The sequence below is a fragment of the Pacificibacter marinus genome, from assembly GCF_900109555.1.
GTDB classification, from domain to species: domain Bacteria; phylum Pseudomonadota; class Alphaproteobacteria; order Rhodobacterales; family Rhodobacteraceae; genus Celeribacter; species Celeribacter marinus_C.
In genome coordinates this window covers 1,813-58,775 of sequence record NZ_FNZV01000011.1, presented here as the reverse complement: position 1 = coordinate 58,775, position 56,963 = coordinate 1,813, and the positions used below count along the sequence as shown (strand labels likewise).

Genomic DNA, 56,963 nt, shown 5'->3' with positions numbered 1-56,963 from the left:
ATGACCATATCAGGGTAAGATACCCAGTAAGGCGCTGGGATGATGACTTCGTCACCCTCTTCCACAGTGGCCATCAAAGCCACAAACAACACTTGTTTCGCACCACCGCCAACACAGATTTCATCTAGGCTGCAATCAATGTTCAACCGTGTTTTATAGTCGTGTTGAATGGCTTTGCGCAGCGCGACAGTACCGTTGACGGATGTATATTTTGTATCGCCAGCATTGATTGCGGCGATCGCTGCGTCTTTGACGCTTTGCGGTGTATCAAAATCGGGTTCGCCCACCGTAAGGTTCAGAATTTCGCGGCCCTCAGCCTTGAGGTCGCGCACCTTTTGAGCGGCGGCGGTCGAAGGGGACAATCGGATATTGGTGACACGGGCGGCGAGTTTAATAGAGGTCAAGATCTTCTTCCTGCAAATGTTGGGCATAAGATGCCCTGCTTCTCGTGTAGATGGGGCCCCCGCAAAAATGCGCGGGAGCCAAAGAATATCGTTTACTTTTTGCCTGTCAGGATGACTTCGTCGCCAACCCGTTTACCAGTGCGCAAACCACCAGGAACTTGCAGTGTTGGCAGCAGTTCGATCATACCAATGTTGACGTAATTGGGTGTATCAACGGCGTATTCAACTGCATCCGCGATATCAGACACCTGCGGCATTTCCATACCTTCAAAATATTTGGCTTTTGCTTCTTCAGAAGAGATATTTTCAACACGCGCAAAGATATCAGTTTCCACACGACCGGGGCTGATTTCAGTCACACGCACACGACGCCCAAAGGCATCAACGCGAAGCTGACGTGAAACAGTGTGCATCGCCGCTTTGGTGGCGTGATAGGCAATGTGCCCGCCAAATTCATACAAGCCCGCCATCGAAGTGATGTTAACGATATGACCTGAATCCCGCTCCATCATACCCGGAAGGATCAAACGGCACAGATGCAGACCAGCGCGCAGGTTTACGTCGATTTGCTCGTCGATGTCGAACGCATCCGACTGTAAAATGCTACCCGGACGTGACACGCCAGCACAGTTTACCAGAACGTCGATATCCAAACCGTCGACCAATTCAGTAATCGCGGCTGTGTCGGAAATATCAACCGCGTGCGGGATAACCCCACAAAGGTCTTTGAGTTCTTCCAATTTCTCGGCGTTGCGACCCACAGCGTGAACTGTCAGACCCTTGGCACGCAAACGTTCTGCGATGCCCCAGCCCATACCGGAGGAAGCTCCGGTGACGAGGGCTGTTTTGTACTCTGAAAATGCCATCTAAAATGTCCTTCTTTTTGCTCGATCTTAAGTGTGAGGTTGTTTTTGTTGCGACAGTGGCGTGATCGCCCCGCCTGCAGTGGTGATGTCGTGTCGCAAACGCGTCGCAAGACCGACGGCGCCAGCGGTATCGGAGTGGATGAGAATAGACTGCACCGGCATCGGGATAACCTCGCCTGTAACAGTGGTAACTTGGGCGGTTTTCAAAACACTCAAGACGCGTTCCGCAACAAGCGCGGGATCATGAATGACAGCGCCAGCCTGCGAACGTGGAGCCAGTTGACCGTTGGGCAGATAGCCGCGATCTGCCAAAAACAACCGCACAACTTGTCCGCCCAAATCCAAAGCCGCTTTTTCCAACGCACTGCCAGGCAGCACAAGAAAAGCGATATCAGGATCAAATGCCATGGTGGCAGAAGCCACGGACAAAGCGACATCAGGGTCAGAGCTGGCAAGGTTTCCCAAAGCCCCATGCGGGTTCATATGGGTGATTTTATGATCTGCTCTGCGCGCCAAGCCATGCAGCGCCCCGAGTTGATACAGAATATGTGCTTCCAATTCAGGCAACGCCATATCGATCTTGCGGCGGCCAAAGCCCATCAAATCAGGAAAGCTTACATGCGCCCCCAAATCGACACCGTGCTCTTTGGCCAGACGAATGGTGCGGTCCATGATGACAGGATCGCCAGCGTGATAGCCGCAGGCCACATTTGCCGAACTGATATGTCGCATAAGCTCGGCGTCGTTGGCGATGGTGTAGGGGCCGAACCCTTCGCCCAAATCAGAATTTATGTCGATGTTCATGATGTCACCTCAAGGCGAATAATCGTGTCGCCATATCCAAAAATTGTGCCGGATTGTGGCGCATCCCCGATCAGTGTTCCGGCCGCTGGGGCAGCGACCACCGCACGGGCGTGTTGTTGGACAACGTAGCCAAGCGTTTCTCCGGCCTCGACCTTTTGTGCGCTCTCAAGATGCATCAGGCCGTCATCGATACCCCGTGGCACAAACCGACCAATACAAGGGCTTTTGGCGGGAACAACCCGCGTAGAAACGGGAGCAACCGCGGGCAACGGCACCTCGGGAAACGGCGCGGGTGCAAGGTCAAGATGCAGCTGTTGGTCTTGCGCCTCAACTTCAAGAGATGAGACCCCATTCGCCCGCATAGCATCGATCAAACGATCAAGTTCAGTCTGTGTAAACATATCAGGTCCAACCCGTTATCTGAGTGCGCATCACGTCCAGATCATCGCAGTACTGCACGCGCAAACTGGCCTCATCGGCCACTGCTTGGGCCGCAGCCTCAAGCGTGATCTTTTCAAATCTCACTGCATCACCGGGGCGTGCTTGGCCGATCCGCCACAAGTCTTGTTCAATCACCGCCGCAATTTTGGGGTAGCCCCCCATGGTCGCGGAATCTGCAAGCTGAATAATCGGTTGCCCGCCGCCAGGAACCTGCACGATACCCGGCACAATCCCATGAGACCGCAACTCGCCTTGTGACGCGCGATCAAGCTCGGGACCTTCAAAACGATAGCCTTGGCGATTGCTTTGCGGCGTAATGACATAGGGGGCAGACCAAAATGCGGAAAGGGCCTCGGAACTAAAACTGTCATGCTCGGTGGATGGCAAGGCCCGTAAAACGATATCCGAGGATTGCTCAGAGCGCAGAGGCGGCAAGCTTAGGCTTAGCCCGTTTTTAGGCAATTTAGGGAGACTGTTAGTCGCGGGCACAAGTCGATCGCCCTGTGCCAAAACACGGCCTTCAAAACCGCCAAAACCTTCGCGCAACTGTGTGCTACGCGATCCAAGTACAACAGCAACATCAATGCCGCCGCTGAGTGCCAAATACACCCGCGCACCCTGTGTCATCACACCTAGTTCAAGCACCTGATTTTTATCCGCGATGCCCGCAAAAACCCGTGGCAAAGCGCGCCCGTCAAGCCGCGCATCACACGCAGCACCCACAAGCGCGAATGCAGTGCGTTCAACAAATTGGAACCGCGCAGGCGACAAAGGGATTTCAAGTGTTGCCGCATTTGCATCATTGCCAAGCATAAGGTTGGCAAGACTGTGGCTCATCGGGTCCATGGCACCAGCGCGCCCCAGACCTTGCTGCCAAAATCCGTCACGCCCAAGATCTTGCACGGTTGCTAAGGGGGGAAGAGAAAGAACTTCGATCATGCGTTCACCTCGACTGGTAAAAAGCGAATGCGATCGCCGGGTTGTAGCAACGCAGGCGTGGCTCTAAACGGATCAAAAAAGGAAATATCTGCACTGCCAATCGTGTTCCAACCGCTTGGACCAGCCGAGGCAGACACGCCGGTTTGCAGACCCGCAACAGACAAAGACCCACCGGGCAAACGCGGCAAAGGCACTTTGCGGCGCGGTGTCTCAAGACGCTTATCAAGCCCGCCAAGATAGCAATATCCAGCATGACTGCCGACGGCATAAACGGTATAATCTGGCGTGCTGTGCATCTTGATCACCGCATCGATAGACATGCCCGTCATCTCGGCCACGTCCGCTAGATGCGGGCCACCTGCCCCACCATAGGTCAGGTCAATCTCAAGCAATTTTCCATCCACTTCGCGGCGCGTACCTTTGGCCCAGAGCGCCGCAAGATCACGTTCAATCCGTGTCAGGTCTTGTGGCACATCGGCCAAAAGCAACGTTAAATTGGTCATACCTGGCACGGCCTCAACAACGCCATCCCATTGAGACGCCGCTGCGGTGAGCGCCCAAATGCGTTCTTGGTGCGCCAAATCGAACGGGCAATCCGCTTCGAATAAGACAGCGCGGCTGCCAATGAGCGATAGTTTTGTATCACTCATGATCAAGCTCCCGTTTTTCCAACCAGTGTTCAAGGTGGTGAATACTCACGCCCCCTTTGGCAAATCCGTCATCGTCCAAAAGCTGGCAGTGCAGCGGAATATTTGTGCTGACACCCTCAATTCGCATTTCGTTCAGCGCACTGCGCGCACGGGCCAAAGCCTCGTCACGGGTGGCACCATGGGTGATGACTTTGGCCACCATCGAATCGTAACTCGCCGAGATGCTTGACCCCGTTGCGATATGCGTATCGACGCGGACACCGGGGCCGCCGGGCACATGCATATAATCGATTGGACCGGGGCTTGGTGCGAATGTAATCGGGTCTTCGGCGTTGATCCGGCATTCAATGGAATGACCAACGGTTTGGACGTCATCTTGAGTGATCGACAACTGCGCACCGCGGGCCACATCGATTTGCAGCGCAACTATATCTAGGCCGGTGACCATTTCAGTGACAGGATGTTCAACCTGAATACGGGTGTTCATTTCGATAAAAAAGAACGCGCCGTTTTCGTACAAAAACTCGAACGTGCCCGCACCAACATAACCGATTTCACGACAAGAGGCTGCACAGCGTTCGCCGATTTTGGCAATCAAGTCGCGATCAATTCCGGGCGCAGGCGCTTCTTCGATCATCTTTTGATGGCGACGTTGCATCGAACAATCACGATCGCCAAGCCACAGGGCATGGCCGTGAGAATCGCAAATCACTTGAATTTCAACATGGCGCGGCTTTTCGAGAAACTTTTCCATATAGATGTCTGGATTGCTGAAAAACCGCTGCGCTTCTTGTTTGGTCAACATAAAGGCATCCGCCAAAGCATCATTAGATTTGACGATACGCATGCCACGACCACCGCCGCCGCCAGCGGCTTTCAGGATGACTGGGTATCCAATGTCTTGCGCGATTCGAGTGATTTCGGCGATGTCATCGGGCAGCACGCTGTCAGGACCAGGCACGCAAGGCACACCACTTTCAATCATGGCAGTTTTGGCTGCAACCTTGTCGCCCATGCGTCGCATCACGTCAGCGCTCGGCCCGATCAAGGTCAGACCCGCCTGCGCAACCGCTTCAGAAAAGTCAGCGTTTTCAGATAGAAAACCGTATCCTGGGTGGATCATATCCGCACCCATAATATCAGCCGCAGCCAAAATGGCCGGAATATTGAGATAGCTTTTGGTGGCCGATGCAGGTCCAATACAGATGGATGCATCCGCCAAATCCAAATATTGTGCACCGCGATCTGCTTCTGAAAAAGCGCAGACAGAGCGCAGGCCCAAACGGCGGCAGGCGCGGATAATACGCAGCGCGATTTCGCCACGGTTGGCGATCAACACTGTATTCTTAGGAGCACTCATGAGCTCACCTCAATCAAGGCCGTGCCTGCATCAACTGAGACACCATCTTCGACAAGAATGGCTTTAACTGTGCCAGCAGTGGTTGCGGTGATAGAGGTCATCACCTTCATGGCCTCAATCAAACAAATCGTTTGACCGACACCAATCGCGTCACCAACAGAGACAAACGGCGCGCTATCACTGTCCCCCGACAGGTGGCAAATACCAGCCATGGGTGCGTCAACGGTCTTTGCGGCATTGGGCGTGGGGGCCTCCGTTTCGGCAGAAGACGGCACATGATTGTGCGTCGTTTGCGATGCGGCAGATGCAGTCAGTGCGCCGCTACGACGTATATGAATGCGCGCGCCAGATGTATTTACAGCAAACTCGGATAGGCCACGCGCGGCGGCCCATTTCATTTGTGCAATTATGGCGTCAATTTCGATCAACATGGACAAGTTGGTCCCTAATTGTTTGTGTTTGTTGTCACAGACTTTAGCACCGTGGCTTCGCAATGATGTCAGACCAGTTTCAGATGACCGCCTTTTTTAATCTTCGTTTTCGCAATGGATCAGCAGTCAAATCAAACATTGCAAAAGCCGATCACGTCAGACGCAGGTGCTCTTATCCTTCGGCTGTCGCGTCTCTTACTCTGCTCGTGAAGGCGATCTCTGAATAGAGACGCAAAATTGAGGGAAAAGATCGACATGCCACATATCATTACGAAAATTGAACGGGCTGCCGCAGAAGACGTGGCTGCGCTTGCTAAATTTGGCAGCGCGACCATTCACGAAGCTCAGGGACGTTTGGGCGCGTTGAATTCAACCATCAAACCCATTCACCGCGACATGCGGGTGTGTGGTCCGGCTTTTACAACCGTTTCAGCGCCGCGTGACAACCTCATGCTGCAACTCGCGATCCATTATGCCAAAGCGGGTGACGTGATTGTTGTCTCTGGTGGCGCCTATGAAGAAGCGGGCAGCTTTGGCGACGTTTTGGGCAACGCCTGTGTGGCAAAAGGCATCGCTGGCGTTGTGACAGACACTGGCGTGCGTGACACTCAAGAGCTGATCGCACTTGGTTTGCCTGTGTTTTCGATGTCCGTGTGCATCAAAGGCACTGTCAAAGAAACACTTGGTCAAGTGAACGGCGATATCATCGTTGGCGGCGAAACCATTCGCCCCGGTGATGTGATCTGCGGTGATGCGGATGGTCTTGTGATGGTGCGCAAAGAAGACGCCGCTGAGGCCGCGAAATTGTCGCAAGCCCGCGAAGACGCCGAAGCAGAATACATCGAGGCCTACAAATCAGGTCGCACCATTATCGACGTGTGCAATCTTGAGGCTGTTTTGAAAGCCAAAGGCCTGACAACAGACCTGTAGCGCCCTTTCAAAAGTGACCCCCGCCCCATGTTTTACAGTTGCATGGGGCACACCTCGCCGCTCGGGTTCACCCTCGGGCGGTTTCCTTATGTAAAATCAAGCAATCAAAGTCGCGCCGCGCAGGAGCGACTTATACGGACAGTTCGGTTGCCAATCGCGTAAGATGGTCTTGAACCACAGCCGCCGCTTCGGACAGGGGCAACTGAGCTGACACGCAGATCGACATATTGACCTTCATGTTCGGCTTATGAATGCGCACGCTGCGCGCTTCTGGGATGCGTCGTTGAACAGCTTTTGCCGCCGATTGCGGCAGAATCGTCGCGCACAGCCCCTCACCAATGGCGTTGGACAGCACAGAAATCGATTCCGTTTCGGCAATCGCACGTTTTGTCAGACCCGCACGCGCCAAAGTCGTGTCGATCACTTGGCGAATGGTGTGAATTTTACTGGGCAAAATAAGCGGTGTTGCAATTGCATCCACCAAGGAGATTTCGGTCAACCCGTCCAGCAAAGCCGTGTCAGCCGTCACAAAGTGTAACTCTTCTGTACAAATGCGCTTAAAAGACAGGCTGGGTAAATTTCCAGGGTCAAACAGCAAAGCGACATCCATTTTGCCAGTCATCACCAATTCGCTCATGGCACCGCCGCCGACGTTCTCATTGATGTAAAGAATAATTCCGGGGAAATCTTCATGGATGGTTTTGATCAATTGAGCCGCCAACAAAGACCCCAAACCCAAAGGTGCAAGCCCCACGCAAACGACACCGGAAATTTCTTCGGATGCGCTTGCTATTTCAAGTTCCGTTTGGTCCATTTGCTTAAGAATAAGCTGGCAGTGGCGATACAAAACCTTGCCTGCTTCCGTGGGCACAACACCGCGTTTGGAGCGCAACAACAAAGGCTTACCAAAATGCGTCTCTAATGCCGCAATCTGTTGGCTCAGCGCGGGTTGAGCAATATGCAAGATTGCTGAGGCACGTGTGATGCTTCCGATGTCGACAATCTTTACAAATGCATTAAGCCGTCTGATATCCATAAGGTTTCCTTTCGCGTCAAAAGTGACTTAGGTGCGCTAGGCCTGTGTGCCTCGCATGTCAACAATATGGCGGTAACATATACAAACGCAATCACGTCAGATCAAAGTGGTCTTATTCAGAGCCCGTCTGAATCGCTACGGTTTGCAGGCACAAATAATCCACAACGGACAGGCTTTGCAGAAGTCGGATACAATAATACCGACAACGCAAGCATCAACAACTTAGGGAGATGTGAAATGACCATCTTGAAATCTATCGCATTGGGCGCAGCAACCGTTATCGCTCTCGCCAACGTCGCCACTGCAGAAACCAAATTACGCCTCTCAGACGTTCTGCCAGAAGGCAACTTCCAAGTCGAAAACGCTAAAGTTTTTGCAGACGCAGTGGCCAAAGCCACAGACGGCGAAGTGACAATCACAGTGAACGCTGCAGGCTCATTGGGCTTTAAAGGTCCCGATCAACTGGGTGCTGTGCGTGACGGTCTTGTCGACATGGCTGACATCAACATCAGCCAACAAGTGGGCCTGAACCCATTGTTCGGCGCAGAAGGCGTGCCATTCCTTGTCAGCTCAATGGATGAGTTGAAAGACTACCACGCGTTCTTGCGTCCTGAGTTCGAAAAGCTCGCGGAACAGTACAACCAAAAAATTCTCTACATGGTGCCGTCCCCTGCGCAGTATGTTTACCTCAAAGTTGAAGTCGAAGATATCGATGGCTTCAAAGGCATCCCAGTTCGTGGCGCTGATAAAAACACAGTCGACATCGTAACAGCTGTCGGCATGGCGGGCGTGGTTATGCCATGGGGCGAATTGCTGCCAGCTTTGGCATCGGGTCGCGTTGACGGTGTTGCGACCTCCGCAACGTCAGGTGTTGACGGCAAGTTCTGGGAATTCCTAGACTACATCTACCCAACCAACCACACATGGGGTTCCAACGCTGTCACCATCAATCTCGATACATGGAATTCAATCTCAGACGAAGACCGTGCCGCCATCGAAGCCGTGGCAGCCGATCTTGAGCCAACATTCTGGGATGTATCTCGTCAGGGCGATTTGGACAGCATCAAAACAATGAGCGAAAACGGTATGACTTTGGTGCCTTTGTCCGATGAACTTTTGGGCGAGATTGCTGAAAAAGCGGCCAGCGTTCAAGAGGCTTTCTTTGAACGTGTCCCCGCTGCACTTCCTATCGTAGATGCTTATAAAGCCTCCAAATAAGATTGACTTAAAATGATTGAAAAATTCAACGGATCTAAAGACTTACATAAATCCGTCGGACTACCTGCGGCCCTGCAAAGGGCCGCAGATGTGGTTTCGCTGATTGGCGCTTGGATCGCTGGGCTTTGCATCGTCGCTTTGACTTTGCTGGTTCTGGTAGACACAGCGTTAGCAAGTCTAAGCCGCATCCTGCCTTTCTTGCCAAATGGCACACATATCGGTTGGGAATACAGCGCGTATTTTATGGGCTCTGCATTTCTTTTGGGATCTGGCATGACCCTGCGTGCCGGTCTGCAATTGCGGGTCGAGCTGACCATGTCCTCAAAACGGCAGTGGTTGACACGGATGTTTGAAACATTTTCGTCGCTTTTGGGCACGGTAATTTCGACATCTTTGACCATTTGGTTGTTCAATTTCACCATGCGCACCTACGGCTATGGTGAAGTCTCCGACAGCTTTACGCCCTTGTGGATTCCCCAAGCCGTTTTGACTTTGGGCGCTGGTGTTTTGGCGTTTCAAATGATCGCGCGTCTTGTGACCAGCCTCACCGGTGGCACCGTAAATAATCTTGATTTAGGCGCTGCCAGCGCCATCGAATAGTTTTGGCGCGCGCACAGCGTTCCACAAAAAACCAAAAACACTAAGGAAATACCATGGGCGCTATCGTCTCCAGCCTTTTCGGGCTTTTGTTTGGCACGCTCGCATCGGGCGCTTGGATCGGCATTTCATTGCTGACAACTGCCATCGGTCTTGCGTTACTTTTCACGGGTATTCCCGTGGACAAATTATTCCCACAGTATGTATTCAACATTCTGACCACACCTGATCTTGTCGCTTTGCCATTGTTCATTTTGATGGGCGAATTTCTGTTCCGCACGCGCCTGTCTGAATCCCTATTCTCGGGTTTGGCACCATGGGCAGGGCTGCTGCCGGGTCGCCTATTGCATGTGAACATTGTGGGTTGCTCTATCTTTGCGGCCATCTCGGGTTCTTCGGCTGCGACCACGCAAGTCGTGGGACGCATGACGCTGAAAGAATTACTCAAACGCGGCTATGATCCCGAATTGGCGATTGGCGGCCTAGCGGGCGCTGGCACGTTGGGATTCTTGATCCCTCCATCGACTGTGATGATCATGTACGGCGTTTTGGCTAATGAATCTGTGCTGCGTTTGTTCACAGCAGGGTTCATTCCAGGTATTTTGCTGTCGCTGACATTCGCGGCCTACATCATGATCCGCACCACGCTTAAACCAAGCCTGATCCCCGAAAGTGAACGCGCCTTGCGTCATATGCCATTGCGCAAACGCTTCGCGGCGCTCAAAGAATTGGCGCCAGCCTTGTTCTTAATCCTGTGCGTTTTGGGATCGATGTACGGCGGTCTTGCCACCCCGTCAGAGGCCGCGGCCTTGGGTGTTCTCGGCGCATTCCTTGTGTCGTGGTCCCAAGGGTCCATTTCGCTCAAAGTTCTGCGCGATGTGGTTTTGGGGGCTGTTCAGACCTGTTCCGTGATGGGCATAATCATTTTGGGCGCGTCTGTTTTAGGCAATATCACGTCGACCTTAGGTATTCCTGCCGCTGTGGCCAATGTCGTCACCGCGATGGACTTGCAACCGATTTTGCTGATCATTGCCTTGATTGCTTTGTACCTCGTGCTTGGTACTGTGCTTGAAGGCTTTTCTATGATTGCGACGACCCTGCCTGTTGTTTTGCCTTTGGTGGAAGCCGCTGGGTTCGACAAAGTTTGGTTTGGCATCTTTATGGTTCTGGTCGTTGAAATGGCGCAAATCACGCCGCCTGTCGCGTTCAACTTTGCTGTGATTCAAAACATCACAGGGCGCAGCACTGCCTATATCGCACGGGTCACGTTCCCGTTCTTGGTGATCATGATCCTCTTTGTCATCTTGCTTGCGATGTTCCCCGGCATTGTGACCTTCTTTCCCGATATGATCTTGGGATAAGAGGTTCGAACAAACACGAAAGGCTGGCGTAGATTGCGCCAGCCTTTAAATTTTAAACGTCTCAGACACGTGGGTTCCAGCGGCCAGACGATAAGAATTGTTGGCGGATCTGTCGCAAATTTTCAGATGAGTTGAGAACAGGCTTACGCTGGACGTAATTATGCTGCGAGCTGGCTAACTGCTGAAAAGCGTTCATACCATTGTCATCGAATTGCCCTTTGCGGATCATGTGCGCAGTCTCGATCCCATCGAACGTAGCGGATGCGGAATGGAAATGTTTAAAGCCCAACATGCGCCTCGTAATACCACCCAACGATTTAGGGTCGCATGGTCAACATCCACGCCACGCTCTTCCATTATTTCATCAAGGTCTCGATAAGACACAGGGTAGCGCAAACCTCAAACCCAAAATCTTTGCGACAGAACCCTGAAACTTTTGAAGTTAACAAAATAACAAATATAATGTTGTTTTTGAGAGTGTATATGTTAGATTTTATCTGAAAATACATTCCATTTTGACCTGCACGAGCAATGCCCACACACCGACGGACAAACCCACCATGAAACGCGAGGACAGAAAACAAGCCATCATGGACCTGCTCGTGTCCAACGGAGCGGTGGATTTGGACGATCTGGCGCAGCGATTCACGGTGTCCAAAATGACCATCCACCGCGATCTCGACGATCTTGAGACCGCAGGTGTTATGCGTAAAATTCGCGGTGGCGGCACCATTGATGCGGGCACGCAGTTTGAAAGCGACTTTCGGTTTCGGGCTCAGCAAGATCGTGATGCCAAAAATGCGATGGCCGAAACCGCGCTAACCCTGATCGAACCGGGTATGACAGTTATGATCAACGACGGCTCGATGGCGGCAACGCTAGGGGCACGTTTGCCAGAAAGACGCCCGCTGACGGTGATCACCAACAATGCAGCTATATTAGAGTCTTTAAAAAATGAAACGGGCATCACATTGATTGCGACAGGTGGCGTGTATTCGGCCAAGTTCAACGGCTACTTTGGCATGATGACCGAAGCGGCGTTGACCGCGTTGCGCGCCGATGTTGCCTTTATTTCTGCGCCAGCTGTCAGCGGTCTTGAAGTGTTTCACATGAATGAAACCGTGGTGCGCGCCAAGCGTGCGATGATCGCAGCTGGGGCAAAAACCTATTTGTTGGTCCATCACAATCGCTTTGGTCGCACGGCGCTTCACAAGCTTGCAGATTTGTCAGAATTCGATGCCGTGATAACGGATGCCAAGCCAGACGCAGACAGTTTAACGGCGATAGATCAGGCGAATTTGAAGCTAACGTTTGCCGTAACCCAAGGGATCAAAAGCACATGACACACCCAAACATTTGGATCGGCACCAGTTGGAAAATGAACAAAACCTTGGTCGAAGCATTGAGCTTTGCCCAAGGTTTGGTCGCTGCTGATGTGATCCGTGATCCCCGCATTCAGCGCTTTGTTATCCCCTCATTTACCACGGTGCGCGAGGTTAAGAATGTGCTCGCAGACACATCCGTCAAGGTAGGCGTGCAAAATATGCACTGGGCTGACGCTGGCGCATGGACGGGCGAAGTGTCGCCTTTGATGGTCAAAGATTGCGGCGCTCAAATCGTCGAGTTGGGCCATTCCGAGCGCCGTGAATTCTTTGGCGAAACGAATGAAACCGTCGGTTTGAAAGTCGAAGCTGCCGTGCGTCATGGCATGACACCGTTGATTTGCATTGGCGAAACTTTGACTGAACGCGAAGCAGGCCGCGCCGCAGACGTCCTTGAGACTCAAGTGCGCGGCGCTTTAGGCAAGTTGTCAGAGGCGCAAAAAGACGCGCAAATCCTGCTGGCCTATGAACCTGTTTGGGCCATTGGCGCGAATGGTATTCCCGCGACATCAGACTACGCGGATGCGCGCCAAGCCGAAATTATTGCTGTGGCTCACTCTGTTTTGGGCCGCACAGTGCCCTGTCTGTACGGCGGTTCAGTCAATCCAAATAATTGCGAAGAGCTCATCCAGTGTCCCCATATTGATGGGCTTTTCATCGGACGCGCGGCTTGGGATGTCGATGGATATCTCAACATTCTCGCCAAATGCGCCGCGACACTTTGAACTTATATTTCGACAAAGGAACATCTTATGAAAATTGCAGTTGCAGGCGATAGCGCTGGTGAAGGCCTTGCTAAAATTCTAGCGCAACACCTGTCCACATCTCATGACGTCTCTGAAATTTCCCGCACGGGCACAGGACCAGATGCGTTTTACGCCAATCTTTCTGACCGTGTTGCCTCAGCCGTGATTGCAGGCGAATATGATCGCGCAATTTTGGTCTGCGGCACGGGCATCGGTGTGTGTTTGGCCGCCAATAAAGTATCGGGCATTCGCGCCGCGCAGTGTCATGACACGTATTCTGCGGGCAAAGCTGCTACATCCAACAACGCGCATATTATCACTATGGGTGCGCGCGTCATTGGGCCTGAATTGGCAAAAGCCATCGCCGATACGTTTTTGAACAGCAATTTTGATCCCAAAGGATCGTCCGCTGGCAACGTTGATGCGATCGCTGCCCTAGATGACAAATACAGCTAAAATTAATATGTCAGCAGGCGCGCGGAAATATAATACCGTGCGCCCGTCCCTATCTTATTGAATAGAAACTACTCTTGCCACTTGGCCAAAGCTGCTGCAAGTTCAGGATGATCCTTGGCCTTTTGCGCAAGGCTCACATCATCACGCGCCGCATCCCATGCTTGACGGATTGCGGCAACACCGCTGGCGGCGCCCATTGGGTGACCGTGAATGCCGCCACCGCCCAGATACATCAGATCCAAACTGCGCCCTGTGCGCTGGTAGGTTTCCACCGCCTGCCCGCCCCATTGACCAGAACAAACTACAGGCAAGGCACGGTCATTTTCGGAAAAAATAGGTGTCATCACATCACCAAAAGAGCGCACAAAACTGTCATCGGGTTCCCAGTATTTGGCGCGAATGCCGTTGATTTGAAACTGATCGACGCCCAAGAGACGCCAGATTTTTTGATAGGCCCGAAATTCCATTCCCAGACCCGGATGACGCGTCAAAATATCCCAACCGTTACGATGCGCATGCAGACACAGGCTTGAGCGTTTGCGCAAAAAGGACATGCCACCATAACCGATGGAATTGATGTTGATCACAGCAGCATTTCCACCGGCTTGCACTACCAAATCATGATTGCGCATCATCACATCGGGATCTGCTGACGAAATTCCAAACGCGTACATCACCTTTTTACCGGTCTTTTGTTCGTGATCCTTAATCACAGGCATGATCACTTTGACCCGCGCTTCAAGCGGTGAATAGGCTGGGCTCATCAGTTTTTCATCGTCTTTGATAAAGTCCACGCCGGCGTCACATAACTGTTTGATCACGGCTGCAGCTTCATCCGGCAATAGCCCCAGTGAGGGTTTTATGATCGAGGCAATAATCGGCCCCTCTATCACACCTGTCAAACGCCGAGATCCCGCAATGCCGAATTGTGGTCCCGGATGACAGGCCCATTCAGGCGGGAAATCGATGTCCATCACACGCACGCCAGATAAGCCGCTGACAGCAAAAACACCGCCGATGGTGATCGTCATCAAAGCAGCTATATCTGTGCCGACAGCTTCCAAAGGATAGGCAATCACGACATCGGCACGTTTATAGGGGCCATGGCCCGTAGCATCGGGAATCGATGGAGTGATTGTTGCGGGCAAATGCGTAATCTGTACAACGGTCGCAGCACAGCGTGCTTGAACTTCGGCGGTTTCTCCCGGCAATTCGGTAAAGGTGCCCGTGGACTGGTCAGATGCAATTTTTGCGGCCAATGCTTGGATATCGCCGGATGTTTCAAGTCGGTATGTGACGTTGATGGATGTACTGGTCATCTCGTGCCCTTTTTTATTTACGGCAACTCTAATACTCATCATACCAGTATGCAATATTTTCCTCTTAGCCCATTAAAGCCATGGAAAATGGGCATTAATCACCAAAATATCATGTGTGGAGCGTAGATGGGCGGCAATCAATCATGTAGTCAACACATCATATGTGTGCAACAGTCAGAGCAGCCCAAGGATAATACCAAGCCAATGACCTCGAAACCAACGCCTCCCACACCCGCATCACAAAAGCCTATTATTCGACAAAAATTGTCCGATCAGGTGTTTGATCGATTGTGGGATATGATCAAATCTGGCGAACTTGCGCCTGGCGATGCCATGCCTTCTGAGCGGGCTTTGATGGAACGGTTTGCTGTGGGCCGCCCTGCTGTACGTGAAGCTTTGCAAATGATGGCAAACAAGGGCGTCATTTCGATTTCACATGGCGAGCGCAGTAAGGTCAACAAGCTGACGGCAGACATCGCTTTTGATCAAGTTGACAATATCGCCAAACTTTTACTGTCAACAGAACCCGCCAATCTGGATCACCTCAAACAGCTTAGAAAAATTATCGAAGCCAGTTCGGTGCAGATTGCCGCGCAAAATTGTACCCCTGAACAAACGGCCATTCTTAGAGAGCTGATCGAAGATCAACGCAGCAAGTTGGGGCAAGACCAAGCCTTTATCGAAGCCGATATTGCCTTTCATGTCGCGATTTCTGAAATGACGGGCAACCCGCTTATCCAAGCAGTCACCCAAGCTATGTTGTCGTGGCTGTTTCAATATTACAAACCACTTCTGCTGTGGTCAGGGCGTGAAAATACGACCCTGCTTGAACACGATCGTCTTGTCGATTGCTTGGAGCGGCGTGATGGTGATGGCGCACTTAAGATGATGTCTGATCATCTCAGCCGCTCTGATCCACTATATGAAGTGAGCTAGCGCCCTCACGTTACGCAGAGTGTTTCGTGCCTTATTCCCTTTCATTTACCATCCCAACCCGTGACATCACCCTGCACAACAACAGTTGACTTTGGACCGTCCGCAATTTTATTTGCGGGCGGTTTTTCCCTTTTAGCGGTGTTTTGGGTCTTGTTTTGATGAAAAACATTGTAATTTCTGACCAAGTATTTTGACGTCATACCAACAAATTCACGATCTGCATATGTACTCATTATACCTGTTGACATCGTACTGGTATGTCAGACAAGATACCTCCATTCAGCCGCGGTCTCCGCTTGGCTGAGACTTAGGGAGGACTACCAATGAAAACCAATCGTCGTATCTTTATGTCGGGTCTTGCGAGCGTTGTAGCGCTCGCCAGCACATCCATGAGCTTTGCTGCGGGCAAAGGGTTGATCGCCATTTTGACGCCAAGCCATGACAACCCATTCTTTAAAGCTGAAGCTGTAGGTGCCGAAGCGCGCGCCATCGAGCTGGGCTATGAAACCATCGTGTTGGTGCACGATGATGATCCAAACAAACAATCTGAACTGTTTGACACCGCAATTGCGCGGGGTGCTCATGCCATTATCTTGGACAATGCTGGTGCTGACGCTACTGTCGCTGCCGTGCAACGCGCCAAAGATGCAGGCATTCCTTCATTCTTGATTGACCGTGAAATCAAAGAGGCTGGCATCGCCGTTAGCCAAATCGTATCGAACAACTACCAAGGCGCGCAGCTTGGCGCTGAAGAGTTCGTAATGATCATGGAAGAGGCCGGAAACTACGTTGAATTGCTGGGCCGCGAAGCCGACACAAACGCAGGCATCCGCTCATCCGGCTACCACGATATCATCGACCAATATCCCGATTTGGTGATGGTCGCGCAGCAATCTGCAAATTGGTCACAAACCGAAGCGTTCGAAAAAATGGAATCCATTTTACAAGCCAACCCAGACATCAAAGGCGTGATTTGTGGCAATGACACAATGGCCATGGGCGCATGGGCTGCTTTGGAAGCAGCTGGTCGCAACGATGTGATCGTTGTTGGTTTTGACGGTTCAAACGATGTGCGTGACAGCATTCTTGCGGGCGGCATCAAAGCGACTGTTCTTCAGCCAGCCTACCGTCAAGCGCAGATTGCTGTTGAACAAGCGGATCAATTCATCACGACAGGTTCAACTGGCCTGCCAGAAAAGCAATTGATGGATTGTGTTTTGATCAATGCTGACAACGCGGCTGATCTCGAAACATTCGCTCTCAGCGCGTAATCTCTAAAACTTGAAAACCTTGGGACTGGCTTTTTAGGCGGGTCCCAAGGTCGCAGCGTGGAGACATCATGCGCCATACATTTCTTATCCCAGCTCTGGCTTTTGGTTTGGCAACAGCAACCGCCGGCTGCAAAATCGTCGAAAACCCAGACCCTAATTCCGCGACCGAAGTCGAAGCCAACCAAACTGATGAGGTTCGGATGGCTGCCTACGCGCGCGATGTCTGGGACGCACAAGTATTACCGACCGTGACCAACAATCTTGTATCAATTTCCGATCTGCGCGCCGCCCAGGCCCAAGATCCAGAGGCTGCGGGGCAGGCCCACGGTTTGCGACCCGAAGGCGAAGCAAATCCATGGAATTTCGCTGTCAGCGGCTCAGGTATTGTTGTTGAAGCCAAACTCAAAAGTCGTGCGGCCAAACTGCAAATCGACACCGATGCGGATGGCGTCGCCGATCTCACGATTCAGCTTGGCCCCGTCATTCGCGGCACTGCGCTGCGGGATGCAATGCCCTTTTTAACCTTTACCGATTTTCGTGATCAGATTGAATTTGCCAAGCTCGCTGGCGGGTTGAATGCTATGGCACATGAACGTCTAGAGATTCCCGACCCAGAGACTGATGTAACAGGTCAGACAGTTTCATTTGAAGGCGTCTTTAGCTACAAAAATGCCACCACAAAGCCCGAAGTCGTACCGACTATGCTGACGTTTGAGGGGCCATAATGGAACATCCAATTGGCCTGTCCATTCGTCGTGGCACCAAAGTATATCCCGGCACAGTCGCACTCAGCAACGTCGATTTTGATCTACGCATGGGCGCAGTGAATGTGCTTGTCGGTGAAAACGGCGCGGGCAAATCAACGATGATGAAAGTCATCGCTGGCGTCGAACAATTGACGGATGGCAAAGTTCTTATCGATGACGAGCAGGTTATATTTAAAACGACCGAAGATGCAGCCAAGCGTGGCATCGGCATCGTATTTCAAGAACTGAACTTGTTTCCCAATATGACCGTGGCCGAAAATATCTACATTGCTCGTGAGAAAACACGCGGCGGAATCGACATCGATAAAACTGCGCAACGTGAGACAGCGCGCGCTTTGATGAAGCGACTGGAACAAGACATCGACCCTGAAGATCTCGTGGGCGACTTGCGAGTCGGACAACAGCAAATCGTTGAAATTGCTAAATCTTTGGCCCAAGATGCCAAAATTCTTATCTTGGACGAACCGACATCTGCGCTGTCCGCCGCCGAGGTCGAAATTCTATTTCGCGTTATTGCCGACCTCAAACGCAATGGCGTGGGCATCGTTTATATTTCCCACCGGCTCGAAGAGCTGATCCAGATTGGCGATTATATCACCGTGTTGCGCGATGGCGTCATCACAGGCGCGCAATCTATGGATGGCGTCGATGTGGACTGGATCGTGCGCAATATGATCGGTGAAAGCGGTAAAGATTTTGCCAAAGAAATCGAACATCCCTACGGCGACGAAGTGTTTCGTGCCGAACATGTGTCCCTTGGGCGCGTTGGTGGCGGGATGCTTGTGGATGATGTATCTCTGTCTTTGCGCAAGGGTGAAATCCTTGGGATTTACGGCCTTATGGGCGCGGGACGATCCGAATTTTTAGAATGCGCCATTGGGCGTCATCCTCATGCCAGCGGTCAGATTTTTATCGATGGCACGCAGCTAAAAACAAAAACCGTTTCAGGACGTATCAAGCGCGGCCTTGCGTTGATTCCAGAGGATCGCAAAAACGACGGTTTGGTGCAAATCCTGTCAATCCGCGAGAACATGACCCTGTCCAGTTTGGGGCAATTCACCCGCGGCATTCAAATGAACCTTAAAAAAGAAAAGCGCATCGTTGCAGATTTCGTCAAGCGCATGACGGTCAAAATAGCATCGCCCGAACATGCCGTGTCGTCGCTGTCAGGCGGCAACCAGCAAAAGGTGGTGATTTCCAAAGCGCTGATGACTGACCCCAAAGTATTACTGATGGATGAACCCTCTCGCGGCATCGACATCGGCGCCAAAGCCGAAGTGTTCCGCGTCATGCGCAAACTGGCTGCAGATGGTTTGGGCATCATTTTTGTCACGTCGGATTTGGACGAAGTTATGTCTTTATCAGATCGCATCTTAGTGATGTCGAATGGCAAAATCACGGGTGAATTCTCTCGTGAAACGGCCACGAATACAGCGCTCGTCGAAGCTTCGGCCATTGGCCACAAAACCATTTCTAAAAATAAGGAGTCTGCGTGATGGCTGACCAATCGATCGCCGCAAAGGCCCGCTCAAGTTCAGACGCTTTGTTGATTTTCCTCAAAGCGCGCACCTTTATCGCATTGATTTTGGTATTTGTTTTCTTCGCCATCAATGCACCTAATTTCATGTCCACCGCCAATATGGTCATCATGTCAAAACACGTGGCATTGAATGCTATTTTGGCCATCGGTATGACTTTTGTCATCGTATCAGGCGGGATCGATTTATCGGTGGGCTCTATCGTCGGGCTGTGCGGTATGGTTGCGGGTTATTTGATTTTAAACGGCATTGATATCGGTCTTGGGTGGTCGATGCAGTTCAACACGCTTGAAATCTGTTTGCTGGTGATGTTGGTGGGCATCGGCGTTGGCGCGGTGAACGGGTTTTTGATCACCAAGCTGCATGTGGCCCCATTTATCGCCACGTTGGGCACGCTTTATGTTGCACGCGGGGCTGCGATGCTCAGCTCTGACGGGCGTACATTTCCAAACCTGCACGGTAATCCTGAGTACGGGTCTGATACGTTCCGTTGGATTGGCGCGGGCGAAGTCTTTGGCATTCCTGTCTCGATTTGTATCTTAATCACCGTAGGCATTTTGGCCGCATATATCGCGGCGCGCACCCCGTTGGGGCGTCATATTTATGCCGTTGGTGGCAATGAACGCGCGGCGGGCCTGTCTGGGATTAAAGTCAATCAAACCAAATATTTCGTCTATCTGTTCTCGGGGTTTTGTGCTGCTCTGGTCGGGTTGATCATCGCCTCGCAACTAGTGGCCGCTCACCCTGCCACTGGCGATACGTTCGAATTAAATGCCATCGCCGCTGCGGTTTTGGGCGGTACGTCAATGTCCGGTGGACGGGGTCGCATTGCTGGCACTATCATTGGGGCCTGTGTGATCGGTGTGCTGTCAGATGGTTTGGTGATGATGGGCGTGTCATCCTTTTGGCAAACCGTCATCAAAGGTCTTGTGATCATCGCCGCCGTAGTGATTGATCAAGCTCAACAAAAACTGCAAGCGCGCGTCGCATTGCAAGCGCAAGCCGCATTGGGGAAATAAGAGATGACGATGAAAGGTGCTTTGATCGGCTGCGGATTTTTCGCGGAAAATCAATTACATGCGTGGCGCGATATTGAGGGTGTCGATATCGTTGCCTTGTGTGATCGTGATCCTGTGCGCTTAAAGTTTTGCACCGAAAAATTTGGCGTCACACGCACATATTCGGACGCTGCTGAAATGTTTGCCAGTGGCGGTTTTGACTTTGTCGATATTGCCACAACCGCCCCTTCGCATCGTCCTTTGGTCGAAATGGCCGCACAAGCGGGTGTTCACATCATTTGCCAAAAGCCCTTTGCGGAAACGATGCAAGATGCCCGCGCCATGGTTGTTGCCGCGAAGAATGCGGGCAAAACGCTGATGGTGCACGAAAACTTTCGGTGGCAGTTGCCCATCCAAGCAGCCCTAAAAGCCGTGCGCTCTGGTGCGATTGGCACGCCATTCTTCTGTCGCGTCAGCTTTCGCTCTGGCTATGATGTGTTTTCAGGCCAACCTTATTTGGCCAAAGGCAAACGGTTCATCATCGAAGATTTGGGCATCCATATTCTAGACATTGCCCGCGCTTTTGTTGGCGATGTCAGCCAAATTTCTGCCACCACGCGACGCATCAACCCTAATATCAAAGGCGAAGATGTGGCTACGATGATGTTATCACACGACGGCGGCGCAACCAGCATTGTCGATTGTTCCTATGCGACCCAGCGCAAACCCGAAACCTTTCCACAATCGCTGCTTGAAATTGATGGCACCGAAGGCACTCTGCGCTTGGACGCTGGCTATAAATTGACGGTGCAGGGCAAGACGGACAGTGAAATTGATGTGTCGCCGCCCCTATTGCCGTGGGCCGAAAAACCATGGCACAACATTCAAGAAAGCGTGCAAACCATCCAACAGCATTTTGTGACATGCATTGCGACGGGTACCGAGCCTGAAACCTCAGGCACGGACAATCTTAAGACATTAGCCCTAGTTGAAGCAGCCTATCTATCGGCCGAAACAGGCACCGCAATAAACCTGTCCGACATCTGATGCCCCGTAATTTCGCCCTCTATGGTACCAACCAACCACCGATGGAAAGCCAAGTATTCTCTATCGGCGACCTGTCGTTTTCCTATGAAAACGGTGCCATTCGTCATGTAAAACTGGATACATTAGAGGCCATTCGCAACATCGCTTTTGTGGTACGAGATCGTGATTGGGGCACGCTTGCGCCAGTGATGTCCGATGAGGTCATTCTGCAAACCGAAACAGATCTACACCTGTCGTATCATGCACGCTACGGCAACCAAGGCGCGACTCTTGATGTAGATATCGACATTCATGCCAGCACAAATGGGTTGAAAATGTCTGTCACGGGTCACGCCTCTGGCGCATTTGAAACCAACCGCACGGGATTTACGGTACTGCATCCGATTGAACATGTCGCCGGTTGCCCTGTGCGTGTGGGGCACAGCGATGGAACAGTCGAATCCGCCCAATTTCCTGCGCTCATTGAACCATGGCAACCCTTTATGGACATCACCAGTCTGGCCCACCATGTCGGTGGCCATGTTGTGACCTGCCAATTCAAGGGGGATACCTTTGAAATGGAAGACCAGCGCCAATGGGGGGATGCGTCTTATAAAACGTACAATCGCCCTTTGGCCAAACCATGGCCCTACAAAATTGAAAACGGTGCATCTGTTACGCAATCCGTTGAAATAACGTGGAAAATGTCGGGTTCGGCGGTTGAGTTGGATGCCCCAGCCCCCCATGAAAACGCCATATTTCCGCAAATGGCATTGGTGATCACACCCAACGATGCACGGCATTTGGCGACCAATCCAACGGACTTGTCCCATGTAAATCCCCAGCGGCTTTTGTGTCATTTGGATACGGACATTGGCGCCACATCTGACCAATTCCAAGCCTTTGCACAGGCACAAAATGCTTGTCCTGACGTTGCCTTTGATCTGGAATTGATTTGCCAGTGTGATGCCGATCCCGCACCTGAATTGATGGCATTGGCGGTTCAAATGGCCGAAACGGGCTTTGCCCCTGCCAGCGTTTTAATCTGCCCCTCTGTAGATCGCGGGTCAACACCGCCCGGGTCACAATGGCCGCCCTGCCCGCCGCTGGATCTGGTCCATAGCGCCGCAGCCAAGGCGTTTCCAAATATCTCACGAGGGGGCGGCGTTGTGAGTTTTTTCCCTGAATTAAACCGCAAGCGCCCGCCTATTGATCAGCTTGATTTCATCAGTCATGGGCTGTGTCCCATTGTCCATGCCGCCGATGATTTGTCGGTAATGGAAACCCTTGAAGCCATCCCACATATCACCCGCACGGCGCGTGATATCATTGGCGCTCGCGCCTATAGAATTGGACCAGCTAGCATTGCCATGCGGCAAAATCCATATGGCGATCGCACCATTCCCAACCCTGAGGGCCTGCGTGTCTGTATGGCTGATGATGACCCACGTCATCGTGGTCAATTTGGTGCGGCCTATGTCGTAGGTTTGGCCTGTGCTTTGGCCCCTGCAGATATCGCGATTTGGACCCCCGCCGCCCTTTACGGACCTCGAGGTGTGGTGACTGACGGACAAAAAACTGGCCCGATCACGGATGCGTTGAAACAGCTTGCTGCGTTGGCTGGACAACCCGTCAAGATAGCAAAGCGCGAAGGCGGCGGTGCGTATTTGTGTGTGGGGGATACAGATTTGACAGCCAATTTAATGCCTATGTCAAAGGATGGATTTGGCCCATTTGAATGGCGATTTTCGCGTAAATCTGACTGATCCGTACTGCCAATTGTGAACTTACAGCTTTAAATAGTGCCGCCCTCAGCGTCGCGTGAAAGATGCTGAGGGCTTTGTTTATATTGGTTAATTTTAGGTAATGCGCTCAATGCTTGCCGCGATTTCTTCGGGTTCAAAAACGCGTTTCCAGTCGTCTTTCATCAAAACAGGTTTGCCAAATTCGATAGCTTTGTTGCACGCATCTGAAAATACGCCGTCAACTTCTTTGAAAATAACAGCTGCCAAGATATTCATATGACCAAGCAAGAAATCACGCGCTGCGGCTTTGGGCACGCCGCGTGCAACAACTTCGTCCATGGCTTCTCTCATCACGTCCAAAAGTGTCGCCACAACTGTTTCGGACAAGCCAGGCTCGAGCAGTGCCATTTGTTCGACAGTGACGCGATAAGAATTGGCCACAGGCGCAAAAATCGTTGTGCCAACTTTTTCGCCAAGTGCGTAATCGGCTTCTGGCCCTTGCATCAAAGAGTTCACGATGCCCTGTTTGGCAGCGATTCCACCAAAGCGGTCGTTGCGCCCTTCTACAGTGTCTTCGTCATTAAAGATTGGCGGATGGCATGGGTGGCTGACGAAATATGTAACGTCGGCGCGTTTGGGCAAATGACCGGCAAAAGGCGCAGCGGCATCCAAGCAAACGATCATCGCGCCAGAGGGCACTTTATCGATAATAGAGGCGGCAACTTTTCCTATGACAGTGTCAGGCACAGCCAGAACGATTACATCAGCACCAGCCAAGGCCGCATCAGAATCGACACAAGACAGGCCCAATTCAGCCTGCAAACGGTCGCGGCCCTCTTGGGACACTTCGACATGTGCTGTCTCGAAATCCGAATTCACCAAGTTGCGTGACAGGCGTACGCCCATTTTCCCGCCAGCTCCAAACAATGCTAATTTCGTCACACTGCATCTCCCTATTTTTTGGTCTATATTTAATAATCGACCAGAATTGACAACTGGTATGATAAGATACTAAGCATATTTTTAAGTCAAGCGCATTCGCAAGAATGGTATACCAAAGGAATTAAATGTGACACAACGCTCCAAAGACCTCTTGCTCGCGTGGTATGGTGACGACTTCACCGGAGCCGCGGCCGTGATGGAGGTTCTGGCATTCGCAGGCCTGCCTGCGATGTTGTTTTTGGATGTGCCAACCGTAGATCAACTGGCACGCTATGCGCATTTAAAAGCCATAGGTGTGGCCTCAACTGCACGGGCTCAATCGCCGGAGTGGATGGATCAAAATCTACCTCATGCATTCAAAGCTTTGCTCGATCTATCACCGCAACTCTTTCACTATAAAATATGTTCCACATTGGACTCATCCCCCACCGCAGGCTCCATAGGGCGCGCTATTGAAATAGCTGCTGATCTCACAAATTCCGCTCAGCTTCCCATCCTTGTGGCGGCTCCACAAATGCGGCGTTTTCAAATGTTTGGCCACTTTTTTTCCGGGCACGGGGATACGGTATACCGGCTTGATCGCCATCCTGTCATGGCCCGCCATCCAGTGACTCCAATGACAGAATCCGATGTGGCGCGCCACATTTCACTACAATCAGATCGCCTTGAAACCTCTCTTTGGTCTGTTGAAGATATCGCCGCAAATCGCGCCCCTAAAACAGCCAATACGCCCGATCACATTCAAGCCTTCACCATGGATTGCATTGATGCCCAAACCGAAAGCGCCGCAGGTCGACAGCTTTGGGAAAATCGCGCACAAAACCCGTTTGTTGTGGGCTCACAAGGGGTCGAATTTGCCTTGGTCCGGCACTGGATTGACACAGGCGTTTTGCCAGAACAAACCCCGCTAAGCAGTGCTGGACGGGCACAAGGCATGGTGACGATCTCTGGTTCCGTATCGCCCACCACAGCGGACCAAATCGCATGGTCCCGCGCCAATGGGTTTGATGCGATCCGGTTCGATGCAACTCAAGCTTGCGGTGATATACTCACTTTAGACACTGAAATCGACAATATCGTCACAGCCAGTCTTGCCTCTATATCTAAGGGACGCGATCCACTGATCTTTACCGCAGAGGGGCCTGATGATCCCGCTGTGACGCAATTTATCGCCGCTGTAAAACAGTCCGGCAAAACCAGCTCAGAGGTCAATCAACGTATTGGCGAAGCTTTGGGCACTGCTTTGCTGCGCATTCTGACGCAAAGCAAAATTCGCCGTGCTGTGATTTCTGGCGGCGACACATCAGGGTTTGCCACGCGTCAACTTGGGATTTTTGCGCTGTCTGCATTGGCGCCTACAATTCCAGGAGCGTCATTGTTTAAGGCACATGCAGACGGTGCAATGGATGGATTGGAACTGGCGCTAAAAGGCGGCCAAATGGGTAGCCCAGACTATTTCGGTTGGATTCGTGATGGTGGCGGTATCAAGTAGGGCATGCCTCGTGTATTGAAATTCGCCAACTAGGTCATTAATACTGACCTAAAAACCGCTCATTTCTAAGCCCTTTTGAATCCACAATAAGTATTGCGCACACGTCAAAAAATCCCTGTGGGATAGCAGTCATCCGGCACAGTTGCCTACTTTAAGTTAAATTCAGTTTGCGTTTAGCCTCAACACGCGGGAACATTTAGGGCCAGACCGCCAATGGATGTTTCTTTGTATTTGTCACTCATGTCGCGCCCTGTTTCACGCATCGTTAGGATGCATGCATCAAGGCTTACAAAATGCGTCCCATCGCCACTAAGTGCCAATGATGCGGCCGCAATCGCTTTGAGTGCGCCCATACCGTTGCGTTCTATACATGGAATTTGCACCAAACCGCCAACTGGGTCACAAGTCAGTCCAAGGTGATGTTCCAATGCGATTTCGGCAGCATTTTCCACCTGCTCAGGTGTGCCACCCAAAACCGCAGCCAGCCCCGCTGCGGCCATCGCAGATGCGCTGCCCACTTCGGCTTGGCATCCGCATTCTGCGCCTGAGATTGATGCGTTGTGTTTCACCAATCCCCCGATGGCCGCTGCGGTTAATAAGAAATCTTGCAGCCCTGCCTCTGTTGCGCCGGGCACATGTTCAAGCCAATAGCGCATGACGGCGGGCACAACACCAGCGGCCCCATTGGTGGGCGCAGTCACAACCTGTCCGCCAGCGGCGTTTTCTTCATTCACAGCCATGGCATATAGGTTGATCCAATCAACGATCCTATGCGGTGGTTCACCACTGTTATTTTTGTTTTTTTGCAACCCATCGTACAGGCCAAGCGCACGGCGACGCACATTGAGGCCGCCGGGCAAAATCCCACCCGTTGCCATGCCGCGATCAATACAATCGGACATCACCTGCCAAAGCCGTTGAACCCCGTCTTCCAATTCTTTGGGTGAATAACGCGCAAGCTCGTTGGCATGTTTCATCTGCCCAATGCTCATATTTGATGCGCGCGACATGCGCAGCATTTCGTTAGCACTTTCAAATGGATAAGATACCTTAGCCCCCGCATCATCCGGCGGGCTGTCAAGCTCATCTGCGGACAAAACAAACCCACCACCGATAGAATAATATACCTCGTGCAGCAGTACGTTTCCGTTGATATCGAGCCCGCTCAGTTGCAATCCGTTGACATGACCAGACAGTGGCGGGCCGTAGTCAAATATCAAATCTGTTTCGGGATCAAACTGAACCTGCGGCAAGGTCTGCGGCGTGATCGTTTTGGTGGCAAGAATGTCGCTTAGGCACTGATCTGCCAGAGCTTTATCATAATCATCAGGTCTAAATCCTGCCAAGCCAAGCATCACCGCACGATCTGTAGCGTGACCTTTGCCAGTGAAAGCCAAAGATCCATGTAAAACGACACGCAAACGGTGTGGTTTACAGTTGGCCTGTATGAGCTTTTGGATGAAACGATTGCCTGCAATCATCGGACCTATGGTGTGCGATGAGGATGGGCCTATGCCGACCTTGAATATATCAAAAACCGAAAGAAACATGCCTCGTCCTTTTAAAACAGCGGGCACGTTTCATGCCAGCGCAAACAGAGTGCGCTAGCATAAGCGGTTATTCAAATAAAAAGCAAAGTTTCAAAACATGGACCTGCGTCCAGCACCCAATAGTTTAGCTGCGCCCTGCCGCAACCATTTTGGCCGCATAGTTCAACGCAGAAATCATATTCTGCATGAGCCGCGATGTTTTTACCCAAAATATCGGTCAATTGGGTAACGCAACAGAAGTCTCGCTCGGGTTCCGCTGCGATACAACGGAATTTGGATCAGTTGTTTACTTCGTCAAAATAAGTTTGCCAGCCCGTGTAATCCGTAACGTATACACTTGATTATCAAGATATATTTGGCGTGTTATACCATCGCCAATCAACACGCGCGCATCGATGGGCGGCTCTGATGTCGGGGCAAGTTCGTGAGGTGTTTGTGCGTTCATTTTAAAAGCCTTATCGGACATGAGATCGTCCCCCCAGTGCGTCGTGAGGGCTTGGTATAGAGCGAAGCAAGTGTTCTGTTTGTGTGGCTGGCCGCTTGGCATGGCTTTTAGAACTTTTGACTGTATAAACTGTAAATACCATACCTGACTATTTTTATCAACTAATGGAATCGTAAAAATGTGCGCAACACAGAAAAAGATCAGCTTTTACTGTCAAACCGCACAACAACGTTCAAAGATTTTCCAGTCGGCGTTGGTGTAAACGGTCCAGCGCGCTTAATTTGAGCCAACGCAACTTTATCTATGCCTGCATGACCAGAACTTTTCACGATCCGCGCGTTTGCTATTTGGCCAGACGCCGCAATCGTGATACCCACAAGCGCCTTGCCGCGCGCCCCTGCCGCACGTTTGGGAACCCGCGCGATTCGACGCAAAACTTTGGATTGATAGGACTTAATAGCCCCATCCCCTGCAATCTTCGCTGTAGATTCACGCGCACCTTTTGTCACCTCAGCTTGAGTGCCTGCTTGCGTGCCCTGCGCCTGCCCTTTGCGCGTATTAACCGCAGCGTTTCCGCGCTGCGCAATTGCCGGTTCACTCTTGGGTTTCGGCTTTTCACGCGGGACAGGTTTGGGTTGCGGGGGCGACGCTTTAACGGGCTCCGCTTTAGGCGGTTCGACCGCTTTGAGCCGCTGAACTGGGGCAATCGCAGCCTGCGCAGACGTGGCACTTAATTGTGCGGGCATAGGCTTAGCCTCAACTGGCGTTAACCGCGACGTTGCAGCAGCCATTTGGGTGGGCTTGGGTACAACAGGTTGGCTTTTAGCCCCAGCGGTGGCTTTAACAAGATCATCAAATCCGATCCCAAGAGCCAGTTCGCCAGCAACTGTGCCCCCTTCTAAAACGGGCGCGGCAGATGGTTTTGTCAATGCAGCCCCAGCCACGTGTAGCGCGGCGGACAAACCCAGAGCGGTACAAATCCAAAGCGTCTTCATTCTAGACCTCTTTGTGTGATGACCATGATTTTTCCCTCAGGACTTAGCGCACGCACAGCCCGTGCAATGTCCAACAGCTTTTTCGCGGGCGCATCACGATCGGGCAAAATACGGACAGGCGCGGCGTCATCTTGGCCCTCTCGCGTGGCTTTAAGCATGGCGTCTACAGTGGTTGGCGCACCTTGCCAGGTCAGCGATCCATCTTTGTGCACCACAAGCGCATCTGCAGGTGGCACCACATCAGGATCATCGGTTTGAACCAAGGACAAATCCGAATCCAAAGGCCGTGCAACTTGAGCCGCAACCAGAAAGAAAATAAGCATCAAGAACACAACATTGATCAATGGCAAAGTCGGTTCTGTTTTGGATGCGCGACGACCAGATACAAAGCTCATGAATCCTCCAAAATGGCAAAACGTGCATTTGGCACGGCATGAAACACACGCAACGCATCGATCAAACTTTGCGCATTCGTGCCCTCAGACACCGACAGCAAAAGTCGCAAGTCGCCCCCTCGACGCAGCGGATCCAGAGCGGCGGGTAACGCGTCAAGCGTGGTACTGCGTCCGTTAATCGTCACACCATCTGCAGACAAGCGCGCAAACACCAGCGCCGCATCTTGAAAATCCGTGCTGGCATTTCCACCGCCAACGTTCAATTCGACGCTGCCGAATTTTGAAAATGTGGACGACAACATGAAAAACAGCAGCAATAGGAAAATCACGTCGATAAGCGATGTCAGCGACAAACGCCCCCGTCGCCCGCGTGCGCCCCTAGACATGAGCAGCGCGCAGATCGACATTCGGGTGAGGTGCTCCAAACACATCAGGGGCCAAGATATCTTCAAGCGCATCCCGCAAAGCGCGATCATGGCGCTCTAGTCGACCATCAAACCATGACAGCGCCATAGACGCAGGCATCGCAACCACCAGACCAGCGGCAGTGGTCACTAAAGCGACCCAAATCCCGCCCGCAAGCACCGCAGGATCGGCGGTCCCTCCGGCTTCTTGCAAAGTCCGAAAAGCGGCAATCATACCAAGAACCGTACCAAATAGGCCCAAAAGTGGGGCGACTTGTGCGATGACATCCAATAGACGCAAGCCCGCGCCCGCACGTTCAAATTCACGTTCAATCCGCGCTGCCGTACGGGCGCGCAAATCATCATTGGCAACACCACGATGTTCAGCGTCTTTCACCTGATCCAATATGGTGCGTGCAAACCCACGCGAAACACCGCCGCCAATGCCTTCGATCAAAAACACACCCAGTTTCCAGATGATGCAGGCCAAAGCAATCAGCGAAAACCCAATCAAGATTGCAACAACAGGCCCGCCCATATCAACGATGGATGTAAGGCGTTCTAGAGCAAGATTAATCATTGTTGGACCTCTATAGCATCAACGCGCGATGCAAATGTCAAAGCGTGTTCGCAGCTTGCGCCATCTGATGTGGAACAGCGCTCAACCCCATTGAACAAAATCAAACCGATGTCGCCACATTGAGTGCCCGGCACATCAAATTGACGGACACGTAAACCGTTTTGAGGCACCTCACCAAAGTCAAACAAAGTGAATGTGCTCACGGCCCCTTGAGTGTCAAACAAAACCGTTTGGGTTTCCAATGCGGCCAACCCAAACGGGGCATTGGCCGTAAATGTGAGACGGCACGCATCGCCAGATTGCGTGGTGCTGTTCAGTTCAATCTGCGTGGTCTCTGCCGCCCATACAGGCGCACAAGCGCCGGACAAAATGATCACGCTGAGGATTTTAAGGGTATGTTTCAATGTAAGCTCCATCACTTAAGAGACGCAGGCGGGTGGCCTTCGGTGGCAGAGCGCCCAAAGACAAGTAAAAGCCCAAATGGGTCTGACACGTAGAACTCAAACATATTCCATGCCGTACGCTCAAACTGACGAAATCCATTAAGACCGCGCGCGACAAAATCGTCATGAATCGCATCAATATCAGCGCCGCGAATGTAACAACGTTGCTCAGTCGGGCGATCTGTTTCGTAGTCATGCGGACAAAAATGCAGCTCAATCGGCCCGCGCCGCACGATCAAATAATCGCTCAAGACCCGCTCGGGTACAAAGCCCAATTGTTCGGCATAGTATTGCGACGTGACATCCAAATCAGGTGATCTGAACACTGGAATGGTTTGGATATCGGTCATTCTGCCACCTCCATCCATTGCGACGCGGCTTGTGGCAACAACCATGTTCCACCAAAGGGGGGCGGCGTGTTTGTACGCAAAGCACAGCCATAGCACGCTGACAAATGATCATCGGTGAACACTTCGTGGGGTTGGCCATCCCCTTTCACCCGGCCCTGATTGAGCAAAGTCACATGATCGGCAAACATGGCTGTCAGGTTGAGATCATGCATGACAGCAATCACTCCGCCGCCCGCCTCAGCAAAATCGCGCGCAATTTGCATCACCATCAACTGGTGCCCAATATCCAAGGCCGAGACAGGTTCATCCAAAAACAACCACCGCGGCACACCATCTAAAACGGGTTCCCAAATTTGCAGCAAGACACGCGCCAACTGCACGCGCTGCCTTTCGCCGCCAGACAATTCTTGCACATATCTGCCCTCAAACCCGCTCAGCCCCACACGGGCCAAAGCGGCGTGTGGCAAGGCATCCATTGCGGCCACATCGGTTGTGGCACACCCATTGGTCAGCCCCAAACGCACGAGTTCTAAAACCGTAAAGGGAAAAGCAACATTACCAGATTGCGGCAACACGGCACGGCGTGTCGCCAAATCCGCATGCGACATCTGTGCCAAGATGCGCCCATCCAAACGGGTCTCGCCGCTACATTTAACTTCACCCGTGATGGCTTTCAAAAGCGTTGTTTTACCAGAACCATTCGGACCAACGATAGCTGTAACTTGCCCCGCTTGGGCTATGAAATTCACGTCATCAAGCACAAGGCGATTACCATATGCGACAGAAATATTCTTGGCGTCCAGCATGATTAACTCTCCAGAATTGCACGATTTTTGAGAAGTATCCAAAGAAAGAACGGTCCACCCAACGTCGCCGTTACGATCCCGATGGGCAGCTCGGCGGGAGACACAACAACACGGCTAAACATGTCCGCCACAAGCAAAACAATCGCTCCAAGCAATGCTGCATTGGGCAAAAGCGTGCGGTGCACAGGGCCTTGAACCAGCCGCAACAGATGCGGCACTACGATGCCGATGAAACCAATACCGCCCGTAATCGCGACACAGGCCCCGACAGAGGCCGCGACGCTAAGCACGGCAAGGCGTTTCATTTTTTGCACATCAACCCCAAGATGCGCGGCAACAGGTTCGCCCAAAGCCAAAGCATCAAGCGAACGGGCCAAAAATGGTGCGGATAGCAGCGTAAAAATGATAATAGGGCCAGCTGTCATCAACTTAAGCCAAGTTGCCCCAGCCAATGATCCCATACCCCAAAACGTCAAATCACGCAGTTGATCATCCGTGGCGCGGTACACGATAAATCCGGTGACTGCCCCAGTCAGTGCCCCCAAAGCGATGCCTGCAAGCAACATGGTTGCCACTGATGTTCGCCCGCCTTGGGTGGCGATGCGGTATAAGACCAAAGTAGAAGCCCACCCCCCAAGAAAAGCGGCAAAGGGAACAAGATAAGATCCCGTGATAGCCTGAAATGCGGCAGGCAAAAGACCCCCCAACACGATGGCTGCGACTGCGCCAAGCCCCGCACCAGCGCTGACACCGACAAGACCCGGATCAGCCAAAGGATTGCGAAACAACCCCTGCATCACGGCACCAGACACAGCCAAAGCTGCGCCCACAAGCGCACCAGTCACCATACGGGGCATCCGAATATCCCAAACGATAGCCATATCGCGCAGGTTTGCCGTTCCGACGCCGAACTTAGCGCCAAGCGCCCCGATCACATCGGTGCTGGACGCAGCGCCCCATCCAAGGCTGAGCAGCATCACACAGATCAACGCGACAACCAGCGTCGTTTGAATCAACGCGCCACGGGCACGCCGATCCCCAACTTGGGTCGGTGCTTTGCTAGTCGAAGGAAAAGACGTCACAGACATATTTAATCCGTTGCCGCGTTCAGAGCGCGATTCAAATCATTTGCAAACTGCGCCGTGCGCGGGCCAAACCCAAGCGCCGCAGAATCGATCAAAACAAAGCTGTCGTTTACAGCCGCAGGGCTGAAAGCCAAAGCTGGCAGGCCCAGAATGTCATCTTTTTTGCCCGCATGATCTGCGCGACCTTCCATCATCAAAACCACATCTGGCGCGGCAGTGATCAAGGCTTCGTTGTTGATGATTTTATAGCCTTCAAAAGCTGCGCCCATGACATTTTCCGCTCCTGCAAGCGTGATAATGCCATCCGCACCCGTGCCGCGCCCAGCAACATTCAAACGTCCATCTTGATTGGATAGAACAAACAAAACACGCGGCGCGCGCTTTTGCTGTGAAACCGACTGTTCCAACGTTTCAAATTCCGCAGAAATCTGTGCATGCAACGCTTGGGCCGCCTCTTGCACACCAAGCGCAGTGCCGATCACATCCACGGCGTCCAACACCGCCGTTTTGGAATAGGCGTCATGCACTTCCACAACAGGGATCGAAGCAGCACGCAATTGTTCCAGCGTTTCGGGTGGACCGGCCGTGTCACGGGTCACAATCAAATCGGGACCAACGGACAAGACCCCTTCGGAGGACAATTGGCGCATATAGCCGACATCCGGCAATTCATTCACCTCGGGCGGAAACACAGATGTAGTGTCACGCGCCACGACGCGGTCGCCTTGACCCAAAGCGAAAATAATCTCGGTCACAGGGCCACCGATAGACACAATAGACTGCGCATTTGGGTAGCTGTCGGCACTTGCCCAAGTGGGAAGCGCAAGCATCACTGCGAATAAAACAGATTTCATGCCATCACCTCTTCAAGAGATGGCAAGGCACTTAAAATGCCATGCCATTGCGCCAAATCATCGTCCTCGCCATCGCGTTGACCAAAGCATTGAAACAGCAATCCGCCTTTTGCATCGAACGCTTCCAAAGACATGGCAGGCCCGCGTTTTGTTGGCTTTTCAACAACATAGACTTCGGCGACATGATCGTTGCGCAGATGAAGGTTGAAATTTGGGTCCAGTACATTCAACCACGGGCCCATGGGCTTGATCGTGTCGAGCGTGCCCCAGTGAATTTGAATGTTGCCAGCATTGCCGACAAACAAAACCACCTTTTGGCGTGCTTGTGATACGGCGTTCATAAATGCTTCAATGCAATCAGGCTGAACAGGGCGCACCCATTTCTCACCCGATGCCAAACGATATGCACCAAGGCGATTCATGCCAAGTTTAGAACACAGGCGATTGAACTGATGCGTGTCCGTCAGGGCCGCCCACGATGTCAGCAAGGTTTCGCGATTGTCGGCTTTGACCTTTGCGCCTTCAGTGTCTTTGCGCGGCACCACAGAAATTGTATAGCTTTGGTCATTGGTTTTTAGCACATCAATCAGCGCAGGCCATGCGTCATGATTTGACGTGTCACGCAGATAAATCTTTTGCAAAGCATCCCCAGCGTGATCGAAAAACTGCAATGATTGACGCGTGCCTTTGTCTGTTTTGGTTTCCACAGCAAATCCAAACGCCCAATGTTTTGGAAAAATGCGTGTGTCGATGTCTGGGCCCAGCACCATCGATGCGTGCGCACCAGAGCGGTAATCCAAAAACGTACCAACACGTTCATGCACACAAGACTCGTTGCGAGTCAGCGCCATGACCTCTCCCAGTGCTGTGATCCGCGGCATGACATCATCCGGGTGATGTGCAATCCGCGTCACGCGGTGATCACCGTCTGCACCTGTAAAGGCCGCGACGAGCTGCGCTTCTGAGATGCCCAGATTGTCTGCAAGGTCACGATCGCGCACACCAGTGGCGTCGCGTTTGGCTGTACGAATATCAGCGGAAGAAAGTGTGGCGGTCATTGCATTGTCCTAGCGCGTGAGAAGTTTCTGGGAATAAGTAGATGCGGCGCACGAGGACACGCCGCACCTGCTCGCCATCATTTAAAATGTTTTGACGAGTGACAGTGTGAGATTGCGCCCTAGTGCAGGACGGCCGCTCAGATAAGGTTGGTAGTATTCGTCAAACAAGTTGTCGACGGATGCGCGTATTTCGAGATCCTCAGCCCAACCGCTTTGTGGACGGTAAGCTGCTGTCAACCCTACAACATCATAGTCCGCACTTGGGCCTGTTGCCCCAGAGTTTGTAGATGACCTAGGGCTTCCAGATGTCCTAGAATTAGCCCAACCGTGTTTAACCTCAACGGCAAGATCAAGTTGATCATCCATGAACCGCTTGCCCAACGTTACCTGTACTGTGTCAGCCGGTGCGTTGTTGAAATACGCGCCATCAGACCATTCACCGCGCGTCATGGATGCATTGAAATCCATGTAGTACGCAGTGTTGACATATGAGGCTTCGAATTCGAGACCATGCAGGTCGATCTCATCTGATGCGGTGTTGGTGTATGTTGTGTTGTCCCAAACCCGTGTCTTAAAGCCTGTGAGTTTTGCTTTCACAGAGTCATTTTGGGCGAACACATCAACCGCATCATAAGACACACCAAGTTCAACAGTGGTCGCTTTTTCTGAAACGCCGATTTTTGCAGCATCCCGCAAGTCATCCAAGATCGGCATATTTTCATTATAAGCCAAAGTACCGAATACAGCCAAGGTATCAGTCAAAGCATAGCGCGCTGACAAAGCACCAACAAAGGCGTCTTTTTCATGCTCTGTGCCATCCGCAGGACCAGCCACACTTCGGTATTCGGCAGTGTTGCCGATCGATGTCAGCTTTTGGTGCTCAAATCGCAATTGTGGCGTCACCGTCAAGTTGCCAAGCATCATTTCATCGCTGGCGTAAAACGCGATATATTCGTCTGTGCCCCCTGGAGTGGAATTAACATTGGCGCCTGTATGGCTGATCGAGGTCCGTGTGCGTTTGCCAATTTCAATACCAGTCAGCACAGTGTGATCAATCGTACCTGTCGAAAAGATCGCTTCGTTCTCTACCAAGAATGCTAAACGCTCTGTGCGATTGTCAGCATTGTAAATGTCTGAAGTGGTCGTATCAGATATGTTTTCAATCAACTCATCCGAATAGGTAAGTTTAGCCGTAAGATTCAAAAGATCGTTGTCGAGGGGGTTATAATTTAGCGCAAAATAGGCCGTGGTATCTTCGATATCCGCATCGACACGTGCCACCATTATCGACCCGATATAGTCATAGCTGACATCTGTAAGATGGTTTTTCGTTTTCGAAACAGACGCCGTCAGACTCAACGCATCTGTCGCTTGGTACTTGAGTTTGACCAAACTGGATGGCAGTTCAAACGCTGTATCCGGCTGCTCGGCCCCTGATCCATCGGTGTAGTTTTCGTTCTTGCGGTAGCCGTAAAATGCCAAAATATCCAATTTGTCATTAGGGGCCCATGCAAGGATAGTGCTGCTCATTACACCATCAGCGTTGGTTCCGTACGACAGCTTTTGGCGCACGGCAAATGTATCACCATCCACCAAGAAATCAGCAGCATCTTTGGTGACTGCTTCAACAGTCCCGCCAACGGCCCCCGCAGAGAACCTAAAGCTTTCGCCCGGGCCGCGGATAACTTTGACGTTTTTGAACAGCTCTGGTTCCATCGTCAACATACTGCCTTGACGGTACAGTTCCTCTTGGCCTTTTGCGACACCATCAATAACAACGGACACTTTCGTGTTGGACCCATACACCCCTGCATCTGCACCGAGACCACGAATGTTCAAAGATGACCCTTGCGGTGTGGCCGCGTTGGACAATGTCACGCCCGGAATGGTCCCAAGCAGTTCAGCAAGCGTTGACGCTTGGCGTGCATCCAATTCCTCTTGCGAGATTTCGGTTTGTGAGGTGGCTGTGTCGGTTTGAATACCACGACGGCTTTCGCCCAACGTGACAGTTCCGATATAGTCGCCGAATGATGTATCGACAGAATCTTGTGCGATGGCGGATGTTGCAAAGACAGGCGCAACGGCCAAAGCTGTTACAAGTGCTCGCAAGCTTGTGTGCGTGGTCATAAAAATTCCCTTGGTGTTAGCGTTCGCTGGCGACCAAGGAGGTGTGCTTGCTACTGTTGGCGACTCACTACATTAACCCGATTGTTTTTGTCAAGATTGCGCCAAGCATAATATAAGCTGTGATCTTCAAACCACATATGCCGTGTTTAACGCATAAATTTAGATTGCTTTTGCCGCTCTGCATTCAAAAGATTTCAGCGCTTTAAATGGCAAAATTCTTGCAAGGTGCTTTGTCAAACCTTACGATCTTACCATCGTGGCGATATGATTTTCCTACAACCCTGGCAGCATATTTCGTGCTGCCAAGCTCGTCGTCCATTGTGGATTTTTCATAAAATAGGATTGAACAATGCAGCGTTTTATAAATGACCCCGACGACATTGTAGACGAAACTGTTGCAGGCTTTGTACGCGCGCACCACAATATGGTACGGATTCACGACACCAATCCACGCGTCGTGCTGTCTCATACCACCCCTAAAATTGGTCATGTGGGCATTGTTACAGGGGGCGGCTCAGGGCATGAACCCGCCTTTATCGGCTACGCAGGCAAAAATATGGTCGATGCCGTCGCAGTGGGTGAATTGTTTTCATCCCCCACCGCCAAAAGCTTTTATGACGCAATTAAATCTGTCGATGGAGGTGCAGGCGTTGCCGTGCTTTATGGCAACTATGCCGGCGATAACATGAACGTCAAAATGGCTCGTAAAATGGCTAAAAAAGACGGCATCACAATCGAGACAGTCGTCGCCAACGATGACGTGTGCTCCGCCCCAGCCAGCGAACGCGAAAAGCGCCGCGGGGTTGCTGGCGAAATTTTCATGTGGAAAATCGCAGGGGCCAAAGCATCAACGGGCGCACCTTTACCAGATGTGATTGCAGCCGCACAAAAAGCCATAGACAACTGCCGGTCCATAGGCGTTGGCTTGGGCCCATGCACCTTGCCACAAGTTGGTCATCCCAATTTCGAAATTGCATCTGGTAAAATGGAAGTCGGCATTGGTCACCACGGCGAACCGGGCTTGCGCGTGGAAAACCTTAAACCCGCCAATCAAATAGCTGAAGACATGGTGCGAACAGTTCTTGAGGATCACACCCTATTAAAAGGCACCGAAGTTGCCGTGCTGGTGTCGGGATTGGGCGCGACCCCGATCAACGAACTTTACGTGCTGTACAACCGCATCGAACAACAGATTGAAGCGCGCGGGTTGAAAGTACATTTCCAACTGGTTGGCAATTACTTTACCTCTCTCGAAATGGTTGGCGCGACACTGACGGTTATGGCGCTGGACGATGACCTGAAATCATGTCTCGCTGTCGAAACCGCAAGCCCTGCACTTTGAGGTCCCCCATGCAAAGCATTTCAAACACAGGCGCAGGCGTCATTATCCAAGACATCGCGGCCGTCATCGTAGAAAATAAAGCGCACCTATCTGAAATTGATGGTAAAATTGGCGATGGAGATCACGGTGTTAATATGGCCAAAGGCTTTGGTCGTGCTGCTGATCGTCTTGATCCCCTAGGCACACTCACAGACGCTTTAGGCGTTCTATCAGACGTTTTAATGGGAGAAATTGGCGGGTCTATGGGACCGCTGTATGGCATGACATTTGCGGACATGGCAGACGACTTAGGGACAACAGAAACCATCGATGCCGTCGCCTTTGCATCGATGATCCGTGCGGGTCTTGAGGGGGTACAAGACATTGGTGCGGCCAAAGTCGGTGACAAAACCATGATCGATACATTTGTGCCCGCCGTCGATGCCTTTGACGCCGCCATATCACAAGGAAAATCATTTTCCGAAGCACTGGCTGCGATGAAAATTGCCGCAGAAATTGGGCGCGATAGCACCGTTGATCTGGTCGCAAAGCTGGGCCGCGCCGCGCGCTTGGGCGAACGGTCACGCGGCACCTTGGATGCTGGCGCGGTGTCTTGTTGTATTATTTTATCAACGTTCGCCGACAGCATCACGGCACGCCTGTCTTAAAGGATGCCGTGCATACAGTCATGATATTTATTGGTGCAAGGTAAAATCCGCCGAGCGGCTTTCATTGCGCACAGTGGCCCCATTGGGCAAATCATTGCTTTGCAGTTTTTCACGAATCTGATCATCGCTTAGGTCATACGAAACCCAGCGCGCGCGCAGACGTTCGGCCAGAACCTCTGGTGGAACATCAACGATCACGGTGACATCAAACAGTGTTGCCAATTGCGTCCAAGGGGCACGATCCAACAAAAGATAGTTGCCCTCGACAATTATCAGTTTCGTGTCCTGCCCAATTAAGCGGGCGGAGCCGCGCGAAATCTCAAGGGCGCGGTCAAATACAGGCACCGCAACAGCATCTTCGTTGGCGCGCAAACGCTGAATCACAGACACAAGCCCGCCGACATCAAACGTGTCAGGTGCACCCTTCCATGGGCGGCGCCCCCGCGCGTTCAACACGGCGTCATCAAAATGAAACCCGTCCATGGGCAAGATTTCCACCGCATTTGGGTGGATCTCATCCAAACGTGCCTGCAGCATATCAGCGGTGGTGCTTTTGCCCGATCCCGGTGCGCCAGCGATGGCCAAAAACTGCCGTTCGGGCTGTTCAAGCAAGCGAAGGGCCTCATCGACGAGGCCCTCCAATGTCGTGTCGATCGCCATCAAATCAACCGATATTGCGCGGCTTTGTTACGCAAGAATGGCAAGCCTTTTGACATCACTTCATCGTGGCTGTCTGCCACAGCACGCCAAACGGCCAGACCAAAGCCAATTTCTGGTGGCATATTGATAAAGCTCTCCATCGCCAACCCGCCTTTGAAATCAATGGCTTTGAGTGTGGCAAAAATTTCGTCCCAATCGCAACATCCTTCACCCGGTGTGCCGCGATCACTTTCTGATAGGTGAATATAGCGCAAATAATCGCGCGCATCCAGAATGCCGTTGCCAGCGCCCTTTTCTTCGATGTTCATGTGATACGTATCAAGGTGGATAAAGATGTTATCGGACCCCACACGTTCAATCATGTCACGTGCCTGCCAACCTGTATTGATCAGGTGGTTTTCATAGCGATTCACAGGCTCGATTCCGAACAACAGACCAACCGATTTTGCATAGGCAGACCCAGCGTCCAACACTTTGGCCACATTGTCGTATTCGGCCTCAGTTGGCCATGTGCCGCTGCGCTGACCAATGCCGCCAAAGGTCACGCCAGACAATGCTTCCGCGCCACATGCCTTTGTTTTATCTATCGCCAGCTTAAGGTAATCAATCGCGCCTTCTGGGTTTACAGAGGCCCAGTATTGTTCGGGCAAGCCCAAAGAACAGACGGCCCGCAGGTCGTTTTTTTCGATCAGCTTCGCAGTGTGATCTGTGTCGATATCTTCAGGGCGCAACATTGGAATTTCGATGAAATCGACCCCATATTTTTTGGCCCCTTTGACAGCACGCTCTGCACCGTCGCGGTCCCAATTCATTGTCCACATGCTTGTGTGTACACCAAAGCCTTCCATTACGTATCCTTTCGAGAAAACAGTAAAATAAGTTGCCGGGACTGATCAGATCGCAACACCATAACGGCGATCAAAAACAGGCCCCAAACGGCAGTTGCCAAATGTTGGTTCGCCCCAATCAGGTTCAGCCCAGAGGACAACACCTGCAAAATGATCAACGCCAAGATCACAGGCACAACGCGCCCATGCCCCCCAAACGGATCGATGCCCCCCAAGAAACAAGCCAGCACAGTGATCAACAGCATCGCTTCGCCGTGACCCACCCGAACTGAATTAAACCGAGCGGCCATCAAAATGCCGGCAATCGCGCAGAGCACGCCAGACAAAGCGTAGATCAACACAAGCGTGCGCTTGGCATTTAACCCAGCGTATTGAGCAGCTTGCATGTTTGATCCCGTCATATAAGTGGAAAATCCATGCGGGGTGCGGCGCAGCAAAATATGCCAAGCGAAAGCCACCAGACCAAACAAAATCAGCGGAATAGGCACAGCCATCAATGACCCGTGCCCCAACACGCGCATGTAGTCGGGAAAGCCCGATATATCTCTGCCCCGTGTGAGAAACTCACCCAATCCGCGCAAGAAAATCATCATCGCAAGCGACACAAGAATAGGATGCGCACCAACGTAAGCGATCACAGCGCCCATCATTGCACCAGCCAATGCACCAACAATCACCGCGGCAACACATCCTAAAACGAATGCAAAAATGCCGGCATCTGCACCACCAAAATGCATGATCGTCCACGCCAACGTCAGCCCGCAAATATTGGCGGTATACACAATGGCAAGGTTCAATCCCCCTGACAAAATAGGCGCAAGCATCGCAAGCGTGAGCAACCCAAGCAGAGGCATTTGAAACCCCATAGACCCCAAATTGGCACCCGTTAAAAAGCGTGGAGAGGCAATGGAAAATCCCAAAATAAGCACGGCCAAAATCAAAAACAGCCCCGCATTTTCGCCCTTAGGGCCTGATGTAAGGCGACGAAGATAAGTCATGAGCGTGCCTCCTTGCGGCGCATAATTTGCGAAAGATCCATGTTTGATGTTGAAATCGCAACCAAAATGACCGCACCGATGATCATCTGGAACGCAAAGGGCGAGACCCCCAAAAGGTTCAACCCGTTCTGAGTGACCGCAACAAACATCACCCCCAACACACAGCCCAAAATGGTCCCCTTGCCACCGCCAAGACGCGCACCGCCAAGAACCACAGCCGCCAAAACATCAAGTTCACGACCATAAAGCGCATTAGGCACCACCTCTTGAAAGATGTTCACCTGCATCAAACCTGCGATGCCAGCCATCAGACCCATCCATCCAAATGCCACACCTTGCATGACGGCAATGTTCACCCCCGCACGCCGGGCGCCCTCGGGGTTGTCACCAAAAGCATAAAGCTGTCGGCCAATGTTGGTACGTCGGATCAAAACCCAAGTGGCAATGACACAGACAACCATCACGCCAACAGAAAGGTTCAGTTCGGACCAAACGCCTTGGTCATTTTGGTGTTCGAAAATGAATATCCGCGCCGTCCACCAATCAGGTAAATTATAGATGTTTCGACCACCTGAAAAGAACATCAGCAGGCCAAAAAATGCGTTGAATGTGGCAATCGTCACCACAATGGAAATGATGCGAAACCCGTGGATCAACCACGCATTGAGCAAGCCCAACAGGATGCCCAAAGAACCGCAGAATAAAAATCCCAACACCCAATTGCCGCCGCCGACACTCATCAATAATTTAGCTGCCAAATATTGCACGACAGATGAAGCTACGGCGAAAGAAATGTCGATCCCACCGGCGATCAAAACCACCAAAAGACCAACGGCCCAAATCAGATTCACCGCGCTTTGGTTCATCAAAGACGACAAATTGGGCAGTGTGGCAAACTGCGGTGCGGTCACTGATAAAGCGATGCAAATCAGTGCCAATACAACCGCCAAACGTGTTTCAATCGTATAGCTGCGCAGAATGTTACGCATAAATCCGCTCCTCAAGTTGCGGCACAGTGATCGTGCGGGGATCGTATTCTTGCACAATTCGACCATCGGCCATGTGCAAAATGCGGTCGGAATGGAACATGACCTCGGTCACCTCATCAGAAATAAGCAAGATCGCCAGCCCTTCGTCGGCCAGCGCACGCACAATGCGAAAAATTCCCGCACGCGCGCCCACATCAACGCCCACGGTGGGACTGTCGAGGATCAGTAATTTAGGTTCAGTTGCCAGCCATTTGGCCAAGACGACTTTTTGTTGGTTGCCACCAGACAGCGTTGAAATCGCATCCTCGGGCGCGCCTATTTTGACGCCCAATTCGCGTATCCAATGGCGGACCAAATCCGCCTTACGCGTGTATGAAATCAACCCTGTAGCAGTGGTCAATTTGTGCAGCACAGAGATCACCGTATTATCTGCAATGGATTGTTTTTGCAGCAAACCAAGCGACAAGCGATCCTCGGACACATAGGCCATACCTTGCTTAATTGCGCTGCGAATATGTGATGGCGCATAGGCCGCGCCATTCAATAACATGTGGCCAGAATCAGCACTGCGCATGCCCATCATCACATGGGCCAATTCGGTGCGCCCTGCCCCGATCAATCCAGTCAGGCCCAGCACCTCTCCCGCACGGATTTTCAACGATACATCGCTAAATTCACCGTGCCGCGCGAGGCCTTCGGCCTCAAACACCACAGGTGCGTCGGGCAAATCGCGGGCGACGACAGCATTCTCGATCAAATGCCCTGTCATCAATTCACCAAGCCGCGCTTGCGTCATGCCCTCGGTCGGATAAACGCCGACCAAATTGCCATCGCGCACCACAGTGACGCGTTCGGCGATGTCCAAAACTTCGGCCAAACGGTGGCTGACAAAAACAATAGCAACCCCGTCCGCTGACAGTTTGCGCACGATGTCGAGCAAGCGATCTGTTTCCGATTGCGTCAAAGACGCTGTCGGTTCGTCCATAAAAATCAATTTGGCATCGTTCATCAACGCGCGGGCAATCGCCACCACTTGTCGCTGAGCAATCGGCAGATCGTTGAGCGGTGCAGACAAATCCATCTGCACACCAAGACGCGCCAAAACATCACCGGACCGTGTGATCATTTCGCGGTATTTAACCGAGCGCGGACGCAGCCCAACCATGTCGTCAAACGCGATATTTTCAGCCACAGTCATATGTGGAAAAAGAGCCAAATCTTGCCAAATAACAGAGACACCAAGTTGACGGGCCAGCACTGGACTAATCTGTCCAACGGCTTCACCGAACAGTTCAATCAACTCGGCTTTTTCAGGTTGATGCACACCTGTTACGACCTTGATCAAAGTCGACTTTCCGCAGCCATTTTCACCAGCTAGGCAATGCACCTCACCTGCGCGGACTTCGAAATCGACTTGGTTCAACGCCTGCACGCCACCAAAGGCCTTGGATACCTTGTGTAAGCGCAGGGCAAACTGATCTGCCGGGGCAGTTGTCATAGAAAACTCCTGTGAGAAAATTACGGACGGGCGCCATAGGGCAACCCGTCCGCTGGGAGGAAACTTAGAGACCTTTGTCGGCCAACTCGTCCACAGTCTGCTCGTTAATCTCGAGCAAGTTGTCGGTGATGATATCTTTGGCTTCAACGTCAGGATTGATGATGCCAAGACCTGGAATATCCATGCCCGCTTCAAGAGTTTCGCCGTTAACCAGCATGTCACCCAAAGTTACAAACACTTCGCCCGCTTGTGCGGGGTTCCACATGTAGCCACCCGTCAGCACGCCAGCGTGTACCATCTTGCGGCCTTGGCCTGGGGAAAATGGCCCAAGCACTTGGATTTCACCAACTTTGCGACGCTCTTCTACAGCGCGCCCTGCCCCGATTGGACCTTGGCTACCAAAGGCAAGAAAACCCTTAAGATCAGCATTCGCAGCGATCAAATCCAATGCGGTTGAACGACTGTCATCCACGTTTTCTGCAACGCCGTAGCGGTCGCCGACAATTTTAATGTCAGGACGGTTTTCTTCCATCCATGCAATGGCAGAATCGGCCCAAGCATTGTGCAATGGCACTGTCAGCGAGCCAACGTATACCGCGTATGTGCCGGCGTCCGGTGTCATTTCCGAGAACAGTTTGGCATGCGCTTCGCCAAAGCCTGACGCTGATGCAAGTTCAAAGTTCCAGTCAACGTTATTCAGACCAGGGCCTTCATGCGAAATCACGATAATACCCGCATCACGTGCTTTTTTCAAAACGGGCTCAAGCGCGGCTTCGTCATTTGGTACAACACCAATCACGTCAACGCCTTTGGCTATCAAATCTTCAATCGCTTGCACCTGCAACGCAGGATCTGCGGACACAGGGCCAATCATTTCGGCGTCAATGCCAAGCTCTTTAGCCCGACGTTCAATGCCATCTTCCATCGCATTAAACCATGGAATGCCGCCAATTTTTACAACAATGCCCATGCTTGTTTCAGCTGCAGCAGTCGACGCGAAGCCTGCGGTCAAAGCAAGAGCGCTCACCAGTGTGGTCAGTTTTTTCATCATATCCTCCCTCCATGCAGGCGTGGCCCACATGCCTATCTCATTTAAATTACCCTATTGCACAACCGATTGTGCAAATGAGGCTTTAAAAACCACAAACCCGTTTCCGAGAATGTGGCAGTGCGATCATGACATGCACAATCGATGTTGCAAATTAACACTTAATGTAGGCACACTGTCAAGATACCATGAAAAATATCGTGGATTGAGGCAACCGAGAAAGTCATAACTGTATGAAAAAAATACAAAAAAATACGATTTATGATATTGCCGAACGTGTTGGGGCCTCGCCCTCAACGGTAAGTGCAGCATTAAACGGCACATGGAAAAAGCGCAGGATCAGCGCAGCCACTGCCGAAAAAATCATCGAAGTCGCGCGCGAGCACGGCTATTCGGCGAATCTGCAAGCACGCGCCCTGCGCACATCTCGTTCGGGGCTGGTCGCGTTGTTGATGCCCGAACACAATCGGTTTTTCTCGAACATTGCCAATACATTTTCACGCGAAGTACGCGCACGCGGCCAGTGCCCTGTCATCATCACCACAGAGCGTAATCCCGAAGAAGAACGCACCACAGTTGCAGACCTCATGGCATGGTCTATCGACGCTATATTTTTTGTCGGAACCGTGTCACCTGAAGACCTCAGTCGCCAATGCCAAGCCGCACATATTCCACATGTTTTTGTTGACCAACCCTGTGCCCTAGCACCCTCAGTGGTGACTGATAACCGCACTGGCGCCAACATATTGACCCGCGAAATCATTCGTTCAATGTCCCATCTCGGGACCGGACCTCAGGACACAGTTTATTTTCTAGGCGGCGATCAGTCCCTTCCCTCAACGGCCAATCGCGTCGAAGGATTTCGTGCCGCGATGTATGCACATGTAGGCCAAGTTGACCCCGCGCAAATCTTGGCGACCAGCTATGACATGGATGCGGCGACAGATACCATCAGCGCGCTTTATCAACGGCTTGGCGGATTACCTGGCGGATTGTTTATCAACTCAGATTCTGTCTTCGAAGGCACATTGCGGTTTCTCGCAACCTTGCCACAAGACGAATTGACCGCCTGTGCCATCGGATGTTTCGACTATGAACCCCTTGGACAATTGTTACGATTTCCGGTGCATATGATGCGACAAAGACACCAAATGTTGGTCCAACGCGCCTTTGCTTTACTGGAAACACAAAGTCCCCCAGTCTTAGAAATGGTGCAACCTGAACTTTACCCAGCGACACAACTTTAAGCAGCTTAACGAGCAACAAGGGAAACACCAAACCGCAGACGGGTCCAACCAAGAAAAATGCTGCGTACGGCAGCCTTTATATCATGTCTGATGTTGGGCCTGTGCGCAGAAGACTTTTCAAATATTTCCCATAATCTGTTTTCTTAAATATCTCAGCGTGTTCGGCCATTTTGGCGTCATCGATCCAACCCAGCATATAAGCGATTTCTTCGGGGCAACCCGATTGCATACCTTGGCGAGTTGAAAGAGTGCGCACGAAATTACCCGCATCCAAAAGCGACCCATGCGTACCTGTATCAAGCCAAGCATAGCCGCGCCCCATCCGCTCAACCGATAGGGTGCCATCGTGCAAATAGCTTTCCAAAAGTGTCACGATTTCCAATTCGCCACGATGAGATGGCTTGACCTGTTTCGCGCGACGCGGTGCATCGCCGTCAAGGAAATACAGCCCTGTGACCGCATAATTCGACGGCGGCACATCTGGCTTTTCGATGATTTGTTCCACTGTTCCGTCATCGTCGAATTTCACCACGCCATAGCGTTCAGGGTCGGCGACATGATACCCAAAAACCGTACCGCCATTGTCTTTGCTGTCAGCGGCAGCAAGCATTTCAGGTAGCCCGTGACCAAAGAAAATGTTGTCACCCAACACCATCGCGGATGGCGCGCCATCCAGAAAATCTTCTGCAAGAATATAGGCCTGAGCTAATCCGTCTGGCGACGGCTGCGTGATATAAGTGATCGTAAGACCCCATTGAGATCCATCACCCAAAAGCCGTTTGAATTGATCTTGATCCTGTGGCGTGGTGATAATCGCAATTTCGCGAATTCCGGACAGCATCAACACAGACAAAGGATAATAGATCATGGGCTTGTCATAGATCGGCATAAGCTGCTTTGAAATCGCCATGGTCAGCGGATAAAGCCGCGTCCCTGAGCCGCCAGCCAAGATGATACCTTTGCGCTGTGTCATTGGGAATTCTCCAGTTCTTGAAGTGTGATGCGAACAGCGTCCCGCCAGTTGGGGCGGGTAATGCCAAAAACGTCGGTCGTAGTTGAGCAATCCATCCGGCTGTTCGCAGGCCGCTTGGCTGGTGTGGGATAGGCTGATGTTGGGATATCTTCGACCACACAAGTGATCTTAGCCGCGTCAAAAATTGCCCGTGCAAAATCGGCCCAGCTGACATCGGGTGCCCCAGAAAAATGATACGTTCCAGCTGTATTTGGGTCTTTTTTAAGGCGCTCGGCAATGTTGACACAGGCCTCAGCAATAGCGCGGGCTGGTGTTGGCCCACCGATTTGGTCAGCCACAATAGTCAACTTGTCACGCCCCGCGCCAAGCCGCAGCATTGATTTTAGAAAATTACCACCATGCGCCGAAAACACCCAAGAGGTGCGCAAAATGACAAAACTGCCCGCTACGTTGCGGATGCCGTCTTCGCCCATCAATTTTGTGCGCCCGTAAGCTCCCAGCGGGGCAGTCGGATGATCGGTGGCAAAAGGCATGTCGCCCGTCCCATCAAACACGTAATCGGTGGAAATATGCACGAAAGGAATATCCAACGCGGCACACGCTTTAGCCATTTCCGCAGGCGCCGTCCCATTGACCAAAGCCGCAGTATCTTCGTCTTCTTCGGCCTTATCCACTGCTGTGTAAGCGGCCGCATTGATGACCGCCTCAGGTTTCAAAGTCATAATAGCGGCAAAGCACGCGTAGGGATCGGTCAAATCAGCTTGATCGCGTCCAAGGAATGTCGCATCGGGCAAAAGCGTCTGAAGTTCCGTGGCGACTTGTCCGGTTTTTCCAAAAACAAGGATCATGTTTTGACGCCCAATCGCTCGCCAACACCGTGGCGTTGCTGCAAAGAGCGCCACCATGTTTCGTTTGTGAGATACCAATCCACGGTTTTTTCCAAGCCTTCTTCGACGGTCACAGATGGCCGCCACCCCAGCTCGCCCCGAATGCGGCTAGGGTCGATCGCATAGCGCGCATCATGGCCGGGGCGATCCGTCACAAAGGAAATCTGATCGGCATAGCTGCCACTGGATTTGGGTCGTTTCGCGTCCAAAATCGCACAAAGCGTCTTGACCAATTCAAGGTTTGTACGCTCGTTTTCGCCGCCAATATTATAGCTGCGTCCAAGCGCGCCTTTTTCGACGACCAGCAAAAGCGCATCCGCGTGGTCTTCAACGAATAGCCAATCCCGAATATTCGCGCCATCGCCATAAATCGGCAAAGCTTTGCCCGCCAGCGCATTCAGAATAATCACCGGCACCAATTTTTCGGGGAAATGGAAGGGACCGTAATTGTTCGAACAGTTGGTCAAAACAACTGGCAAACCGTAGGTTTCATGCCAAGCGCGCACAAGATGATCTGAGCTGGCCTTAGACGCAGAATAGGGCGAGCGCGGATCATAAGGTGTGTCTTCGGTGAACAGCACGCCGCCATCGCCATAAATCGGCAAAGCTTTGCCCGCCAGCGCATTCAGAATAATCACCGGCACCAATTTTTCGGGGAAATGAAATGGGCCGTAATTGTTCGAACAGTTGGTCAAAACAACTGGCAAACCATAGGTTTCATGCCAAGCGCGCACAAGATGATCTGAACTGGCTTTAGACGCAGAATACGGCGAGCGCGGATCATAAGGTGTGTCTTCGGTGAACAGCACATCAGGGTCATTGGGCAGCGACCCAAACACTTCATCGGTGGAAATGTGGTGGAACCGAAATGTGTCAGGCTTGCCTGCTTCAACCCAATATTTGCGCGCTGCTTCCAGCATATTAAACGTGCCGGTGATATTGGTTTCGACAAAATCCCCTGGCCCATCAATAGAGCGATCTACGTGGCTTTCTGCCGCCAAATGCATAACCACATCAGGTCTATGTTTGGCAAAAACAGTGTCTAATCCAGCTCGATCTCGAATATCTACGTGTTCAAAAGCATAAAGCGGGCTTTCCGACACTGAAGCCACATTGTCCAAACACGCCGCATAGGTCAGCGCATCAACATTCACCACCTCATGTCCACGTCCCACAGCCAAACGAACCACCGCTGAGCCGATAAATCCTGCGCCACCTGTCACTAAAATCTTCATGTGTTGGCCTTTGTAAACGGTGTCACAAAATCAGAAAATGCTTGCGCCTTTTCATCTTTGTCCGAGATGATTGGCGTGATGCCCTCAAGGGGCCATTCAATGCCACAACTGTCCCATTTCACTGCGCCATCGCATTCGGGCGCATAATGATCGGTGCATTTGTAAGTGATTTCACTGTCAGGTTCGAGCGTCATGAAACCATGCAAAAACCCAGCAGGCACCCAAAGCTGTTTCCCGTTTTCAAAAGACAGTTTTTCGCCCACCCACTGCCCGTAGGTAGAGGAGCCTTTGCGCACATCAACGGCCACATCAAAAATCGCCCCGCGACCACATCGCACAAGCTTTCCCTGTGCATGCGGCGGGCTTTGAAAATGCAGTCCGCGTACGGTCCCAACTTCGCGTGACATAGAATGATTGTCCTGCACAAAGTCGGGTAGGATTAAGCCTGCATTGGCCAGCGCTTTTTTGTTCCAGCTTTCAGAGAAAAACCCTCGATGGTCGCCAAAGCGGGGTGGGGTGATGCAATAAACATCAAGTAGTGGGGTTTCTGCAATCAACATAGATCTCTCTTTTCATTTGGGATTTTAACACCTCATTTGATCGAGACTTTCAACACTTTTATCTCATTTTGATGACGTGAGGTAAACTTATATAAATATGGTGATAGTTTAGGCGAAAATTAGGTGCCACATTTAATTTTGGGCATGTTTGTGGCGAGTACAAGTCATTTATAATACTCACGATACCACTCGACGAACTTGGCGACGCCTTCGGGCACGGCTGTTTTTGGCGCGTAGCCGGTGAGTGATTTCAGCAGGTCCGCATTGGCCCAAGTGGCGGGGACATCGCCTGCTTGCATTGGCATCAAGTTTCGTTGGGCGGTTTTGCCTGTAGCTGTTTCAATTGCCTCGATAAAGTCGACCAGCTGCACGGCATCCGAATTGCCGATGTTGACCACACGGTGCGGCGCGACGGGGGATAGGCTGTCGCCCTCAGACACAACGCCGTCAACAGGGCGCACAGGCGGCGTATCAATCAGCAGGCGAATGGCCTGCACGAGATCCTCGACATAAGTGAAATCGCGCTTCATTTCACCGTGATTATAAACGTCAATCGGCGTGTCTTCCAAGATCGCCTTAGTAAATTTGAATAGCGCCATATCGGGGCGCCCCCACGGGCCGTAAACGGTGAAAAACCGGAACATGGTGATCGGCAGGTCGAACAAATGCGCATAAGAATGCGCCATGTTTTCGGTCGATTTTTTAGTTGCGGCATAAAACGACATTTGATGGTCGGCTTTATCTGTTTCCGCATAGGGCATTTGAGTGTTCGCGCCAAAGGCCGACGATGTCGATGCCAGCATCATGTGCTGGGGCGGGTAGGCGCGTGCGGCTTCAAGCAACTCGAACGTGCCGATTATGTTGCTTTCCAAATAGGATCGAGGGTTTTCTATCGAATAGCGTACACCTGCTTGCGCTGCGAGATGCACAACCACATCGGGTTTTTCATCGGCAAACAGCGACATCAAGAGGTCAGGCATCTCAACCTTGTCCTCAATAAAGCGATAGTTTTCAGACTGCAAAAGCTGCGCATTGCGGCGCTCTTTTAGGGTCACATCATAGTAATCAGACATGCAATCGACACCGATCACGCGAAACCCATCATCCAACAGGCGGCGACACACAAAAGAGCCGATAAAGCCGGCTGATCCGGTGACAAGTGCTGTACGCATTTTAGAATCCTTAAATCAATCCGCGTGGTACAGGTCGCGGCTAAATATTTTGTCTGTCACATCATCGATGTCATCCGTGATGCGGTTGGCGACGATCACGTCGGCCTCTGATTTGAACGCGTCCAAATCATTCACAACCCGCGAGCCGAAAAAGTCTGCGTCTTTCATCACGGGTTCATAAACTATAACCTCGATGCCCTTGGCTTTAATCCGCTTCATGATGCCTTGGATTGAAGACTGGCGAAAATTGTCTGAACCTGCCTTCATCACCAAGCGGTAGATACCGACGATTTTGGGTTTGTGGGCGATGATTTGATCGGACAGAAAATCTTTGCGTGTGCGGTTCGCGTCGACGATGGCGCGGATCAAATTTTGCGGCACTTCAGAGTAGTTCGCCAGCAGTTGTTTGGTGTCTTTGGGAAGACAGTAACCGCCGTAACCAAAGCTCGGATTGTTGTAATGCGACCCGATGCGCGGGTCCAACCCTATGCCTTCGATGATTTGCTTGCTGTCCATCCCACCCGCCATTGCGTAGCTGTCGAGTTCGTTGAAAAACGCGACCCGCATTGCCAGATAGGTGTTGGCAAACAGCTTGATCGCCTCAGCTTCATCGGCATCGGTGAACAACAGGTCCACATCTTTTTTGATAGCGCCTTCAAGCAGCATATTGGCAAATGTTTTGGCGCGTTCCGAACGTTCACCAACGATGATACGGCTGGGATGCAAGTTGTCGTAAAGTGCGCGGCCTTCACGCAAAAACTCGGGGCTAAAGATCACTTGGTCAGTGTCATAGTCTTCTCTAATGCGATTAATAAAGCCCACAGGCACTGTAGACTTAACCACGATTGTCGCTGTCTTGTTAACCGAAATAACCAAATTAATAACTTGCTCAACCAAGGACGTATCAAAGTAATTGGTGTCCGCATCGTAATTTGTGGGGGCCGCAACAATGACATAGTCAGCGTCCGTATATGCCGCAGCACCGTCCAATGTTGCGCTCAAGCGCAGGTCTTTTTCGGCTAAAAACTGTTCAAGCTCTGCGTCAACAATCGGGCTTTTGCGCGCATTAACCAGGTCAACACGATCCGCCGAGACATCCACCGCAAGCACATCATGGTGCTGCGCCAAAAGAACGGCATTCGACAGACCAACATAGCCAATTCCTGCAACGGCGATTTTCATGCAAGTTTCCTTTATCTTGTGGTGACACCAATCCATATAATCGGATCGGAATGATGTTAATTTTCAAGAGGCCTTCAACACGAGCAATGTGAGCGGCTATATACTGCCGTTTCGACCTAAAATTTTATTATAGGTTCCTATACCTAGTCCACTGAATCGCCCCAACCTTAAAACGGACTTGTTGCGAAAATTTCATGCTGCAGCTCAATATTTAGACTCTCTGTGCTTATTAGAATGCAATATCGTTTTCTTATAGCTGTTGCTGGAATAAGGGACGTTACCTGATCTCGGCCCTCATTTTACGCAGCACCCGCGAATATTGGTCCCTTTTTATTCTGCGATTGACATGTATCCAACCATTCGCCCGAGGCGGTGTAAAACGCAGATCAATAATGGGTCACAGAAGCGGCTGCGCATCGCAGTTGTAGCGGAGTAAAAATCCGCCAGTTTGTGTCCTTCGTTTAGTCGGAGGGCGGGAGATGTATTCTGTGGATATTTATAATCGTGTGCGCCGTGCTTGCTTGAAGGACGGTATGTCTGCTCGAGAAGCGGCGCGTTATTTCAACAAGGATCGTAAGACGATCGCGAAGATGCTGCGGCATGAACTGCCGCCAGGGTAAGCCGGGCAAGCGAGAATACGTTCAGGTCCTGCGCCTTTTGGAGACGTTCGAGATGAGTGTTGTGCAAGGCGCAATCCAGCAGGCAATTGATATGGGTGCAATTGGGTATGACGCCGTAAAACATCTTGTGCTGTGTCGGGTTGAGAAGCGGCCACCACGATTGGATTTGGACTTCTATCCATACTTGCCCAAGGCCAATGTTGGCACAACACGTCAATCCAGTTACATGAGCCTGATGGGAGGGGCCGCGGTATGACCGAAGCCCCTCAGATCCTATAGCGGCATCATCTTAAACAACTGCGGCTGCCAACGTTCCAAGGCGAGTATTCCAAACAGGCGCAGCTCTGTGCTGCAGAGAACAAAGACCATATCCAGTATCTGGCCCGCCTGTGTGAGAGGGAGTTGATCGACCGCGAACGGCGTATGATTGAACGGCGCATCAAAGCGGCGAAGTTCCCCAGCACCAAGAGCTTGGACAGCTTTGACTTCAAGATCATGCCCAGCTTGAACAAGCCGCTGACGATGGATCTGGCTCGATGCGATTACGTAGATCGCAGGGAGAACATCATCGCCCTTGGCCCATCAGGCACGGGCAAAACACACATTGCTTTGGGACTTGGCCTGGCCGCATGCCAACGAGGGCTAAAGGTGCGCTTCACCACGGCTGCGGCACTGGTGCATGACCTGATCGAAGCCCAAGATGAGCGAAGGCTACAGCGTCTTCAAAAGCAACTGACCAGCCAGACCTCCTGATCATTGATGAGTTGGGCTTCGTTCCGCTCAGTAAATCGGGCGCAGAATTGCTCTTCGAGGTCATATCCCAATGTTATGAAAAGGGATCCATCATCATCACCTCAAACCTGCCATTTGATGAATGGACCGAGGTCTTTGGCTCCGAGCGGCTGACAGGCGCACTGTTGGATCGTTTAACCCATCACGTCCACATTCTCGAGATGAACGGCGAAAGCTACAGACTCAAACACAGCCGTAACAAACAGAAGTAATCAAAGCCCAATTAAGACCAGAATAATGTTGGCCTAACAGCCAACATGCGCTTTGGCACGCGTTAGCTATATGACAAGCCCTCGCGCCAAAGCGCACGACAAACGATAACTCAGTGGACCAGTTTTACGCAGCGATCTGGTCTCTTTTTACTCTGCGATTGACATAGTCACGCCCTTTCCAAGTGTCAGTCGGGCTAAATCTTCGGCAATGAAGGATGCACCGCGCGTCCAGTTTTTGTTTACGAACGTCCCTAAGCCGATAAAAGAAGCATTTGCTGCAGAGGCAAAGAGGCGCCGGTTGACTCAAAAAGAGTTGCTGTATGAGTGTTTGAGGGCTGGTGGATTGGATATTCCGGCTAATGTCGAGATTGATGGACGTAGGCGATAACTGGTAATAGTTATCCGTTATCTATTATGTAGTCGATCGTGCGCAATAATAACCGATCTCCATATTGGCAAAACCGCCGCAATAATTAAAATTTTTGGCGCGGAAGGGCAGGGGGCTTTTACCCGATCGGCACCCGCAGATTGACTTTTTATGTGATCCCCAAGAATGATTTCGCGACGATGAACATCCCATGTTTTCTCTGTCAACGCGCCCAAATGGGACGCGTTTATGCCTTGGAGGTTGATTGGCGCGCCTACTGGGCGACCTCGGGACATCCGCGCCCGCATTCCGCAGAGCAGGCATTTCTAGGGTTCGTGAAAATGCGAGTCACTAAGGGGTAGTATTGTCGACGGATCTTTCTGTGATGAAAAGAATGCAGTGTCTTCCTACTTCTCGCCGCATAAATATTAAGCAATTGCGTGAAGGTTTAGCGACGAATCCGGCTTTGGTGTTGATGGTGTGGGCTTTGCTCTGTATGTGAAATTTGGCTCTTCTTGGTGATGAAAGAGCCGACGTTCTTCGGCATAGATTGAGATGGAAAACAACATCGAGGCGACCCCAGATCATAATACGCATCCGCTGGACAACCTAAATACGTCAAGACTTTGAATGGGATTTGAAATGCATCTGAATATTATTGGAACACGCGGTGTGCCGGCTGCACATGGTGGTTTTGAAACGTTCGCAGACTACCTGTCGCGCTATCTCGTGGCCAAGGGTTGGACGGTAAATGTCTATTGCCAGGACGACGATGGGGCTTATGAGGATGGCGAACAGGATATGTGGAAAGGTGTGACGCGCACCCATTTCCAAGCCAAACGAAGCGGCCCTGTTGGCACGATGGAATTCGATCTCAAATGCATAAGGCATGTGTTGACCCAACCCGGCATTGATCTGGTTCTCGGGTATAACACCGCGGTGTTTTGCGTCCTCGAACGCTTTAAAGGGCGGCGCATTTTGATGAATATGGATGGAATCGAATGGAAGCGCTCGAAGTGGGGCTTTGCCCCGAAGGTGTGGTTCTTTCTTAACGAACTGATCGGCGCAAATTTAGCGCATGTGGCGATTGCGGATCACCCCGAGATCGCCAAACACGTTCAGGCGCGGTGCTTTAAAACGCCCGTGATGATCCCCTATGGCAGCGATGAAATTACCGCGGCCGATCCCGCGTACCTGGCGACATATGGCATTGATTCCGACAAATATCTTGTATCGATTGCCCGCATCGAGCCGGAGAACTCCATCCTCGAACTCGTTCAAGGCGCGGCTTCCCTCCCCGAGGGGTTCAAGGCCATGGTGCTTGGTAAATTCGATGCCGAAAACGACTATCATCGCGCTGTCAAAGCGGCGGGGGGCGACAACGTCATTTTCCCTGGTGCAATTTATGACCCCGTAATAGTTCAGGCACTGCGGTTCCACGCACGCGCCTATCTACACGGCCACCAAGTCGGCGGCACGAACCCTTCCTTGGTCGAAGCTCTCGGTGCGGGCAATGCCGTGCTCGCCCATGACAACAAGTTCAACCGCTGGACGGCGGGGCCAGATCAATTCTATTTCTCGGACGGGGCAGGTGCGGCCCGCGCCATGCAAACCATATGCGGCCCGAAAGAGGCGGTGCAGCCAGCTCGGAACGCCGCATTGAAACGCCACAAAGAAACGTTTCAATGGCACCAAATCCTTGGCGCTTACGAAAACGCGCTGAAAGAGCAAATGGTCAAAGCATGACCTACCGTATGCAGGTGTAGTGGCCTCTCAATAAGTTCCTCACAATCGGCGTTTTGAGCGTCTGATGGCACACACGCAACCAAAGTTAGGAACCCGCTCATGAGTGACCCATTCCTCTTTCCGGTCCTGCAACCGATGCCATGCCTGTCACGCCAAGCGATGCGACCGATTTGGGGATACCGCTGTCGCGCTTTATGTTGAAAGCGGTGGTGCCATCAGCGTCGTGACCGTGCATCCTTCAGGTTGATGATTTCTTGATCCTTCCGTTGGGAGTGTCGCGTGTCCGTGCAATCTAGCCCGCTGCCCGCGCTGCAGAAACGGTCGGGTTGTTTGGCCTCAACAGCGCTTTTGACCTGCGTATTGATGATGCCGACAACGGCGTAACGGACATTTTGGCCTACCCTAGCCACCATCTGGTACGTGGACTGCTGCACTGAAGACCAAACCTCCTCGAACGCCACCTACGCCAGCTGTCGCGCAACCAACACTAAGCCACCGGATCTAAAAGGGCGCTCTAAACTCGGCACTAAGATGGCTTTACCCGTGCGCAGTTCCAAAGCGACGGCGACGCCCTGATCGCATCAGCACCACCACACTCATAACACACTGTATTTGTTGCACTTCCTCACACCCACAACAAAAAACCAACACCCTCACCTGTACCGCGGATCACAAACCACCTCACCAAACAGCCCATCCCCCACAATCTCGGTTGAATTTTTCTGCGCTCACAGAAAAAAATCTCCGCGTAAGGGAAGCACGGGTCTAGGGCCAAAAGCCTTCCGGACTTTTGACCCTCCCCCCCCCCTTTGGGAAAATGCAGCTCTATTTTCTTGCGGATGCGACGCCGTAGCCCTGCATGCGGTCCAGCGCGTCCCGCAGCGCTGCTCTCAGCGCGGCGCTGTTGCGCGAGCTGACCGTCCAATCATATTTGCGCAGCACTTCACTCATCGACAGGCCCAGCAAACACACGGCCCGCACCGCGTCCAAGTCCGAGATCATCTTGCACACGCGCCCCGCCCCACGTTTTGACGGGCGCACCTTGCGCATCGGCATCGCCACGCCGCGACCGACCTTGCGCTCAAGCGCCTCGAACTCTTGGCGTGCTGCAAGCCGCAGAACAACGGCATCCACGCCACCGCCACCACCCGAGACGCGTTCGCCATAAGATGTGCCGCGCAGGTCACCGCTTT

General features: G+C 51.9%; 55 protein-coding genes and 5 pseudogenes (1 of these 60 running past the window's edge). 21 read left to right on the top strand and 39 right to left on the bottom strand.

The genetic code is table 11. The features are described 5' to 3' along the window. From BM025_RS13800 to BM025_RS13765, 8 genes are all read right to left on the bottom strand, one after another. On the bottom strand, positions 1 to 404 hold the 5' end (the start) of the coding sequence (locus BM025_RS13800) for an aspartate transaminase (protein WP_085850121.1). It extends 805 nt beyond the left edge of the window; the window shows 404 of its 1,209 coding nt (coding positions 1-404); its start codon is at positions 402 to 404; its stop codon lies off the left edge, out of view. Positions 405 to 496: 92 nt separating this feature from the next. After that, entirely contained in the window at positions 497 to 1,270 is a 774-nt protein-coding gene (locus BM025_RS13795) for an SDR family oxidoreductase (RefSeq protein ID WP_085850120.1), read from the bottom strand. A gap of 27 nt (positions 1,271 to 1,297) precedes the next feature. After that, positions 1,298 to 2,074, bottom strand: coding sequence for a LamB/YcsF family protein (locus BM025_RS13790; RefSeq protein WP_085850119.1), 777 nt, complete (start codon positions 2,072 to 2,074; stop codon positions 1,298 to 1,300). Beyond that, entirely contained in the window at positions 2,071 to 2,475 is a 405-nt protein-coding gene (locus tag BM025_RS13785) for a hypothetical protein (RefSeq protein WP_085850118.1), read from the bottom strand. The genes BM025_RS13790 and BM025_RS13785 overlap by 4 nt, the downstream gene beginning before the upstream one ends. Position 2,476: 1 nt before the next feature. Continuing rightward, positions 2,477 to 3,454, bottom strand: coding sequence for a 5-oxoprolinase subunit C family protein (locus BM025_RS13780; RefSeq protein ID WP_085850117.1), 978 nt, complete (start codon positions 3,452 to 3,454; stop codon positions 2,477 to 2,479). Then, complete coding sequence (gene pxpB, locus BM025_RS13775; protein ID WP_085850116.1) at positions 3,451 to 4,104, bottom strand: 5-oxoprolinase subunit PxpB; 654 nt, start codon at positions 4,102 to 4,104, stop codon at positions 3,451 to 3,453. The genes BM025_RS13780 and pxpB overlap by 4 nt, the downstream gene beginning before the upstream one ends. Beyond that, positions 4,097 to 5,464 carry an acetyl-CoA carboxylase biotin carboxylase subunit gene (gene accC / locus BM025_RS13770; protein WP_085850115.1) on the bottom strand — a complete coding sequence of 456 codons (1,368 nt, stop codon included), beginning with the start codon at positions 5,462 to 5,464 and terminating at the stop codon, positions 4,097 to 4,099. Before accC ends, pxpB begins: the two co-directional genes overlap by 8 nt. Next, positions 5,461 to 5,895, bottom strand: a complete 435-nt coding sequence (locus BM025_RS13765; RefSeq protein WP_085850114.1) for an acetyl-CoA carboxylase biotin carboxyl carrier protein — start codon at positions 5,893 to 5,895, stop codon at positions 5,461 to 5,463. The genes accC and BM025_RS13765 overlap by 4 nt, the downstream gene beginning before the upstream one ends. Before the next feature lie 255 nt (positions 5,896 to 6,150). Here BM025_RS13765 and BM025_RS13760 point away from each other — a divergent pair, with 255 nt between their 5' ends. Next, complete coding sequence (locus tag BM025_RS13760; RefSeq protein WP_085850113.1) at positions 6,151 to 6,825, top strand: 4-carboxy-4-hydroxy-2-oxoadipate aldolase/oxaloacetate decarboxylase; 675 nt, start codon at positions 6,151 to 6,153, stop codon at positions 6,823 to 6,825. A gap of 130 nt (positions 6,826 to 6,955) precedes the next feature. Here BM025_RS13760 and BM025_RS13755 read toward each other — a convergent pair whose 3' ends face one another. Continuing rightward, positions 6,956 to 7,861: a LysR substrate-binding domain-containing protein gene (locus tag BM025_RS13755; RefSeq protein WP_085850112.1), complete on the bottom strand. Its 906-nt coding sequence runs from the start codon at positions 7,859 to 7,861 to the stop codon at positions 6,956 to 6,958. 237 nt (positions 7,862 to 8,098) lie between these two features. On the opposite strand from BM025_RS13755, the gene BM025_RS13750 reads away from it, so the two are divergent. From BM025_RS13750 to BM025_RS13740, 3 genes are read left to right on the top strand one after another with little or no spacing between them, the layout of a single operon-like run. Beyond that, positions 8,099 to 9,079, top strand: coding sequence for a TRAP transporter substrate-binding protein (locus BM025_RS13750; RefSeq protein WP_085850201.1), 981 nt, complete (start codon positions 8,099 to 8,101; stop codon positions 9,077 to 9,079). 12 nt (positions 9,080 to 9,091) lie between these two features. Next, positions 9,092 to 9,679 (top strand): TRAP transporter small permease subunit, encoded by a 588-nt coding sequence (locus BM025_RS13745; protein WP_085850111.1) that lies wholly within the window; start codon positions 9,092 to 9,094, stop codon positions 9,677 to 9,679. Between the two features lie 53 nt (positions 9,680 to 9,732). Then, positions 9,733 to 11,037 (top strand): TRAP transporter large permease, encoded by a 1,305-nt coding sequence (locus BM025_RS13740; protein ID WP_085850110.1) that lies wholly within the window; start codon positions 9,733 to 9,735, stop codon positions 11,035 to 11,037. Positions 11,038 to 11,209: 172 nt separating this feature from the next. Here BM025_RS13740 and BM025_RS18970 read toward each other — a convergent pair. Further along, a pseudogene (locus tag BM025_RS18970) lies at positions 11,210 to 11,341 on the bottom strand (IS6 family transposase); the annotation flags it as partial. A 2-nt stretch (positions 11,342 to 11,343) separates the two neighbouring features. Next, positions 11,344 to 11,433 (bottom strand): annotated as a pseudogene (locus tag BM025_RS18965) (IS6 family transposase); the annotation flags it as partial. Between the two features lie 164 nt (positions 11,434 to 11,597). Here BM025_RS18965 and BM025_RS13730 point away from each other — a divergent pair. The 3 genes from BM025_RS13730 to derI are packed head-to-tail and all read left to right on the top strand — an operon-like array spanning position 11,598 to position 13,621. Next, on the top strand, positions 11,598 to 12,380 hold the full coding sequence (locus BM025_RS13730; RefSeq protein WP_085850109.1) for a DeoR/GlpR family DNA-binding transcription regulator: 783 nt from the start codon (positions 11,598 to 11,600) through the stop codon (positions 12,378 to 12,380). Then, on the top strand, positions 12,377 to 13,144 hold the full coding sequence (locus BM025_RS13725) for a triose-phosphate isomerase (RefSeq protein WP_085850108.1): 768 nt from the start codon (positions 12,377 to 12,379) through the stop codon (positions 13,142 to 13,144). The genes BM025_RS13730 and BM025_RS13725 overlap by 4 nt, the downstream gene beginning before the upstream one ends. A gap of 27 nt (positions 13,145 to 13,171) precedes the next feature. Next, entirely contained in the window at positions 13,172 to 13,621 is a 450-nt protein-coding gene (gene derI, locus BM025_RS13720) for a D-erythrulose-4-phosphate isomerase (RefSeq protein WP_085850107.1), read from the top strand. A 68-nt stretch (positions 13,622 to 13,689) separates the two neighbouring features. Here the strand turns inward: derI and oiaX are convergent, their stop codons facing one another. Then, positions 13,690 to 14,940, bottom strand: a complete 1,251-nt coding sequence (gene oiaX, locus BM025_RS13715; protein WP_085850106.1) for a 3-oxo-isoapionate-4-phosphate decarboxylase OiaX — start codon at positions 14,938 to 14,940, stop codon at positions 13,690 to 13,692. A gap of 204 nt (positions 14,941 to 15,144) precedes the next feature. On the opposite strand from oiaX, the gene nanR reads away from it, so the two are divergent. The 7 genes from nanR to BM025_RS13675 all read left to right on the top strand — a co-directional run bounded on the left by nanR (position 15,145) and on the right by BM025_RS13675 (position 23,242). Then, entirely contained in the window at positions 15,145 to 15,876 is a 732-nt protein-coding gene (nanR, locus tag BM025_RS13710) for a transcriptional regulator NanR (RefSeq protein WP_085850105.1), read from the top strand. Between the two features lie 323 nt (positions 15,877 to 16,199). Continuing rightward, a complete protein-coding gene (locus BM025_RS13700) occupies positions 16,200 to 17,147 on the top strand; it encodes a D-ribose ABC transporter substrate-binding protein (protein WP_085850103.1) in 948 nt (315 codons plus the stop codon). Positions 17,148 to 17,215: 68 nt separating this feature from the next. After that, complete coding sequence (locus tag BM025_RS13695) at positions 17,216 to 17,872, top strand: DUF2291 family protein (protein ID WP_085850102.1); 657 nt, start codon at positions 17,216 to 17,218, stop codon at positions 17,870 to 17,872. Continuing rightward, the gene (locus BM025_RS13690) at positions 17,872 to 19,410 is read left to right on the top strand and encodes a sugar ABC transporter ATP-binding protein (RefSeq protein WP_085850101.1); all 1,539 of its coding nucleotides are present in this window, start codon (positions 17,872 to 17,874) and stop codon (positions 19,408 to 19,410) included. The genes BM025_RS13695 and BM025_RS13690 overlap by 1 nt, the downstream gene beginning before the upstream one ends. Next, positions 19,410 to 20,471, top strand: coding sequence for an ABC transporter permease (locus tag BM025_RS13685; RefSeq protein ID WP_085850100.1), 1,062 nt, complete (start codon positions 19,410 to 19,412; stop codon positions 20,469 to 20,471). The genes BM025_RS13690 and BM025_RS13685 overlap by 1 nt, the downstream gene beginning before the upstream one ends. Before the next feature lie 3 nt (positions 20,472 to 20,474). Continuing rightward, entirely contained in the window at positions 20,475 to 21,497 is a 1,023-nt protein-coding gene (locus BM025_RS13680; RefSeq protein ID WP_211753576.1) for a Gfo/Idh/MocA family protein, read from the top strand. Continuing rightward, a complete protein-coding gene (locus tag BM025_RS13675; protein ID WP_085850098.1) occupies positions 21,497 to 23,242 on the top strand; it encodes a D-apionate lactonase family protein in 1,746 nt (581 codons plus the stop codon). The genes BM025_RS13680 and BM025_RS13675 overlap by 1 nt, the downstream gene beginning before the upstream one ends. Before the next feature lie 93 nt (positions 23,243 to 23,335). On the opposite strand, the gene BM025_RS13670 is transcribed toward BM025_RS13675, so the two are convergent. Beyond that, positions 23,336 to 24,163: a phosphogluconate dehydrogenase C-terminal domain-containing protein gene (locus BM025_RS13670; protein WP_085850097.1), complete on the bottom strand. Its 828-nt coding sequence runs from the start codon at positions 24,161 to 24,163 to the stop codon at positions 23,336 to 23,338. 127 nt (positions 24,164 to 24,290) lie between these two features. Between BM025_RS13670 and BM025_RS13665 the strand changes: the two genes are divergently transcribed. Next, complete coding sequence (locus BM025_RS13665; protein ID WP_244515745.1) at positions 24,291 to 25,655, top strand: four-carbon acid sugar kinase family protein; 1,365 nt, start codon at positions 24,291 to 24,293, stop codon at positions 25,653 to 25,655. A gap of 179 nt (positions 25,656 to 25,834) precedes the next feature. Here the strand turns inward: BM025_RS13665 and BM025_RS13660 are convergent, their stop codons facing one another. From BM025_RS13660 to BM025_RS13600, 13 genes are all read right to left on the bottom strand, one after another. Beyond that, the gene (locus BM025_RS13660; protein ID WP_085850096.1) at positions 25,835 to 27,205 is read right to left on the bottom strand and encodes an L-serine ammonia-lyase; all 1,371 of its coding nucleotides are present in this window, start codon (positions 27,203 to 27,205) and stop codon (positions 25,835 to 25,837) included. A 286-nt stretch (positions 27,206 to 27,491) separates the two neighbouring features. Beyond that, complete coding sequence (gene hemP / locus BM025_RS13655; RefSeq protein ID WP_085850095.1) at positions 27,492 to 27,650, bottom strand: hemin uptake protein HemP; 159 nt, start codon at positions 27,648 to 27,650, stop codon at positions 27,492 to 27,494. Positions 27,651 to 27,850: 200 nt separating this feature from the next. Then, positions 27,851 to 28,645: an energy transducer TonB gene (locus BM025_RS13650; protein WP_085850094.1), complete on the bottom strand. Its 795-nt coding sequence runs from the start codon at positions 28,643 to 28,645 to the stop codon at positions 27,851 to 27,853. Then, positions 28,642 to 29,040 carry an ExbD/TolR family protein gene (locus BM025_RS13645; protein ID WP_085850093.1) on the bottom strand — a complete coding sequence of 133 codons (399 nt, stop codon included), beginning with the start codon at positions 29,038 to 29,040 and terminating at the stop codon, positions 28,642 to 28,644. The genes BM025_RS13650 and BM025_RS13645 overlap by 4 nt, the downstream gene beginning before the upstream one ends. After that, positions 29,037 to 29,426: a biopolymer transporter ExbD gene (locus BM025_RS13640; protein ID WP_085850092.1), complete on the bottom strand. Its 390-nt coding sequence runs from the start codon at positions 29,424 to 29,426 to the stop codon at positions 29,037 to 29,039. The genes BM025_RS13645 and BM025_RS13640 overlap by 4 nt, the downstream gene beginning before the upstream one ends. Continuing rightward, positions 29,419 to 30,024, bottom strand: coding sequence for a MotA/TolQ/ExbB proton channel family protein (locus BM025_RS13635; RefSeq protein WP_085850091.1), 606 nt, complete (start codon positions 30,022 to 30,024; stop codon positions 29,419 to 29,421). The genes BM025_RS13640 and BM025_RS13635 overlap by 8 nt, the downstream gene beginning before the upstream one ends. After that, positions 30,021 to 30,428 (bottom strand): hypothetical protein, encoded by a 408-nt coding sequence (locus BM025_RS13630; RefSeq protein WP_139204581.1) that lies wholly within the window; start codon positions 30,426 to 30,428, stop codon positions 30,021 to 30,023. The genes BM025_RS13635 and BM025_RS13630 overlap by 4 nt, the downstream gene beginning before the upstream one ends. A gap of 11 nt (positions 30,429 to 30,439) precedes the next feature. Continuing rightward, on the bottom strand, positions 30,440 to 30,817 hold the full coding sequence (locus BM025_RS13625) for a VOC family protein (protein WP_085850089.1): 378 nt from the start codon (positions 30,815 to 30,817) through the stop codon (positions 30,440 to 30,442). Next, positions 30,814 to 31,623: a heme ABC transporter ATP-binding protein gene (locus tag BM025_RS13620; protein ID WP_085850088.1), complete on the bottom strand. Its 810-nt coding sequence runs from the start codon at positions 31,621 to 31,623 to the stop codon at positions 30,814 to 30,816. Before BM025_RS13620 ends, BM025_RS13625 begins: the two co-directional genes overlap by 4 nt. A 2-nt stretch (positions 31,624 to 31,625) precedes the next feature. After that, the gene (locus BM025_RS13615; RefSeq protein WP_085850087.1) at positions 31,626 to 32,711 is read right to left on the bottom strand and encodes a FecCD family ABC transporter permease; all 1,086 of its coding nucleotides are present in this window, start codon (positions 32,709 to 32,711) and stop codon (positions 31,626 to 31,628) included. Between the two features lie 2 nt (positions 32,712 to 32,713). After that, a complete protein-coding gene (locus BM025_RS13610) occupies positions 32,714 to 33,562 on the bottom strand; it encodes a heme/hemin ABC transporter substrate-binding protein (RefSeq protein WP_085850086.1) in 849 nt (282 codons plus the stop codon). Further along, positions 33,559 to 34,620 (bottom strand): hemin-degrading factor, encoded by a 1,062-nt coding sequence (locus tag BM025_RS13605; protein ID WP_085850085.1) that lies wholly within the window; start codon positions 34,618 to 34,620, stop codon positions 33,559 to 33,561. Before BM025_RS13605 ends, BM025_RS13610 begins: the two co-directional genes overlap by 4 nt. 81 nt (positions 34,621 to 34,701) lie before the next feature. Then, positions 34,702 to 36,747 carry a TonB-dependent receptor domain-containing protein gene (locus BM025_RS13600; RefSeq protein ID WP_085850084.1) on the bottom strand — a complete coding sequence of 682 codons (2,046 nt, stop codon included), beginning with the start codon at positions 36,745 to 36,747 and terminating at the stop codon, positions 34,702 to 34,704. Between the two features lie 349 nt (positions 36,748 to 37,096). Here BM025_RS13600 and BM025_RS13595 point away from each other — a divergent pair, with 349 nt between their 5' ends. Both BM025_RS13595 and dhaL read left to right on the top strand, forming a co-directional pair. After that, positions 37,097 to 38,089, top strand: coding sequence for a dihydroxyacetone kinase subunit DhaK (locus tag BM025_RS13595; RefSeq protein ID WP_085850083.1), 993 nt, complete (start codon positions 37,097 to 37,099; stop codon positions 38,087 to 38,089). An 8-nt stretch (positions 38,090 to 38,097) separates the two neighbouring features. Next, positions 38,098 to 38,736, top strand: a complete 639-nt coding sequence (dhaL, locus tag BM025_RS13590; RefSeq protein WP_085850082.1) for a dihydroxyacetone kinase subunit DhaL — start codon at positions 38,098 to 38,100, stop codon at positions 38,734 to 38,736. Between the two features lie 27 nt (positions 38,737 to 38,763). Here the strand turns inward: dhaL and BM025_RS13585 are convergent, their stop codons facing one another. From BM025_RS13585 to BM025_RS13560, 6 genes are all read right to left on the bottom strand, one after another. Next, entirely contained in the window at positions 38,764 to 39,396 is a 633-nt protein-coding gene (locus tag BM025_RS13585; protein ID WP_085850081.1) for a nucleoside triphosphate hydrolase, read from the bottom strand. Then, complete coding sequence (locus BM025_RS13580) at positions 39,396 to 40,244, bottom strand: sugar phosphate isomerase/epimerase family protein (protein ID WP_085850080.1); 849 nt, start codon at positions 40,242 to 40,244, stop codon at positions 39,396 to 39,398. The genes BM025_RS13585 and BM025_RS13580 overlap by 1 nt, the downstream gene beginning before the upstream one ends. Then, entirely contained in the window at positions 40,244 to 41,242 is a 999-nt protein-coding gene (locus BM025_RS13575; RefSeq protein WP_085850079.1) for an ABC transporter permease, read from the bottom strand. Before BM025_RS13575 ends, BM025_RS13580 begins: the two co-directional genes overlap by 1 nt. Next, positions 41,239 to 42,231, bottom strand: a complete 993-nt coding sequence (locus tag BM025_RS13570; RefSeq protein WP_085850078.1) for an ABC transporter permease — start codon at positions 42,229 to 42,231, stop codon at positions 41,239 to 41,241. Before BM025_RS13570 ends, BM025_RS13575 begins: the two co-directional genes overlap by 4 nt. Further along, positions 42,224 to 43,729 carry a sugar ABC transporter ATP-binding protein gene (locus BM025_RS13565; RefSeq protein ID WP_085850077.1) on the bottom strand — a complete coding sequence of 502 codons (1,506 nt, stop codon included), beginning with the start codon at positions 43,727 to 43,729 and terminating at the stop codon, positions 42,224 to 42,226. The genes BM025_RS13570 and BM025_RS13565 overlap by 8 nt, the downstream gene beginning before the upstream one ends. A gap of 64 nt (positions 43,730 to 43,793) precedes the next feature. After that, complete coding sequence (locus tag BM025_RS13560) at positions 43,794 to 44,777, bottom strand: substrate-binding domain-containing protein (RefSeq protein WP_085850199.1); 984 nt, start codon at positions 44,775 to 44,777, stop codon at positions 43,794 to 43,796. Positions 44,778 to 45,010: 233 nt separating this feature from the next. Between BM025_RS13560 and BM025_RS13555 the strand changes: the two genes are divergently transcribed. Then, a complete protein-coding gene (locus BM025_RS13555) occupies positions 45,011 to 46,024 on the top strand; it encodes a LacI family DNA-binding transcriptional regulator (protein WP_085850076.1) in 1,014 nt (337 codons plus the stop codon). 76 nt (positions 46,025 to 46,100) lie between these two features. Here BM025_RS13555 and rfbA read toward each other — a convergent pair whose 3' ends face one another. The 6 genes from rfbA to BM025_RS13525 form a co-directional block, all read right to left on the bottom strand. Next, positions 46,101 to 46,997: a glucose-1-phosphate thymidylyltransferase RfbA gene (gene rfbA / locus BM025_RS13550; protein ID WP_090875382.1), complete on the bottom strand. Its 897-nt coding sequence runs from the start codon at positions 46,995 to 46,997 to the stop codon at positions 46,101 to 46,103. Then, positions 46,994 to 47,845: a dTDP-4-dehydrorhamnose reductase gene (rfbD, locus tag BM025_RS13545; RefSeq protein ID WP_085850198.1), complete on the bottom strand. Its 852-nt coding sequence runs from the start codon at positions 47,843 to 47,845 to the stop codon at positions 46,994 to 46,996. Before rfbD ends, rfbA begins: the two co-directional genes overlap by 4 nt. Further along, complete coding sequence (locus tag BM025_RS19515) at positions 47,842 to 49,119, bottom strand: dTDP-glucose 4,6-dehydratase (RefSeq protein WP_090875380.1); 1,278 nt, start codon at positions 49,117 to 49,119, stop codon at positions 47,842 to 47,844. Before BM025_RS19515 ends, rfbD begins: the two co-directional genes overlap by 4 nt. Then, positions 49,116 to 49,679 (bottom strand): dTDP-4-dehydrorhamnose 3,5-epimerase, encoded by a 564-nt coding sequence (gene rfbC / locus BM025_RS13535; RefSeq protein ID WP_090875378.1) that lies wholly within the window; start codon positions 49,677 to 49,679, stop codon positions 49,116 to 49,118. Before rfbC ends, BM025_RS19515 begins: the two co-directional genes overlap by 4 nt. A gap of 164 nt (positions 49,680 to 49,843) precedes the next feature. Then, positions 49,844 to 50,851: an NAD-dependent epimerase/dehydratase family protein gene (locus tag BM025_RS13530; protein ID WP_085850803.1), complete on the bottom strand. Its 1,008-nt coding sequence runs from the start codon at positions 50,849 to 50,851 to the stop codon at positions 49,844 to 49,846. Positions 50,852 to 50,866: 15 nt separating this feature from the next. After that, on the bottom strand, positions 50,867 to 52,033 hold the full coding sequence (locus BM025_RS13525) for a nucleotide sugar dehydrogenase (protein ID WP_085850802.1): 1,167 nt from the start codon (positions 52,031 to 52,033) through the stop codon (positions 50,867 to 50,869). 600 nt (positions 52,034 to 52,633) lie between these two features. Between BM025_RS13525 and BM025_RS13520 the strand changes: the two are divergent. The 3 genes and pseudogenes from BM025_RS13520 to BM025_RS13505 all read left to right on the top strand — a co-directional run. Further along, positions 52,634 to 52,909, top strand: a pseudogene (locus BM025_RS13520) (IS21 family transposase); the annotation flags it as partial. A gap of 41 nt (positions 52,910 to 52,950) precedes the next feature. Beyond that, positions 52,951 to 53,657, top strand: a pseudogene (istB, locus tag BM025_RS13515) (IS21-like element helper ATPase IstB). Between the two features lie 1,009 nt (positions 53,658 to 54,666). Beyond that, positions 54,667 to 55,770: a DUF1972 domain-containing protein gene (locus BM025_RS13505; protein WP_085850815.1), complete on the top strand. Its 1,104-nt coding sequence runs from the start codon at positions 54,667 to 54,669 to the stop codon at positions 55,768 to 55,770. Positions 55,771 to 56,595: 825 nt separating this feature from the next. On the opposite strand, the pseudogene BM025_RS13500 reads toward BM025_RS13505, so the two are convergent. Next, positions 56,596 to 56,963 (bottom strand): annotated as a pseudogene (locus BM025_RS13500) (hypothetical protein); the annotation flags it as partial.

Excerpts from the sequence above, each read along its gene's own strand:
- BM025_RS13795 (WP_085850120.1), bottom strand. The coding sequence starts at position 1,270 with ATGGCATTTTCAGAGTACAAAACAGCCCTCGTCACCGGAGCTTCCTCC.
- BM025_RS13790 (WP_085850119.1), bottom strand. The coding sequence starts at position 2,074 with ATGAACATCGACATAAATTCTGATTTGGGCGAAGGGTTCGGCCCCTAC.
- BM025_RS13785 (WP_085850118.1), bottom strand. The coding sequence starts at position 2,475 with ATGTTTACACAGACTGAACTTGATCGTTTGATCGATGCTATGCGGGCG.
- BM025_RS13780 (WP_085850117.1), bottom strand. The coding sequence starts at position 3,454 with ATGATCGAAGTTCTTTCTCTTCCCCCCTTAGCAACCGTGCAAGATCTT.
- pxpB (WP_085850116.1), bottom strand. The coding sequence starts at position 4,104 with ATGAGTGATACAAAACTATCGCTCATTGGCAGCCGCGCTGTCTTATTC.
- accC (WP_085850115.1), bottom strand. The coding sequence starts at position 5,464 with ATGAGTGCTCCTAAGAATACAGTGTTGATCGCCAACCGTGGCGAAATC.
- BM025_RS13765 (WP_085850114.1), bottom strand. The coding sequence starts at position 5,895 with ATGTTGATCGAAATTGACGCCATAATTGCACAAATGAAATGGGCCGCC.
- BM025_RS13760 (WP_085850113.1), top strand. The coding sequence starts at position 6,151 with ATGCCACATATCATTACGAAAATTGAACGGGCTGCCGCAGAAGACGTG.
- BM025_RS13755 (WP_085850112.1), bottom strand. The coding sequence starts at position 7,861 with ATGGATATCAGACGGCTTAATGCATTTGTAAAGATTGTCGACATCGGA.
- BM025_RS13750 (WP_085850201.1), top strand. The coding sequence starts at position 8,099 with ATGACCATCTTGAAATCTATCGCATTGGGCGCAGCAACCGTTATCGCT.
- BM025_RS13745 (WP_085850111.1), top strand. The coding sequence starts at position 9,092 with ATGATTGAAAAATTCAACGGATCTAAAGACTTACATAAATCCGTCGGA.
- BM025_RS13740 (WP_085850110.1), top strand. The coding sequence starts at position 9,733 with ATGGGCGCTATCGTCTCCAGCCTTTTCGGGCTTTTGTTTGGCACGCTC.
- BM025_RS13730 (WP_085850109.1), top strand. The coding sequence starts at position 11,598 with ATGAAACGCGAGGACAGAAAACAAGCCATCATGGACCTGCTCGTGTCC.
- BM025_RS13725 (WP_085850108.1), top strand. The coding sequence starts at position 12,377 with ATGACACACCCAAACATTTGGATCGGCACCAGTTGGAAAATGAACAAA.
- derI (WP_085850107.1), top strand. The coding sequence starts at position 13,172 with ATGAAAATTGCAGTTGCAGGCGATAGCGCTGGTGAAGGCCTTGCTAAA.
- oiaX (WP_085850106.1), bottom strand. The coding sequence starts at position 14,940 with ATGACCAGTACATCCATCAACGTCACATACCGACTTGAAACATCCGGC.
- nanR (WP_085850105.1), top strand. The coding sequence starts at position 15,145 with ATGACCTCGAAACCAACGCCTCCCACACCCGCATCACAAAAGCCTATT.
- BM025_RS13700 (WP_085850103.1), top strand. The coding sequence starts at position 16,200 with ATGAAAACCAATCGTCGTATCTTTATGTCGGGTCTTGCGAGCGTTGTA.
- BM025_RS13695 (WP_085850102.1), top strand. The coding sequence starts at position 17,216 with ATGCGCCATACATTTCTTATCCCAGCTCTGGCTTTTGGTTTGGCAACA.
- BM025_RS13690 (WP_085850101.1), top strand. The coding sequence starts at position 17,872 with ATGGAACATCCAATTGGCCTGTCCATTCGTCGTGGCACCAAAGTATAT.
- BM025_RS13685 (WP_085850100.1), top strand. The coding sequence starts at position 19,410 with ATGGCTGACCAATCGATCGCCGCAAAGGCCCGCTCAAGTTCAGACGCT.
- BM025_RS13680 (WP_211753576.1), top strand. The coding sequence starts at position 20,475 with ATGACGATGAAAGGTGCTTTGATCGGCTGCGGATTTTTCGCGGAAAAT.
- BM025_RS13675 (WP_085850098.1), top strand. The coding sequence starts at position 21,497 with ATGCCCCGTAATTTCGCCCTCTATGGTACCAACCAACCACCGATGGAA.
- BM025_RS13660 (WP_085850096.1), bottom strand. The coding sequence starts at position 27,205 with ATGTTTCTTTCGGTTTTTGATATATTCAAGGTCGGCATAGGCCCATCC.
- hemP (WP_085850095.1), bottom strand. The coding sequence starts at position 27,650 with ATGAACGCACAAACACCTCACGAACTTGCCCCGACATCAGAGCCGCCC.
- BM025_RS13650 (WP_085850094.1), bottom strand. The coding sequence starts at position 28,645 with ATGAAGACGCTTTGGATTTGTACCGCTCTGGGTTTGTCCGCCGCGCTA.
- BM025_RS13645 (WP_085850093.1), bottom strand. The coding sequence starts at position 29,040 with ATGAGCTTTGTATCTGGTCGTCGCGCATCCAAAACAGAACCGACTTTG.
- BM025_RS13640 (WP_085850092.1), bottom strand. The coding sequence starts at position 29,426 with ATGTCTAGGGGCGCACGCGGGCGACGGGGGCGTTTGTCGCTGACATCG.
- BM025_RS13635 (WP_085850091.1), bottom strand. The coding sequence starts at position 30,024 with ATGATTAATCTTGCTCTAGAACGCCTTACATCCATCGTTGATATGGGC.
- BM025_RS13625 (WP_085850089.1), bottom strand. The coding sequence starts at position 30,817 with ATGACCGATATCCAAACCATTCCAGTGTTCAGATCACCTGATTTGGAT.
- BM025_RS13620 (WP_085850088.1), bottom strand. The coding sequence starts at position 31,623 with ATGCTGGACGCCAAGAATATTTCTGTCGCATATGGTAATCGCCTTGTG.
- BM025_RS13615 (WP_085850087.1), bottom strand. The coding sequence starts at position 32,711 with ATGTCTGTGACGTCTTTTCCTTCGACTAGCAAAGCACCGACCCAAGTT.
- BM025_RS13610 (WP_085850086.1), bottom strand. The coding sequence starts at position 33,562 with ATGAAATCTGTTTTATTCGCAGTGATGCTTGCGCTTCCCACTTGGGCA.
- BM025_RS13605 (WP_085850085.1), bottom strand. The coding sequence starts at position 34,620 with ATGACCGCCACACTTTCTTCCGCTGATATTCGTACAGCCAAACGCGAC.
- BM025_RS13600 (WP_085850084.1), bottom strand. The coding sequence starts at position 36,747 with ATGACCACGCACACAAGCTTGCGAGCACTTGTAACAGCTTTGGCCGTT.
- BM025_RS13595 (WP_085850083.1), top strand. The coding sequence starts at position 37,097 with ATGCAGCGTTTTATAAATGACCCCGACGACATTGTAGACGAAACTGTT.
- dhaL (WP_085850082.1), top strand. The coding sequence starts at position 38,098 with ATGCAAAGCATTTCAAACACAGGCGCAGGCGTCATTATCCAAGACATC.
- BM025_RS13585 (WP_085850081.1), bottom strand. The coding sequence starts at position 39,396 with ATGGCGATCGACACGACATTGGAGGGCCTCGTCGATGAGGCCCTTCGC.
- BM025_RS13580 (WP_085850080.1), bottom strand. The coding sequence starts at position 40,244 with ATGGAAGGCTTTGGTGTACACACAAGCATGTGGACAATGAATTGGGAC.
- BM025_RS13575 (WP_085850079.1), bottom strand. The coding sequence starts at position 41,242 with ATGACTTATCTTCGTCGCCTTACATCAGGCCCTAAGGGCGAAAATGCG.
- BM025_RS13570 (WP_085850078.1), bottom strand. The coding sequence starts at position 42,231 with ATGCGTAACATTCTGCGCAGCTATACGATTGAAACACGTTTGGCGGTT.
- BM025_RS13565 (WP_085850077.1), bottom strand. The coding sequence starts at position 43,729 with ATGACAACTGCCCCGGCAGATCAGTTTGCCCTGCGCTTACACAAGGTA.
- BM025_RS13560 (WP_085850199.1), bottom strand. The coding sequence starts at position 44,777 with ATGAAAAAACTGACCACACTGGTGAGCGCTCTTGCTTTGACCGCAGGC.
- BM025_RS13555 (WP_085850076.1), top strand. The coding sequence starts at position 45,011 with ATGAAAAAAATACAAAAAAATACGATTTATGATATTGCCGAACGTGTT.
- rfbA (WP_090875382.1), bottom strand. The coding sequence starts at position 46,997 with ATGACACAGCGCAAAGGTATCATCTTGGCTGGCGGCTCAGGGACGCGG.
- rfbD (WP_085850198.1), bottom strand. The coding sequence starts at position 47,845 with ATGATCCTTGTTTTTGGAAAAACCGGACAAGTCGCCACGGAACTTCAG.
- BM025_RS19515 (WP_090875380.1), bottom strand. The coding sequence starts at position 49,119 with ATGAAGATTTTAGTGACAGGTGGCGCAGGATTTATCGGCTCAGCGGTG.
- rfbC (WP_090875378.1), bottom strand. The coding sequence starts at position 49,679 with ATGTTGATTGCAGAAACCCCACTACTTGATGTTTATTGCATCACCCCA.
- BM025_RS13530 (WP_085850803.1), bottom strand. The coding sequence starts at position 50,851 with ATGCGTACAGCACTTGTCACCGGATCAGCCGGCTTTATCGGCTCTTTT.
- BM025_RS13525 (WP_085850802.1), bottom strand. The coding sequence starts at position 52,033 with ATGAAAATCGCCGTTGCAGGAATTGGCTATGTTGGTCTGTCGAATGCC.
- BM025_RS13505 (WP_085850815.1), top strand. The coding sequence starts at position 54,667 with ATGCATCTGAATATTATTGGAACACGCGGTGTGCCGGCTGCACATGGT.